A 43,870-nucleotide genomic window follows, 5' to 3' on the forward strand; every position below is an offset into this window, starting at 1 on the left:
TTTCTTGAACTTCTTTGATAAATGGACGTAAATTTGTGTTGTAATCCTGAAATGCCAGTTCAAAATTTCCATGGTGTTTTTGCATCGCGTCAGCTAATGCGGCAGCTCCGTTGATTGCCAATGATCCGCCCATTCCAGCAGCTGGTGAAGCACAATAACCTGCATCGCCTACCAAAGCCACTCTTCCTTTTGTCCAGGAAGGCATTCTGATCTGACATAGTTTATCGAAGTAAAAAGTTTTTGTATTCTTTATTTCTTCCAGTAATTCCGGGGTTCTCCAGCCCTGTCCGGCAAACTGTTCCAAAATGATTTCCCGTTGCTGCTCCTGGTCACGGTAATCGTAAGGGATTTCTTTTGCGGAGAAGAAACAAAGCACTATATCAGTCTTATTGTTGTAGGCATTCAGCATAACTGCCTTATTTGGCTCGTTATACAGTTGAGACGTGTTTTGTTTGATCAGCAGTTTGTTTACAATAGTGATGGAGAAATATTGTTCCAGAAAGTGTGAGTATTCGGCTTCGTGACCAAACCATATTTTTCTTACAGCTGAATGTAAACCATCGCAACCAAATACCAGTTCAAATGTTTGCTGCGGGCCATTTTTAAAAGTAACTTGTAAATGATCTTTGGTTTCGTTTAATCCCGTAATGCTATTGTTGAAAATAAACTCAACATCATTTTTAACGGTATCAAATAAAATATTCAATAATATATCGCGCTCGATTTCGCATTCATCACTGATGATTTCCTCCTGCTCTTTTTTCAGCGAAATAGCACCCTCAGTAATGTCGTCTGAGTTTTTAAATTCCATCAATTCCATGGCTAACCCGTTTGCTTTGATCTGCTCAAAAATCCCCATGCTTTTCACGATGTCCACGGTATTTTCGCGAATGTCTACAGGCGTGCCGCCCATCCGGAGTTCGTTTGCAATTTCAACGACAGTTACTTTGTAACCGAGTTTGTTCATCCAGTAAGCAGTTGAAAGTCCGGCAAAACTTGCGCCCGAAATGAGTACTCTTTTTCCTTTTAATGTTTCCATTCTTTATAAGATTCTATTTGATAATACAAAGGAACATCGTGTAATAAGGATAAAGAATAGCAATACAAAGTAAGTATTGGACTAATCGAGGTTTTTGTTGCGAAAAGCTAAAGCAGTCATTCCGGTTGATTTGACAAACATCCTTGAAAAATAAGGGTAGTCATCATAGCCTAATGCTGTGGCAATTTCTTTTACCGATTTATCCGAATGATAAATCAAACGCTTTGCTTCTAATATTATACGTTGCTGTATGTGATTTGAAACGGAATATCCTGTAGCGTTTTTGACACATTCATTCAGGTAGGGAGTAGATATGTTTAGTTTTTGGGCATACGCTGCAGGGCGTTTCATAGTCGTATAATTACCTTCCAGGAGGTCCCTGAAGGCCTTGGTAATCGTTTCAAACCGCGAAAATTTGTCTGTTGGTTTAGCTAATTCTAAATATTGTGAAATAACCAGTGCGACTAGTCCGTTACAACTATCTTTTAATAAAGAATGATAAAGTTTATCGTGTTTCCGCTCAGAAAATTTTATAGCAATTGATACTGCCCCGGAAATAATGGAAAAGGTTTCCTTATTTAATAATAATGGTTTTACTGGGGTGATCTCTTCCAGCAATTTCAGATATTCTGAGTTCAGGTTTTCATTATTAATTGCCCAGCTGCTCACGGTTACATTTTCTAATGCGATGATACGGTGTACCTGATCAGGGTGAACATAGATCACAGATGATTCCTTAATTTTATATTGCTGAAAATCAATTTCGATGTCAACAGTTCCATTTTCAAGCAAGAAGAAGGAATGATTTTCTTCACGATGTGATTGTGTTGCTTCTTCAAAAGTATCTGAAGTTTCGTTGTCCAGGTTACGTAAAACATTGAAAGACATTTTTTCAATGGAAATACCCCCGCCGAAATTGTCAGCCATTGTATTTACAGGAATAGATTTATTTTTTTTACGCATCGGTTTTCAATTCAAAGGCTAAGATAACTTTTTGGATTTAAGGAACCCCGATATTCATCATCCTCAATCCGGCTACAAATGTCCTCAATTGGGATACATATGGGCAAGGTCATTTATTGACATTTGTTGTGTTCAATAAAAAAAACTAAGATTATGACACAACAAAATAATAATTCAGGTACGAATAAAGTTTGGTTTATTACAGGCAGTTCAAGAGGTTTTGGAAGAGTCTGGACCGAAGCAGCGCTTAAGCGCGGCGATAAAGTAGCTGCAACAGCACGAAAATTAGCCAGTATTGCTGATCTTAATGAAAAATATGGTGCAAATGTGCTGACTTTGGAATTGGATGTGACCAGGGCCGATCAGGTTAAAGCTGCGGTGGAGCAAGCCTATGCTCACTTTGGAAGGTTAGATATTGTGTTAAACAATGCAGGATATTCCTTAGTGGGGACGATAGAAGAAGCTAACCCGGATGACATCAGGATGCTTTATGAAACTAACGTTTTAGGCCCGGTTTCAGTTATTCAGGCAGCTTTACCTTTGTTACGCAAGCAAGGTGGAGGCCATATCCTCGGAACATCAAGTAACCTTGGCCATGTAACATTGCCGGTTATCGGCTACTATTGCTCCTCAAAATGGGCATTTGAAGCAATTCACGAAAGTTTAGCTGCAGAGGTCAAAGCTTTCGGAATCAAAGTAACGATCATAGAACCAGGGGCCTATGCGACAGAATTCGGTAGTCCTGAATCTTTGAAATTTGCAGCAGGACTTGATATTTACGAGGATTTTAAAACACATTTTTTTAGTGGTTTAAGGGAAATGGAGCGGGGAGATCCCAATGCGACTCCTGAAGCAATCTTTAAAGTTGTTGATGCAGAGCATCCACCTTTGCGAATTAATTTAGGTAGTCATAATTTGCCATGGACACGCGCAGCATATGCTGAAAGGCTGGCAAGCTGGGAAGAGTGGGATGCTGTTTCCTCAGCAGCTCAGGGCAGCTCAAAGTAATTGCCCGGTAAAAAAAAATAATAACCGGTAATGAAGGGCATTGCCGGTTTTAATTACGTTATTTTTAAGCAATGAAAAAGGAAGAGAACATCCATCTGAAAATGGAATCTTTATCAGCTATGCACCATGCCTTTGGTTTACCTGCGCCAGCTCATCCATTAATCAGCTTTATAGATGGGGCAACCAATAGGGTTATCTTATCTAAGATTCCGCAATCTCATGTCCTGAATTTTTATAAAATTTCCTATAAGCCCGGCTTGGGCGGTAAATTAAAATATGGTCAGGATTATTATGATTTTGATGAAGGGGGCTTGTTATTCGCTGCCCCTAACCAGGTTATCGGTAACCATGGAAGCAATGATGGGGAAATATGTTCGCTGTATACTTTATTGATACACCCGGACTTTTTGTGGAACTATCCTTTAGCAAAAAAAATAAAGCAATATGGCTTCTTTTCCTATGCTGCAAATGAAGCACTGCACTTGTCGGAAAAAGAGAAGGCAACCATCATTTCCATTTTTAAAATTATCGAAGAAGAGTTAAGCAGCAGAATAGATGATTTTAGCCAGGACGTAATCATTTCCCAGATTGAGTTGCTGCTCAATTATGCTAATCGCTTTTACAAAAGGCAATTCATCACAAGAAAGGTGGTAAATAATGACCTGCTGCAAAAACTGGATGATCTATTAGATGAGTACTTTAGCAGCGACAAATCTTCAATTCAGGGGATACCGACTGTGCACTACCTTTCGGAAAAACTGAATATCTCACCGAGTTATTTAAGTGACATGCTACGGTCACTTACCGGGCAAAATACGCAGCATCTTATACACCACAAGATCATAGAAAAGGCTAAGGAAAAGTTATCTGCCACAAATTTATCAGTAAGCGAAGTCGCCTATGCGTTAGGGTTTGGACATCCGCAATCTTTCAATAAGCTATTCAAAGCAAAAACCAATATATCTCCTTTAGAATTCAGAAAGTCGTTTAACTAATTGAATTATTTTACAGGCTGATTTTTTGCAGGATAATTCCTTTTTGCATTTTCAATCTCCGTGGTTGCATCTTCCTGCAGTAAGAAACCTGCTTTAACGAGGTCCTCGCTGGCTTTCTTTACAGCCGCAATATATCCTTCATTATCTGCATACCGTTCTTCCAACGATAACCTTGGATCCCGTGCTGCAAGACGCTCTGATCTGGTCTGCTTAAAAGGAATATACATCCCATTGAGAGAAGCTAAGTCACCTTCTCCATAGCCCTTTCTCCGAAGGCTCCAGCCAGTATAAGTTCCCAAAGGAACCTTAATTGCGATATTTCGTATCCCACCTTCTTCATTCCCATCTGAGTCCACTTTTGGAACCAATACCCTATACTTTTTGTGTTTTATAACTTTTGGTGGTTCTTGTAATTCACCTGAGAGCCCTCTCGCCGAGAAATTCTGGCCAAAATCTAACAGAGGCGGGTTATTTACAAGGCCTTTAAAAGGAATTCCAGGTATAGCAGGCCAATGAAAATCTGCTTTGTCAGCCTCAACAAGCGTACCGTTTGCTAAAGTAGGATAGGTGCTTTCTGGTGGAAGAGTGCCCTTTATTACCCATTTTTCCAAAGCGACCAGCAACGCGCGAAGTGTAGGATTTACAGGATTATTATTCGTATTGAAGCCAGTTAAGGGATCAATCATATTCATTGGTGAATGTTCTGTTCCATTAATCAGGTAAATCCTCACGTTTTCCGGGATAGGCAAATCTTTTGTTCCATCAGACCCGGTACTGGTCAAAGATGCCCGGGATTGCCAGTATTCTGTAGAAGTCAGCGTCTGGATAATCAATGGGCATGTGCCAGTCTGAGCACATCGGGCAAGGATACCTCCTTTAGTTCCCGAAATAACATCCAAACGATCGTCCCAGGTAAAGGGAGGCAGATTAACAGGGAAAAGATGCTCTTCATGCTGCATCCCGCCACCACCTGGCCGGCCAAAGCGTACATTCAGAGAAATGCGGCGGGTGCCGATATGTGCGTCAACACCATCGAATACTTTTTTCCCTTCTTCATCCTGATTAAATCCTAAATCCAGAAATGTCCGGATGAAGTTGCTGCATTGTGATACGCCCTGAATAATTGTTGCTTTAATTGCTATAGAATCTATAGTTGAAGTAAAAGAGGGATTGATTTTTTCTTTGTCATCCTTTCTCATTAAGGAAGTAATATCCCGGATTGCTGCAAATCCAAGCCCCAATACCAATGGGTTTTTGCCTTGATATACCAGCTCATAGATGTAATTTGGATCAAAGCCATTTTTTATGGAGATACGGGTAGTACTGGCGTGACCAGGAAATGTGAGGGAGTCACAATCAGAAAACGCCCAATCACTATTGGCGATTTTGATTTTAGGATCTTCTTCATGTACTCTTTTGGTTAAGACCAGGTTTTTATTGTCCAGACTTACTGTTTCATAGCTGTGGTGTGTGAGTCCTGTAAAAACTCCACTACTTAAATTTAGTGTTTTTGTCGGTTTTGTTACGCTGAATTCTGTACGAAGCCAACCTGATATTTCTTTTCCATTTGCTGTGGCTACAGGGACCTTCATCGTGAGCCGCCCATCACCAGGAAGAACATCCCCCTGCCATGCACACCATAAAAATACGTAACCTCTTTTTAAGAGTGCTTCCTCTGCTCCAAATACATTTCCCCGATTCGGAAGACTTAAAAAAAGCACCTCATTACTTTTAATTTTCTCTGTCGGGCAAAGTATAATAAACTCACTGACATATTCAACCAAACCCTTTGAGTTTTTTGGAGCCAGCGTAATATCCTGTATCATACTATTCAGCGGATTGGCCGGATCAATCTCTCCGTAAGCATATCCTTTGATTTGCTGGTAAGATCCTGCATGACCAAATACTTTTCCATTTTTATAAGGTTCTGTACTGGTTACTTCGATCCTGATGATTTTTGCGAAGGAAGAAGAGCACCAAAGGATGAGCAGGAGCAATAGCATATAACCTTTTCCTGTGAAGAGTATGAAAGCTTTTTTCATTTTTTTATCAATAAATCTGAAATTTTAATATTAATATTTCAGCCGGTTTTAAATATATTTCAAGATACAAGGTAGTCAATGTATTCCTTTACCTCTCCACTGAAATATATCTTAAAAATACGGTAAGAAACTGGCTTGATTTTAGATAGCTGACAATTGAATGTTTTTCTAGGTAATATTTACTGATAAATCGAGATTATTCTATCATTTTATGGAAAAGATTAAAAAAGTGGTTCTAAAGACCTTAAAGTGGGGTGGGTTTTTTTTTGCATCCATATTATTTTTGATGTTTATTATTCCGTTATTATTTCCCGGAACTATTTCTGAGCAGGTTAAAATATTTGCTAATAAGCGCCTGGCCGGGAAACTTGATTATAAAAAGGTACATCTTACTTTTTTCCGGCATTTCCCCTCTCTTACAGTATCTGTAGATGATTTATTGCTTTTAGGATCTAAGCCTTTTCAGCAGGATACTTTACTGTCAGCAAAAGAAGTGGCAGCGGGAATCAATCTGAAAAACCTGATTTTTGGTGGTGAAGTTAAGATTGATGAAATTTACGTAAACGATGCTTATGCAAATGTTTATGTCAACAGTAAAGGGCAGGCCAATTATAATGTCTATGTATCCAGCCCCTCTAAAAGTCCAAAAGGTACTGCTGAAAAGGAGACATCTATCAAGCTCGAACTTATCAAATTTAAAAACTGGCATGTCAAATATAATGACCATGCGGCTAAAATATTAGTAGATGCAAAAGGGCTCAATTATATAGGTAAAGGTGGATTGAGTGAGGATATTTTTGATCTCAAAACAGATCTTAGCGTAAATCAAATAGATTTTAGTCTTAACAGAATCTATTATGCCAGGCAAAAGTCCCTGCATGCGGACCTGATTACAAGAATCAATACGGATGCGTTGACTTTTGTACTCAGAAAAAATGAACTAAGAATCAACGACCTTCCTTTAAAATTCAGCGGTTTCCTGAGTATTCTTAAGGATGGATATGACCTGGACATCAAAGCCGCGTCAGAAAAAACTACGATCCGTGATATGGTTTCAGTTTTACCACCACAATATCTCGAATGGGCAAAGGACACCAAACTAGAGGGGAAAAGCGATCTGTTTTTCAGCCTGAAAGGACAGTTTAGTGAACCGAGGAACCTAAAACCGAATTTTATGGCGCGTCTGCTGGTTAAAGATGGTGTGATTTCCAGCACAAAGGCACCAGTGCCTATGAACAATCTTAACGTGGATCTGACTGTCGATCTGCCTTCATTAGATCCTGAAAAATTGGGATTGGATCTAAAAAAACTAAACTTTGACCTTGGACCGAAAAGCAATTTCCGGGCGGTTGTTAAAACCAGAGGGTTGAGTAATATGGACGTGAATGCGACTATAAAAGGTGCAGTTAATCTTCAGACAATTGACGAGGCGTTAGGTTTAAAAGATCTTGAAATCAAAGGTTTGATGAATGCCGACATTAAGGCAAACGGTATTTTCAGCATGGATAAAAAGCTATTTCCGAAAGCCAGTGGCTATCTTGATCTGAAAAACGGCTGGTTAAAAACAACTGCTTATCCAAATCCGATAAAAAACATCAATCTGACAGCTAACCTCGTCAATACGGATGGAACCTTTAAAAGCCTTGGTGTGAAACTTTCTCCTTTTAAGTTTGATTTTGAAGGGAATCCTGTATTTGTTGATGCGGATTTGCAGAATTTCGAAGATATGCTTTATAAAGTACGTGCTAAAGGGGTGTTAAACGTGGGAAGAATTTACCTGGTCTTTGCAAGAAAAGATTTTGATGTTAGTGGATTAATTACGGCTGACCTTTCTTTAAATGGACGACAAAGTTATGCTACTACAGGTCAGTACAGCAAACTTGATAACAAAGGCACGCTGATGCTGAAAAATATAAAAGCGAATACCGCATACTTGCCGAAGTCATTTTATATTAAGGAAGGTAACTTCGAGTTTGAGAATGAGAAAATGTGGTTCAGGAAGTTTTATGCCACTTATGGAAAATCTGATTTTTCGCTGAATGGTTATCTTTTAAATACTATCAATTATTTTATCGAGCGTAAAGGAACCCTTCATGGAAATTTTGCATCGCATTCGGATTATATCCTGGTCGATGAATTTATGGCGCTGAAGAGTAGTGACAATGCGCATAAATCTTTAGAAGTTGAATATGCGAAAGCCGAAAATCCGAAAAGCAGCGGTGTAGTGATTGTTCCGAAAAATCTGGATGTCTCTTTAGAAGTCAATGCGAAAAAAGTGGGCTTTAAAGGGCTGGTCATTAATCAGCTTCAGGGGAAGGCCGCTGTGAAGAGTGGTCAGGTATTTTTGAAGAACACTTCATTCGATCTTATCGGAAGCAGGATGAACATTGATGCCCGCTATCAGGATGAATCGCCCTTAACCGCCAACTTTGATGTGGCATTTAAAGTAATGGATTTTAATGTACAAAGGGCGTATAATGAAATCGACATGGTGCGGGAAATGGCTACTTCTGCAAAAGATGTGAAAGGAATCGTGTCGATGGATTATAAGTTAAAAGGAGATTTTGATCAGAATATGAACCCTATTTATCCTTCTTTAGAGGGGGGAGGTGTAGTAAATTTACGGGATGTAGCAGTAAAAAACTTAAAAATGCTTTCTGTAATCGGGGATAACGTAGGGGCTGATGCTTTCAATAATCCTGATATGAAAGGAGTTAATATTGTAACACATATTAAGAATAACCTGATCCACATTGATGAATTTAAGTTTAAAGTTTCTGTGCTCAGACCTTCCATTAGCGGGACTACAAGTTTCAATGGGTTATTGGATATTCTTGTCAAAGTAGGACTTCCTCCTGCGGGTTGGATCGGCATTCCGGTTGCTGTTACAGGAACAAGTGACAAGCCAAAAATCAAGTTTTTCAGCAGGACTGGTCAGGGGATTTTAACTGCGGTTTATAACAGGAAGATTAACAAGGTGATCAGAGAAGAGAAACGTGATCAAAAGAAATCAGGGGGAGAGCAGCGTAAAGAGAAAAAAGTGCAGGAGAAGAAAGCCAAAAATGCAGAGAAACAAGTAGTTAAAGCTGTGAAGAAAGTTTAATGGAGGAAGTTAAGTGAAATATACAGATGCAATCGGGAGTCATATTTTTGGCTTACCGGTAATTCATATGGTCAGATTATTTTGATATTATGTACTTCTCTGACATTTTTCTCAATATCTTGCTTCACTAAAAATATTAGTATAGCTTTGTGAGCTGCTAAATTCCTGCAGTTTTTATTTATATGGAGCCTTCTATATTCACACCCAATAATCAGCCCCTGAAAGAGTCTCCTGTTGAAAAGGGAAAGACTTTAAGAAATTATTATGGAGAGACGGAGTGGCATCGCAACTGGAAAGAAGCATTCCCGCAGGCATTCAGAGAAGTAAGTTTTTCGGATTTAACATTAGGAGAACTGCATCGTGCAGATGTACATACTCCCTGCGGTACAACACTTGAATTTCAGAATTCCCCTATTTGCCTGGAAGAGTTAAAAAGCAGGGAAGCCTTTTATCCGAAGCTGATCTGGATTCTGAATGGGAAAAAATTCAAAGGCTTTCGTGTTTTGAAAAATCTACCAGATGTAGATGATCCCAGAATTGCCGATTATGATTTCTGCAATACCGACAACCTGTCGATGATCAGAAAGACTGATTTTCTCCAGGGGAGGCCCCGTGTGCTAAGTTTTCGACATCCGGAACTCAACAAGCTTCCACTTACCTCATATTATTACTCGTTTTGCTGGAAACATCCGCACAAGGTATGGTATCAGGCCAAAAATCCTATCGTTGTTGACCTGGGAGGACATTTTGTCTATCAGCTGAAACAGCGCAAACAACTATCTGAAGATTATCCCTACCTTCATATTATGACCAGAAAATCCTTTATTGAGCAATATGTCAGGTGATTTTATTAAAATACTGCAACCCATTGTTCACTACGGTTTCCATCTTTTAGTTCCCGGGGCTCTTGCATTTTTGTTTTTCAGGAAACGATGGAAGCGCGCATGGCTTATTATGGTCTGTACTATGGTGGTAGATGCTGATCATTTATTGGCAACGCCAATTTTCGATCCAAACAGATGCAGTATTGGATTCCACCCACTGCATTCCTACTATGCAATTGCATTTTATTTTATATTACTCCTGTTTCCTAAGACCAGGATAATTGCAGTCGGATTACTCTTTCATATGTTTACCGATTGGCAGGACTGCCATTTTTCTCAGATTATGATGCACCTGAAGTTACTCACTAGTTAAGGTTGTCCTTATAATTCAAACGATGGCTTATACTAAACTACAGGATTAAATTCTTGAACCTTCCTTTATTTATAGTGCAGTTTCCGCTGAAACAGGAGTTTTAGAATATAGATGAAACACTTCAATTAAAGCGATAATACGTTAAAATCAAAACAACCAGAAACACTAACACGGAAACGGTGTTAATGCCAGGGGCCAGATAAACATGAAGAAAAAGTATAAAGTATTAAGACTGCTATTGGGCGACCAACTCAACAGCAATCATTCCTGGTTTACAAATCAAGATCCATCTGTTTTATATGTGTTAATGGAAATACGCACTGAGACGGATTATGTATGGCACCATATCCAAAAGGCCTGTGCTTTTTTTGCAGCTATGGAAGGTTTCGCCAGTTCGTTGAACAATGATGGTCATCAAACTTTATATCTCAAAATTGACGATCCTTCAAATAAACAAAGCTTTGCTGCAAATTGTAATGCGCTGATCACTAAATATGGCATCGAAAAATTTGAATATCAGTTGCCTGATGAGTACCGGATTGACGAAGATCTAAAAGACTATTGCGATAAACTGACTATAACTTTTCAAGCCTGGGATACCGAACATTTTTATACAAGCAGGGATGAGCTGGGCAAATTCTTTTCCGGTAAAAAAGGTTTGCTGATGGAGAACTTTTACCGGGAAATGCGTAAAAAGCATGAAATATTAATGGCAGGCAAAGAGCCAGTCGGAGGAAAATGGAATTTCGACGAAGAAAACAGGAGTAAATTACCAAAGAATCACAAGCCTTATACGCCATTATTATTCCACAATAATGTAAGGCCCCAATATGAGCGGATTACAGAAGCCGGAGTAAAAACGATTGGAAGCATAAACCCTGAAAATTTCTACTGGCCCGTTAACCGCCAGCAGGCCCTGAAGCTTTTAAACTATTTCACCAATAATTGTCTTTGCTTTTTTGGTACTTTCCAAGATGCAATGCACACGGATGAATGGTCAATTTATCACTCCCGTCTGTCTTTTGCGATGAACGCAAAAATGCTTTCCCCAAAGGAAGTGATTACCGCCGCACTGCATGCCTGGGAAAAGGACAAGAAAGCTATAGCCATTAATCAGCTTGAAGGTTTTATCAGGCAGATCCTGGGTTGGCGCGAATATATGCGGGGCATCTATTGGTTAAAGATGCCGGAGTTTGAGAAACTGAATTACTTTAATCACCAGAGAAAATTGCCGGATTGGTATTGGACTGGAGAAACAAAGATGAACTGCCTGAAACATAGTATTCTTCAGTCACTAGAACATGCCTATGCACACCATATTCAGCGTCTTATGGTCACAGGGAATTTTGCACTACTAGCGGGCATTAAACCCGATGAAGTAGATTTCTGGTATCTTGGGATTTATATTGACGCAATCCAGTGGGTCGAAATTACCAATACCCGGGGAATGAGCCAGTTTGCTGATGGAGGAATTATAGGATCAAAACCTTATACTGCCAGTGCTAATTACATTCATAAGCAGAGTAATTATTGTGACAAATGCTATTATGACCGCACTACGAAAACTGAAGAAAACTCGTGCCCCTTTAATAGTCTTTATTGGGATTTCCACGATCGCCACCGTGACCAACTGAAATTAAACCATCGGCTTTCCATGGTATATCGGCTATGGGATAAAATGAATCCTCACAATCGGGAGGCTGTCTTGTTGCGCGCGAATTATTGCCTGGACCATTTGGAGGAATTATAAGCTGTTTCATCTGTTTACCGATTGGCAGGACTGCCATTTTTCAGAAATTATGATGCAATGCTGACTTTCCGTTTCCTGTCTTAACAGGTCACTAAGATAACCAGTAATTTATGCAGGTGTTTAATTTATGTATATTTAGCCTAAGCCACTAAACCCAATACTTGATGAAAACAATTTTATTCAGCAATAAAAATCATTTTATAATAGCGTCCTTCGTCTTCCTTTTGATCAGTTTTAGAACTGTTTCATTTGCACAAAAAGTATTTATGCCCACACAATGGACTAAAGCTGCTATGGAAGCTTCGGTTCCATTTCCAGAATATCCCAGGCCACAATTAGCGCGTAACGACTGGAAGTGCCTGAATGGCGAATGGGATTATAAAGGAGGAAAAGATGTTGCCAGCGCACTTAACCCGCCCGCACCTGTTTCATTCGATGGTAAAATAGAAAAAATCAAGGTTCCCTATTGTCCGGAATCTGTATTGTCAGGTATTCAGCGGAAGCAGGAAATTAATATGTGGTATCGCCGTACTTTTGATATTCCTGCAGACTGGGCAGATAAGCAGGTGATTATTCATCTGGATGCGGTTTCCCACAATACCACACTATTCGTTAACGGGCATAAAGCAGGTACTCACGCTGGAAATTATGATGCTTTCAGTTTCAACATCACTTCTTATTTAAAAAAGGGAAATAACAGTCTTGTCATTGCAGCACATGATCTTAACGATGGCCGGGTGCCCTCGGGCAAGAGTGGCCCCCGTGGAGATTATACCTACAGCTCCGGGATATGGCAAACTGTATGGCTGGAACCAGTTAATAAAACCTATATAAAGAATATCCGTTTGCTGCCTGACTTAGCCAATAGCCGTTTAAAAGTCCTGGTAAATACAGAAGGAGGAGGAAAAGTAACAGCAATAGCACTTGACGGCAAAAAGGTTGTATCGGAGGCAGAATCAGCTAATGGTACTTACTTTTACCTGCCCATTAAAACGCCTAAACTCTGGTCGCCGGATGAGCCTTTTTTATATAACCTTAACATCAGCCTGAAAGATGCCCAAGGTAGTATCACTGATAAAGTAAGCAGCTATTTTGGGATGCGTGATATTAAATTAGGTAAGGTTGATGGTGTTACAAGGCCATTGATCAATGGTAAATTTATTATGCAGCTTGGCTTGCTTGATCAGGGTTACTGGCCGGACGGGATTTTAACAGCACCCACAGAAGCGGCACTGAAATTTGATGTTGAATTTACTAAAAATGCGGGGTATAACCTGATCAGAAAGCATATGAAAACCGAGCCTCAGCGGTTTTACTATTGGGCTGATAAACTGGGATTATTAGTATGGCAGGATATGCCGGCTATATGGTATCCAAATGAGGACACCACAAAGACAAGAACAACATTCAGAAAAGAGCTTAAAACACTGATTGATGACCATTATAACTCCCCGTCAATAATTACATGGGTTCCTTTTAATGAAAATTGGGGAGCATTTGATGTTAAAAATATAACCAGTTGGGTGAAGAAATATGATCCATCGAGGCTCGTTAACGGCAACTCGGGTTTTAACAATAATCCAACTTATCAAAAGGCATATGGTGACCCGGGAAACGGAGATTATGTGGATACGCACATCTATGTAGGTCCTTATGGGGCTTCGGTTCCAGAAGATCACCGTGCTGCTTCTTTAGGCGAATTTGGCGGAGTTGGCTTGTTCGTACGTGGCCATATGTGGCCGGTTGCAAATAATGCTTACGAATATGAAGCAACGAAAGCAAGGCTGACAGACAGATATGTATTTTTGCTGGATCAAGTTGAGCAGCTAATGAAGTATAAAGGCTTAAGTGTAGCTGTATATACACAAACCACAGATGTGGAACATGAAGTTAATGGGCTGTTAACCTATGACCGTTTTTTTGAGAAAATGGAAATGGACAGGGTCAAAGCAATTAATGAGGCTGTCATTAAGGAAAGTTACAAATTGAAAGACTAAATCTAAATATCAATTCTGCTTTACGAAGCACTGAACAGCAGTTTAATGGTTATAGATCAGAGAAACAACTTTCATTTTATGTTGTTATTCCGTAACTAAACTGCTAACATTCAAAAATAAATAGTCATTATGCCTGAATTACCGGATCTGGAAGTTTTTGCTAAGAATCTGCAAAAGCGTTTTAAAAATAAAACCCTGGAAACTGTTGAAGTAACGGTGGCCAAGAAGTTAAATGTTTCGGCTGAAGAGCTGAAAGACGCATTAGAAGGTCATCAGCTGAGCCGTGTTTCCAGGGAAGGAAAGACTATTCAGCTGCATTTTGGAAACGATGCTGTATTGGGTTTGCATTTAATGCTGCATGGTGAAATTAAGGACTTACAGGAAGATAGCGGGGTGAAGTTCCCCATTGTTTCTTTTCATTTCAAGGGCGGGGATGGTTTTGCTTTGACAGATTTTCAAAAGGCTGCAACGCCGACGCTGAATCCTGAGGATTCTACTGTGCCTGATGCCTTATCTTTGAGCCCTTCGTATTTTAAAGATTTGCTGGCTAAAAAGAAGGTGCAGATTAAGACTTTACTGATGGATCAGCATTCGATTAGAGGAATCGGTAATACTTATGCGGATGAGATCCTTTGGGAAGCAAAAATTTCCCCCTTTTCTATAGCTAAAGCAATTCCTGAGGCTGAAGTAAAGGAATTACTGAAAACAATTAATAAGGTATTACATCAAGAGTCTGTCGATATTGCCGGAAAACTTCCGGATGCGCTGAGCGGCGAAGTGAAAGATTTTTTAAGAGTACATCGTCCGGATTTAAAACAGAGTCCAACGGGAGCTGCGATTCAGATTGAGAAAAAAGGGGCCAGAAAAACTTATTATACCGATGAGCAAATGCTATACACCCTTTAACCTTTCCATCAGCAGATGAAAATGCCGATCATAAAATCGGCGGCTTTAATTGAAGGTTTAAAGAATGGAGTTATAAGATGATTGTAAATTATATAGAATCGGGGTGGGAAATCATTACTCAGCGTTCACATGGCTTACTAGCGGCCCAGATTTGCGCATATTGGAGGAAATCTGATCAGGGACGATTTTGGGTGGATACGTTAGTGGCTACTGCAGAGCATGATGACATATATAACGAGTTTGAGAATCAGGACCTGCTCAATAAGCAGGGTGGTCCGGTGAATTTTAAGATGACCGGATTCAAAAAAGAGTATGGAACCCGCTTGATGCAGATGGCTGAAACCAAAAGTGCATGGGTGGCTTTGATGATTTCCCGTCACATTCAATTTGTACATGGAGAAGATCCTAAAGCTTTGGCATTTATTGCGGAGCTTAAAAAGCGTGAAAAGGTTTGGATGAAGGCTTTGTCAGTTTCTGCCGACGAGGTAGATTCTGCCTATGAATTGCTGGAATTTTGTGATGCTTTTTCTTTATTGATCTGTCAGCTTGCGATCCAGCCGCAGCAGCGAAAAATGGACATCAGTACTGGTCCTGATGGGATAATGTATACGGTATTTGCGAAGTCAGATCAGGTACTTGTGGTAGATCCCTGGCCTTTTGAGCTGGATGAGTTTAAGATAAGTTATGAGTCCAGAACAGTTTCGCAGCTGCATTTTAAGAATGTTGGCGAATTCCGTAAGAAAACCTTTGATATGCCGCCTGTTTTAAAGGAACTGATAGTTTCCAAAGCCTGATGTAATTTGCATTACCTTTCTATATTGCCTGAAAAGGTAATGCAAATCAGCACTTACATTTTTAAAACTTACAGCCGATTCCCACGCCTAATAACCAGGGCCTGATTTTTACGTCTGCTACTATGTTTTTTAACACAGGCTCCAGTTGCGGACTCCCTGCGGGGGTAAGGTTCGAGGCATCTACCGTAGCTGTTGTAGAGAGGAATATTTTCTTCAGGTCAACGTTAATGAATAAACTTTTGCTAATGTCAAAATCAAAACCAGCTTGTGCAGCAAATGCAAACTTGTTCTTATAAGCTATTCCTTTTACAACCGGTCCTTCATCTGCACTGTAAAAAATAGTGTAGTTAATACCGGCACCCAGGTAAGGATTGAATTTACCAACCGGGTAGTGGTATTGGAAAGTCAGTGTAGGAGGAAGTAGCCATACTTTGCCCAGATCTACGTTTGCAGCGCTCGATCCGCCTATTGCAGTTAAGTCGGAATTTACTGTACTTACTTTGTGCCTGGTCGTTCCAAGAATCAGTTCTGCTGCAAAATGTTTGTTAAAAAAGTACGTGAAATCCATTTCTGGAATAAAGGAGTTTGAAATTTTAGCATCGCCACCGATCACTCCAATTGAAGCGCTTTCCTGAGGAATAACGGCCACTCCTCTAAGTCTGACTCTCCACTGCGCTGTGGTTTGGGAAGATTGAGGATACACGTAAAACCCAGTCATCATCAGCGCCATAATTAGTATTAACTTTTTCATATCAGTAATATTTTATTTGAAGCAAATCTATTGCAGCGGGCCAGGGAGAAAAATGGCTTAAAGCAACTTTTAAAATGATCTTGCTCAGTTTAATTTCCTACTGATTTTGAAATCCGGAGATTTATGGAGTTAATGTTATAATTTAAATCAGATTTATTTGATGTATACCGTTTTGACGTTTACAAATTCAAGAATCCCAAAGCTTCCCAGCTCTCTACCATAACCAGAAGTCTTTACACCTCCAAAAGGCAGACGCGGATCAGATTGTACGCGGTCATTTACAAAACATGAACCAGCTTCCAGTTCAATTGCTGCAATTCGCTCACCCTTAGCAATATCTTTGGTAAATATGGCTGAACCTAACCCAAAAATACTGTCATTAGCAATACGAATTGCGTCATTTTCGTCTTTCGCCGAAATGATCGATGCAACCGGGCCGAAAAGCTCTTCATCATAGCCTGTCATACCTGGCAATACATTGGTGAGAATAGTGGCAGGATAATAAGCATTATTACCTTCAGGTAACTCGCCACCAAGAATACAAACTGCTCCTTTCTCAATTGATTTTACAACTTGCTCATGAAGCTCGTCGCGCAGATCTATACGTGCCATTGGTCCAATGTCGGTATCCATTTCAAGTGGATTGCCCATTACCTTTTTCTTCATCTTATCAAGAAAAAGTTGAGTAAATTCAGCGATCACTGATTCTTCAACAACGAATCTTTTAGCAGCGATACAACTTTGACCGCTATTAGTCAGACGGCTGGTTACGCAGATTTCTGCAGCCTTTTCCAAATCTGCATCTGCCAGAACCACATACGCATCGCTACCACCTAATTCCAGTACTACCTTTTTAAGCATTGAACCTGCTTTGGTGGCAACATTAATACCAGCGTTGGTACTGCCTGTAAGTGTTACAGCCTTAATGCGTGGATTTTCGATGATTTTTTCAACCATTTTGCTGCCTACCAAAAGCGTTTGAAAAACGTGAGGAGGGAAGCCTGCCTGAACAATCATTTCTTCAATAGCCAAAGCGCAACCCGGAACGTTTGAAGCATGTTTCAAAACACCACAGTTTCCTGCTATAAGCGTTGGTGCTAAAAATCGGAATACTTGAAATAATGGGAAATTCCAGGGCATTACGGCTAAAACTATACCTATTGGCTGGAAGCTGACATAACTCTTTGTTGCTTCAGTTTCGATAATTTGATCCGTTAAGAAACCCTCTCCATTAACCGCATAATATTCACAACATAAAGCACATTTTTCTGCTTCGGCCAGCCCTTGTTTAACAGGTTTTCCCATTTCATTGGCCATTAATATTGCCAGCTCATTTTTACGCTCCCGCAAAATTTCGGCAAGCCTGTTCATCAGTGTTCTGCGCTTGGTATGCGTGGTTTTTTTCCAATCCAGCCAGGCGTTGTTTGTTTGCTCAATCTTCTCAGCTACTTGTTTTTCATTAAGCGTTATATATTCTTGAATTTGCTGCCCATTAACCGGATTTATTGATGAAATATTCATGGTCGTTGATTTTTTATTTCGATTCTAAGTATTGTTTTTTGTTTTATTACCTGCCAAAACTGAGCCAAATAAAGAAGGAGGGTATTTAGCTGTTAAAGCATGATTCTGGTGTCTTATACTGAAATTACTTGATGTCATGTCTTATACTATGGTAACAACAGCGAATTATAAACTATTTATTTGAATACTTATGCAACATTTCTCTACAAAAGTTGTCATTATAAACAGGCTGGATCAGCGAATGAAAGATCAAAGCTCGATCAGGTAAATAGTTGAAAAGATATATAAGAATTTATAGGGTTTAAGTTGAATCCTATAATGGCGAAAGCCAAATTTAGTTTAGTTAATTACTGAAAGCATGTTAAGGGTGGATGCCACACATGCTTTCTAAATAGCTATCTCTTAATGCAGATACACAGCCGGCTACAACAAAGTAAAAGTACTTATAACATCAGAAAATGGTTTTTAATAATTAAAGCAAGGTAAGCTTAGTTTTATTTTGAGATCTCAACAACGCTTTCGCACAAATCCATGAATTTTTCCTGATCTGTAAGAATAATCCGCTTATAGGCATCAGCTGCGAAAAGTTTATATACAGATTCCAGATCATCAAACCAGATTTCTGTAATGCCATCATATTCCGATAATGCTGTTTTTTTTGATATTTCTTCGGGAAGGTGATATTGCAGATAGCGGCGTACATAAATCTTTACTTCGGGAAGAGACCTGAATAAAGGAGCATGTTTATTTACATGATACCACACAAATTCTTCATGGCTCATACCGCTGCATCTCCTTAAAAATATAGTGAGTCTGATCATAATTTATCCATACCCATTTGAGCGTGTATCAATGGAGATTTAGGTGCCAGAAAATATCCTGTTAAACTTGCGAAAATAATGGGTACAATATTTTGAAAACCTGTCATTGCACCAAGTAAAATAATAATACTTACAGGCGTTCGTGTAACACACGCATTTAAAGCTGCCATACAACATACAGTAATTAATGTGAGGTTTTGTCCGGGAAATAACTGATAGATAACTAATCCCAGAACAGTGCCAGCGAATAGGAGTGGAATAATAAAACCACCTCTCCAGCCAGAGGTTGCTGTGATTGCAATGGCTATGAGTTTCATGAGCAATAACAAGCATAAGAACTGAATACTAAAACTTCCGGTAAGTACTTCTGTTAATTGTTCATGCCCAAAATATCGGGTAAGAGGAATGAAATAAGCAATCATTCCTAATAAAAAGCCGCCAAGAGCCAGTTTATAATAAACAGCAAATGAAATTTTCCTGAAGAGCAGCTTAAATGACTTGATGAGTAAGGTAAACAGCCATCCGGTAGCAGCGCCCGCTAAAGAGTAAGCAACCGCATAAAAAATGTCCCCGAGCTTTGGATTCTTATAAGGAGGGAAATTCCAGGCAGGTCCAAGATTAAGGTGTGTGATCAATACAAAAATGAGATAACTTGCGCAACTGGCCACCAATGCAGGCATAAAAGCCTTGTAATACTTTGTAACGTGCTTATGGTCTAATATTTCTAAAGCAAATAAGCTTCCCCCAAGCGGAGCTCCAAAAAGAGCAGTAAATGCAGAGGCCATCCCAGCAATGGTAATAGAACGTATATCTTCTCCTTTGTAACCTAATTTACGTGAAATATATGTTCCTGTAGATCCAACCACTTGTACTAGTGGTGCTTCCGGCCCTAAACTCCCTCCGGAGGCGATGCAGATTAAAGACGATAAAATCATAGATGGATTACTTTTAGGATTCAGGCGGCCCCCCTTAAAATGTATATTATCTACCATTAAATCAATTTCGCCCGGATCACCCAGTTTATGAATGATTAATCCTGCTGCTAATCCGGCAATAGTCATTAAAGGAATTACAAATATTCCTTCTATAATTTTTAAAAATGATGTAATATTTTCCAGTACAATCCAGTAACCACCAGAAATAATACCACCGACTATACCAATGATAGTCCATAGCAGAAAGTCTTTATTATAAACAAAAGGATTAGTTTTTAAGGGATTCTTTATGGTGTGCCGTAATTCAAAAATCTTTTTTGAGGTGGAATGTTTCATTATTAAATCAAAATCTTTTTATTATATTTTATATTGCAAATGTAATATAAATATGATTTTTTTATATAAAAATGTTTATATTATATTGCGTGTGAAATATTAACCGTATTTTTGGATTCTAATGTATATGTTATGAAAAAGATGAATGTTTTGTTAATAATTATTGGGATTGTATTTATTGGCGCTGGTTTTTTAACCTTTACTAATCTGACAACTGTTAATAGCGTAGATTCGCATGCGTGGACTATAAATTTGAATGGTATCAAGTCTTTTCAATGGCCGGCTTTTACAGGTGGGGTTCTGATAGTCATTGGAATTATTTTCCATATCGCAGATGATGGCGGACATGATAAAATAAAGATTGGCTAAATTCGTGCAGCCAAATGATGGTAAAATAATAAGGATGACAAAAACAAAAAATACCTGCGATTTAAATACCTGTTTTTTGTGCAGGTTCTGTTTAAAGGATTGGAAGCTTGCTATCGATGCGAATAAGCAAAATATCAAAATCAAAAAAGGTCAGCAGGTTTTTAAAGAAGGGGAGGAAGTTAAAGGGATATTCTTTGTCTATAGCGGAAAAGTGAAAGTCCATAAGAAATGGGACGATGAAAAAGAACTTATTGTACGTTTTGCCCAAAAGGGTGACGTTATCGGTCACCTCGGATTGGGCGGATCAGGACATTATCCTGTTTCTGCCACTGCAATTGAAGATGCTGTAGTTTGTTTTATTGAGCTGGAGTTTTTAGAAGCGACGATGAATGTAAATACTAACTTCGTGATTCAACTGATGCGGTTCTTTGCTGGTGAGTTACAAGAATCAGAAAGAAGAATGAGTAATCTTGCGCATATGAGTATAAAGGGAAGAGTGTTGCAGGCGCTTCTTTCGCTGCAGGATCAATTTGGTGTCGATGATAAGGGTTTTATAAATATTGAATTGACCAGGCAGGATATTGCTTCTTATACAGGTTCTTCTTATGAGTCGTTGTTTCGTACAATCAATGATCTTTTGGCCGAGAATATGATTGTAATTTCAGGCAAAAGCATTACAATTAATAACATTCATGAATTCCGTATAATGACTGAAAATTACTAAGAATTGATGCTTCAATTTCGCGTAATACTTAAATTATTATTTTGAAGGGGATTAAAATAGTACATTTATATGAGTAATGCGGTACATTATAGGGGCCGTCGCTTTTATAATCGTAGCCGTTTAACGCCAGAAATACCTTGGTCTTTGCATCAAGAGGTTTTTTGGATAGGGTAGTAGTGGTTTTTCCATTTTTCCAGTATTTTACGGTATGGAAAAAGGGATGCAAGTGTATCCTGAATGCCGGCTACGTGTACATCCTTTCCTGAAACAGCAATGGAAGTCGCTTTTGAACTTTCATTATCAGTACCTGATTGATCAGGACTCTTTTTGAGAGCCAGTAATACTGGTATACCATTTTTCCAATAGGCTGCAAGTCCGAATTCCGTTCCGGCAATATAGACATCGTTCCCTGCAATAAAAATAGAATAGGCCTCTGAATAATTTGCTCCATTGGATAACTTGCTATCAATCTTCAGCACTGTTTGTTTACCGTTTTTGCAATATCTGGCTACAGCGATCTCGTCATTTTCATAGCCTGCTACATACACATCAGTTCCTTTGACTGTAATAGCTGTGGCACTGGCGTTTGCATGACCATCTGTTAAAACCACAGGAATCCCATCCTTCCAGTAATCACATGAAACTAATGCAGTTAGGAAAATAAGAAAGAGCGAAAGAGCCGATTTGATTAATGATTTGGAATTACACATGATGTATATTGTTAATTGATCTTCCCTTAAACTTTTTTTAAATAAAATGATTTACCTGTATGGATAATATTGATCTAAGTTTCTTTTCCACCAATGTACACCATTAGCGTTAAGGATTGTCCTAGTGCGTAGAAAATGTCCGTAATTGTCCGTGGCTGTCTGCAATTGTCCGTATATGTCAGTGGGTTATTCAAAAGGAAAATCATAAAGGTCATGAATCTTCAACTAGTTATGGTTTGGTTGTGCCTGAGTGGTGGTCGGGATGACACCAGGTTGAGAACAGGCTTTAAGCATGGCAAGTCCAAGTCATTTCAACTAGTTGTTTTTACTTGGACTTGCCATGCTCTCACGTTACTTTAGCATTGCTCTTACCCTAACGAGTACCCGAACAGTACTCAGGCAGTACCCGGACGATACATGTTCACCCGGTGCTAACCAAGTCACCTGCACTTCAAGTATAAAATCATTGATTTGGGACGATCATCAACCTAAATCCTGTTTCACAGGTAAATCATAGCTATCAGGTATAGCTAAGAAACTCTTCTCCTATAATTCGGAATGAGCTTCTTTCCCTTCCCATAATTTAAATCATAACCAGTTTTTCGTTATGGATAACCAATACCACTGCTGCCGCCTGTAATGACAGCTAATTTGTTGTTTAATTTTCCTGATATTTTTTTTATTATTTATAACACAAAATTGCCGGAGAGATACCTCAATAAAGATGAACAAGCTTATGAAATATAGGTGAACTACTATGAACTTATCATTCGGATCGCAGATAGAAATTCTTTGAAAAGGCTTTAGCGTGAGTTCATCTTTGAGTTATTTCAATAATTGTCTCAATACCTTTTTGCCATTTTCATTCTCAGGATTAAGCGCTATAGACTTCTGATACATTTTAACAGCATCCTGTTTCTTCCCGTGTTTTAACAAAATTTCTGCATAACTATCATAGGTATTCCAGCTTAAAGGAAAAAGCTGTGTGTTTTGTTTAAATGTGGTTTCTGCTTCAAAGTCCTTATTATTAAGCATGAAGGCATACCCTAATGAATTTATCTCCTCTTCATTTAAATAATAGTTTAAGGTATCTTTTTTTATTTTCGTTAAGGCCTTTTCAGCAGCTTCCGGACAATTGTATGCCAGTGTAACTCCATAAATTCTGGCACCACTTTGTTTGGGTTTTTCAATTATTTTACCATTTAAAATGCTCAGGGCATTATCTGCAATTGGGATAACATTATTGGCCGTGTTATCAAAAATGATAATCGTTTGATGTCTGGTAATGTTTCTTAACAGCATCGTACGACCACCAGGAAGACCTCCGTCGTGTTTAACTATTTCTCCCATTGAAGTGTCTTCTCTGGTAATCCATCCCAGCGCATATCTTTGTATATTATCTTTTCCATTGGCAAGCTTAACTGGCGAAAATGCCTCTTTTAAAGTCGCATTGCTTAACAGGCTTCCGTTATAAAGGGCTTCATCATATTTTAATAAATCATGAGCAGTACTTATAATGTCACCATGTCCCTGAAAATTAAAGCTGTAAATGATTTTAAATTCAGCGGCTGTATCTGCACGCCGCACCTGATCAGTATATGGATCTTTTAAATAATATCTGTTGGACAGGTTATTGTCTTTTCGCTTGAAAAACAACGACAAAGAAGTGTTTTTCATCCCGGCAGGAAGGAAGATATACTTTTTAAGATACGATTCAAATGATAGACCTGTAATCTTCTCTACGATTAAAGCCAGAATATTATAGTTCACATTATTATAGGAAAAATCTTCCCCGGGTTTGAAAATTAATGACGCTTTTTTTGAAATGAAAGCAGGGATTATATCTTTATTAGTGAAAACCGTATCCGGGTGTTCAGCTATCATTGCATAAAAAAGTGTATCGTAAATGGGTAAGCCTGACGTGTGTGAGAGTAATTGTTTAATCGTTACCTCAGTATATGGAAAATCAGGGAGGAATTTTGTAACACGATCGTTTAACTGTAGTTTCCCTTTTTCCTTTAGCTGTAAGATCGCTGTAGAAGTGACTGTTTTCGTGATGGAGGCCATCGGAAAAGAGGATTGAGCTGTATTAATTCTTTTGTCTGAATAATCTGCATAACCGAATGACTTCTCATAAACAATTTTGCCATTTTCGGCAATTAAAACATTGCCATTGAACTGCTGATTTTGTGATAATGCTGAAAAGTATTCATCCAGTCCTTTTTGTTTGTTTTGAGCAAAAATATGTGTTGTTACAATAAATAATAAAACCAGCAGTCCTAATTTTCTATTCATAAAGATATTTTATTTATCAATAAAGGTAGTTTTTATCTCCATACATTATATATAAAACGCAATTATATATTACAGGTTGCAAACGATATAAGCATACGCCATCTACTCCAATGATAATTATTTATCTTAGTTAATTACTATTCCCAAATATTTCAAATAAATATCCAGCATTTTTTTATCAAATACTGGCTCTTTTATATGCGTGTTTTCTAGAAACGTTTCTACATTTTTTTGATCCCAGATATAAGTATCCTGGTAAAGCTCTACAGTTGAAAGGCCTTCGTGCATATTGTCTTTAAACAGACTTGTTAGTGGGAAAAGTCTGTTTTTACTATCATCTTCCCATTGTTTGCGCCAGTCTTTGTAAGGCAGGCCTTTTAATTCAAATGTATAATACTGCTCCAGCAAGTCGAAAAAGTCTTGCAGGGTAAGGTTGGTTTCAGGAGAAGCAATCAGATTAAATTTTTGTCCGATGGCCTTTGGATTTTTGGATATAGCACCAATAGACCTTGTCATGTAATCTACGGTAATTAAACCTTCACGAAGTTCTTTAAGCTGCGGATAAGAACCATATTCAATACAATTTTTAATCAATCCGGCCCACCATTGATAAGGTGCACTTGCTCCGGTTTTACTGTGGCACATCGCATAACCCAGGCGGTAGGTTATTAATGGCAGTCCCTTTTCTGCTGCCAGGTCAGCAATGGCTTCCATCACATATTTACTTCTTACATAGCCAATATCTTTACTTACAGCCATAATATTCTGTGAAATATCATCACTTTCTTTCATGACCGTTTTACCAGTAAATACATGTCCCCAGCTATATACAGAAATGGTAGAAAGTAATACCAGGCATTTAGTTTTTTCAGCAGCAGCAAGCTTTATAATCTCTCTCAATCCTTCTACGTTTGCTGCTTTCATGTAAGAGTAAGGTTCTATGAAGTTCACCGAACTTCCAGAGTGGTAAATCATCTGGATCGTAGAAGCCAGCTGGTCGTATTGTTGTTTTTTAAGGCCAAGATCAGATTGGGTCAGGTCCCCAACTACAGGAATGATCCGTTTGCGCTGGTTATCCCCAACTTGTATATGGTAGGCTGAGAAATAATCATTTATTTTTTCTATCGCATGAGCTTCATCACGTGCCCTGACAAGACAGTAAACGGTTGCTGAGGTTGTTTCCAGAAGTTCATGGAGTAAATGAATACCGACATATCCTGTAGCACCTGTGAGCAGTATATCAGAAGGATCATTCATTATATTAACATCAAAATCCTTAAATTTTTCCGTTTCAGGATGCAGAAAGACATCTTGCTGAAGTTCTACATAAGGCTCTACGTCTTCTTTAGGGAACTCTGTTGTTTGTAATGTCCTGTTTTGAATAGAGTCTGCAAGTTGCTGAAGAACAGGGTATTGGTAAATGTCCCTCAAATAGACTTTCATACCTAATTCTTTACTAAGTGAAACTGCTACAACGGCCACTAGTAATGAATCGCCCCCAATATCAAAAAAGTTGTCACTTCGGTTAATTACCGGCCTGTCAAGAGTCTTTGCCCATATTTTCGCAATAAGATGTTCCATCTCATTCTCAGGTGGACTGGATGGGATTACATCTTTGATATATTGAAGTGCAAGTTCGTTCAGTGCATTTTCATCAGTTTTACCATTTGCTGTAAGCGGGATATTTTTGATCGGGATAAAATGCGCAGGCATCATATAGACAGGTAATTCATCTTTCAGATGTTGACGGATTTTGTTTACATCGGGTTCGTTAGTCTCTAAAACTAAAAACGCTATCAGGTACTTATTGTTCTCCGAATTTCCTTTGGTAATTACAACAACGTCCCGAATGCTATGGTCGGCTGCCAGCAATGTAGTTTCTATTTCTCCCAGCTCTATTCTGAACCCTCTTATTTTAACTTGCTTGTCTTTTCTGCCCAGAAACTGTATTTCACCATTAGATAGCCATCTGGCCAGATCTCCGGTAAGGTATAGTCTTTCTCCTTGCTGGTAAGGATGTTCTACAAACTTTTGACGGGTCAGTTCTTCATTGTTTAAATAACCTTTAGCAAGGCCTGTTCCGCTTAGACAAAGTTCTCCAATATTACCTTCTGGAAGCATTTGCTGATTAGTATCAAGAATGTAAGCGTGAATATTTCCAACAGGCATTCCTATAGATGAATTTTGTTCTGTTCCTGAGGTATGTACCGGATGAAAAGTTGCAAAAACAGAGCATTCAGTAGGCCCATAATAGTCAATCAACTGATAAGGCAGGCCATCTGTTTTTACAGTTTTCAATTTTTCGCCACCTGTAAAAAGAAATTTTAACTCTTTAAGTATTGCCGTGCGGCTGTTTTCAAGGAAATCCGGAACCAAAACTGTTGGAACAAAGCCATGTGTGATCCTTTTCTTCAGGAAGAATGAGGCTAAAGAACTGGTTTCTGCTCTTTGCTGCTGATCTGCAATATGCAGTGTGGCACCTGAGCATAAGGCCGACCAGACTTCCCATACAGAAATGTCGAAAGCAAGTCCGGCGACTAATGTCAGCTGACTATTTTGGTTTACATTAAAGAGGTGATTATGCCAGATGATTAGGTTTTTAATAGATTCGTGACGGATCATTACACCTTTTGGTTTTCCTGTAGAGCCAGAAGTGTAGATGACATAAGCCAGATCCTGTAAATCTGTTTCAGGTACAGAAAGGACATCATATTCCCCTTTAAGTTCCTCTAAATGATCTAATATGACTATTTCGGTCTGATTGTTATGCTGTAGTATTTTCGCATTTTTAGAATTGGCAATCAATAAGCTCGTTTTAGCATCCGTAAGAATATATTCAACTCTTTTTATAGGATAAGCAGGATCAATTGGGATATAAGCAGCTCCTGTTTTTAAAACTGCAATTACTGCTGTAAGCCATTCCAGAGAACGGTCAAGCCAAATAGGGATTAGCATTCCCGGCTTTGCTCCATAAGAAATAAGTTGAGAAGCTAAAAGACTACTTTTTTTGTCAAGGTCCTGATAGCTGATCTGCTGGTGCATAAAAGTCGCCGCATTTTGTTTGGGGTTACTTTTAACTTTTTCCGTAAATAAAGTAAGAATTGTACTTGAAAAAACTAAAGGCAATTGCGAAGCCTGTTCAGGCAAAATAGAAGATTTTGAAGCCATTTTAAGAGTTTTTTAAACTGATTAAATCTGGTGGTAATTATTTGTTTTTTAGGAAATCATCTTGTTCATTTTTATCTTATAGTAAAAATTATCTCAATTTATGTTAATATATTTTTCGGCTCAGACCGACTAAATACTTGCTGTTATATGATTTAGATACGATTATCTTCTTTAATTATCATCTATATATACCATAAGATGAATAGAATGAATAGATGTCTTTAGTATTTGGTAATGCAGATTTATTATAATTTAATAATTTATTGATAAGGTTATATTTTATTTAATTAAATAAGTCACATAATCTATGATTTGTTCAGGTTATGCTGTTATAAGGGTGGAATACGTAGGTTTATTTACCATTTAATTCAGGTAGGAGGTTGATTATAGCATATTTTTTAAATTGAATCGATTTTTATAATATTGTCACAGGTTATAATCTAAAGTACTTTCTGATTTTAATTGTAATTGGATTGAGCTTGGAAAGTCGTAATAAAGGTAATGGTAATGAAGTTAAAATATTGCGTTATAGCTGCTTATGTATAATAATTTTGTGGGAAATTCAGTGCTGCTAATAATTATAACTCTGTGTATGTCTTGCTCGGGCAGTGGCTCAAATAAGAAAAAACAGGTTAATTCAGTAGTAGGTAGTGGTTATTATCAATGTAATTATTCGAAGAATCATTACGACATTATCTTAAGTTCTGGAACCAGGGATTCGCTGTATGAGATATGGGGGGTTGAATACGGGGGAATGAAAAAACTAAAACAAGTAAATATTGATAGTATTGATTTCAATAGGATAATTCAGATAGGAAAATGTCATCTGAATAAACGGTTTCGATCTACTGATCTACAATTATCCAGCTTCGAAATAAAGAGAATTAATGAAGATAGACCTGGAGTCTCTGGAAATTTGTACATTGAGTTAACATTTATAAATTCTAAGAATGACTTTTGTGCAAAGGTCCCGCTCTTTCTTAATGGGATGATAATTTTAAGCAATAATGAAGATAAGCCACATTAACTTTGGAAAATCCTGCGTTCTTACTGCGATTTGTCTCAGTTCTTCTGGATTAAGATAATAACTTAACATTCTTAGTTTTGCCTTTGTAGCCTGGAAAGTGATCCTTTTCCACCAACCGGTGAAACAACATTAATTTTACAACCTTACTTTCCCCGGCGGGACAGCAAATTTCTTCCTGAATGCATTGCTGAAATGCTGAACGGAAGAATAACCCAATTGAAAAGCTACAGCCTTTATAGGTATGCCCTCTAGCAGAAGCTGCTTAGCGTAGTTGAGTTTGTGGTCACTTAAATAACCAAATATGCTTTTGTCAAACAAGCCCTTAAATCCTTTTTTTAACTTAAATTCATTAATACCGCATACCTTTGCCAGTTGTGAAATAGAGGGTGGTTGCTGGATGTTCTGAATCAGGTAATCTCTGGCATGATAGATACAATCTTTATCATATGCAGATTGTAGGGGCGAATTTTCATTTTTAAAAACACCACTTTCAAAAGCTTCGGCCTGAAGCACAAGCAATTCTGTACATTTTGACTCGATAAATAAGAGTCGTAGTCCTTCTGTATAAGTACAATTGAGGATTTCCTGCATACAATTTTGCATAGCCCAGGAGATCGGCAGGTTCTGTTCGGCCATTTGTGAATAACGGCCAGCATCCAGATGGTCAGCTAGAACCTGCAGCGCCCTGGTGGAATTTTCGGCAAGTTGTAGAAATTTGTCCCTAGCAAAATGGACCTCAAAGAAGCGGTAATTACTGTCCATATCATATTCACCTGTACCATCCAGTTCTGGCATGTAAATGATGTTTTGCTGATTGGAACTAAAGATATAGTACTGCTTGTTCACTGCATTATATATGGTCCCATTGCCAGATAAAGTAAAGCGCAATTTAACCATATCCGGCAGATCGTTAGTCGGCCTGAAATAGATTTGACGCTGTTTGAATGAAATGTCGCCGTATACGATATAAAGATCCGGAGTATTGATTTGCCAGAGTTCAGCATCACTAAAAGAAAAATGGTATCTGTCCCTGCTTTCTTTAACGAATTGCCCCTGATTAGAAAAAGGCTCAAAATTCCCACCTACCTTTTTCAAGGCCTCATAATCCTTACCAACATTAATTGCCATAAAGGCAATAATGATAAAAAAAATGGATGTTTTCTATAAAGATTTTCAAAAATTACATTTTCTTGTAAAAGAAAATCCGTTTTGTGTAAATCTCCGGAGTAGCTATTTCTCACTTTTGTGAATTAAAAAAGCTCAAGGGAAATTGAGACCATTGATAGAATTTATCTGGAAAGAGATTTAGAAAGCAAAACATGGAAGAGCAGATATATTTTAAAGAAACAAGTACGCATGCAAGTAGTCCTGATGACATACCAGGCAAAAAAATGGAGCGTGAAGTTTCACCTTCTTGCCGTACCATGATTTCCAAAACTGTGGATCAGCTGAGATTGGCCGACCATTCTTTGGTGTTAGAAATTGGCTTTAAAAGCAGGGAATACCTTCCGTTTCTTTTTCAAAAAGTGATAGGGATTGGTTATTATGGAAACAATATTTCTGAGACAGTGGTACTCGGGGCCCTGTCCGCCCCCGCCTTAAAAATAAATGAAGGTACTGCCCAATTTAGTCTGGCAAAAGAAAATGGTACATTAGATATTGGAAATGATTTTTTTGATGGTTGCTTTACGGTAAATACCATTTATTTCTGGAAAGACCCAGTAGCCCATTTAAAGGAAATATATCGTGTGTTACGACCTGGAGGAAAACTTAGCCTGGCTTTTATGGAAAAAAATATTGGGGTAGACCTGCCTTGGACGCGCTCTGATTTTACTTTTTACGATACTAATGAGGTGAAAACTTTTTTCAGCAAAGTAGGTTTCGTAGATGTTGAAGTGAAACAAATGACCGAAGAGATCACTGGTCAGAATGGGAAAGGGATCGTAAGGCCTTTTGTAAATGTATTTGGAAGGAAGTAAGTAAGAGAAATAGTAAAACTGCGATGAGGAATTCCAATAGCAACTCCAGTTCCGCCTGAGTTTTTTGTATTGTTGTTAATCTCACTTAGGTGACGAAAATTACTGATGAAGCCGGGCAACAAAAAATAAAATAGTGGTATAGCTGGTTTTTTCTGAATTTTTGACAGTCGTAATCTGAAAGATTTTCATGAAAATTGTAATTTTTTCAGCTTGTATAGGTGAAAAAGCATTTGGCATTTCAGTTGTTGCAATCTTATCGAACACAAGTTCATTAGTTTAATTAATTATAGTTTTAATCATTAAATTAAATTAAGGAGGAAAAACCCATGACATTGGTTAAATTTAATCCAGAAAACAAGAGAAATTCATTGATGCCAGGCTTTAATGATGTATTTGATTCCGTCTTTAATGATACTTTTTTTGCTGATCGTATGGTTAGCAGGGTGCCCGCAGCTAATATCAGTGAAACAAAAGATCATTATCATGTTGAATTAGCTACTCCCGGACTTAAAAAGGAAGATTTTAAATTAAACCTCGAGAGAAATATATTGAATATTTCCGTGGAGAAACGTAAAGAAGAAAAACAGGAAGAAAGAAATTTTTCTAAGCGGGAATATAGCTATAGTTCTTTTGTTCGCTCATTTACCTTGCCTGAAAGCGCTAATGAAAATGGTATTCAGGCCACCTATAATGATGGTATTCTAAAAATTGATATTCCAAAAAGAGAAGAAGCAAAGACAGTAAGCCGTCAAATAGAAATTAAATAAGTTTTTCAAAAATTTACTGCAGAGCTACCGTCAGGTAGCTCTTTTTTTATTTATTATGGAAAACTCTCTAATTGGACTTTAATTCAAAAATGTCGTATTTTACAAGGTATATTATCAACCTGTTTTATAACTTCCTGATGAAGCTGTTTATTAAATAATCATAATGAAAAACATCCTGAGATGATAAATAGCTTACTTGATAGCATACAAAATTTGATTACGCTAAGCCCGGCCGAGAGAGACACCGTATCATCTTTATTTAAGGTAAAGACTTATAAAAAGGGAGAATTTTTTTTGGAGGAGGGACGAGTTTGCAAACAAGTTGGATTTGTTACAAAGGGATTAATGCGCTACTATATTAATCACGATGGTGAGGAAAAAACATACGACTTTTCTCAGGAAAATGAATACGTATGTAATTATGAAAGTTTTCTTCCTCAAAAACCATCTTCTAAAATTATACAGGCGCTGGAAGATAGCGATCTTTTAGTTATTTCGCATAATGACTTGCAGTTACTATATGCGAACATCCGTGAAGGAGAACGTTTTGGCAGAATTGCAATTGAGGCCGTCTTTTTAAAATTACTACAGGAGCTTAGCTCATTTTATACACAAACACCTGAACTTCGTTATGAAAGGTTTTTAAAAAACCACGCAGACTTGCAACAAAGGATTTCCCAATACCATGTAGCTTCTTACGTTGGTGTAAAACCCCAGTCTTTAAGCCGGATCCGTAAAAGAATCTCAACCCAATTTTGATTTGTTAACCTGGGTGCATTAATGCAAGTTGCTATCCTGATAATTTTGTGTCATCATTTAAATAAAATATCATGACAACAAAAATTTCTTATGCAATTGCATTTTTAACAGGACTGGGAATGATTTTTCTAGGGGTTCGCTTTTTTCTATCTCCAGAAGTGGCCACTGCCGGATTCGGCATTCACTTTAATGCAGGAGGAGATTATTCCTTTCATCATATAAAAGGTATCAGAGATATATTTTCGGGCCTGGTTATTTGCGCATTTGTGCTGATGAAAGAGAGGCGGGTTTTAGGTGTGACCTTATTAGCAGGAACGATAATACCTGTTAATGATATGATTGTCGTTCTGAGTAAAAGCAATAACAGTATTCTCCCAGCAATGCCGCACATTATTGCCATCATCATTTGCGCTATATCCGGAATAATTTTATTGATAACCAGACTCAAAAATAGAGCTCCGAAAGCAAAGGGATATATTAAAGTTATCAGTTCAGCAGATACAAATAAGGATAGTATTATTGAATTCAATATTGTGCCCAGTGAAAAAACGCCGTGGCACTACCATACACTTTTTTCGGAGACTTTTGAAGTACTAAGCGGTACTTTAGAATTTGGTCATAACAATGAAATTCAGCAATTGAATAAATGCGACATTGCAACAATAAAGCCTAATGAGAAACACTATTTCCATAACGTGTCAAATGACGAATGTTTAATCAAAGTGACTGTGAGCCCGGGCAATAAAAACTTTGAAAATGCACTTTTGATCTCAAAAGGACTAGCAATAGATGGCTTGGCAAGCGATGCAGGAACGCCAAAGAAATTATCAGATTTAGCAATTTTTGTTTATTTAAACAATTCGAGAATGGTGGGATTACAAAAAATTGCTGAGCCGATTTTTAATTTTATTACCAGAGTCGCTATTAAAAATGGGCGTCTGAATGAATTAATGCAGAAATATTGTAATCCAGAGATTTAAATAAACACTAACGAATTGTGACCCCACAACCCCTGTTTACAGAAGTAAAGAGGGGTTTTCGCACGTGGTTACCTGGATTTTTCATATATCTTTCAGCTGTCTTAAATTGAAAAAAGGTCAGTAGTTTTAAAACTTTGCAGGTATTTCATAGGCTTTTTGCCAATCCAGAAGCATTACAACGAATATCAGCTCATTCAATTAACCAATAATAGCCATCAATATAATGCTTATTTATTTGTAACAAAACAGCAAAGTGAATATTTGGAAAAGAAAATCATAGAGATTGATCACGTTGGGTTTCATAGACCTTCGATTAACAATGACCGATAGTAATTTAAATAAACATTGATACCTTATCTATGGTTTTCCAATTTCAAGTACCATCCGGGCGCAGATATATCCTTTCAAAAATGGACAGGTCACATTGTATGCGCTATAGTGCTGGCCTTAAAAAAAATGCTTGTTAATTTTTCGGTTGTATGGGCAATTTTAACAAAGGTTATTTGCATAAATAATAAATCAATGATATGAGAATACAAATCGAAAACTTCAAAAAACTACATCATTTAGAAAAACCTTTGCTTATTGGAAATATATGGGATGTTCAAAGTGCACTGATTTTTCAAAAACTAGGTTACAAGGCAATTGGGACTTCAAGCGCGGCTATTGCAAATTCTTTGGGTTATGAAGATGGACAGAATATACCTTTTAACGAATATCTCTTTGTAATTAAAAGAATATTGGAAAGCACTACATTGCCATTAACCGTTGATTTAGAAGCAGGATATGGAAGTGACGTAAAGGTGATTTTTGAAAATATTTCTAAATTGTCCCAATTAGGGGTTGTTGGAATTAATTTGGAGGATTCTATAATGGTGGACGGTATAAGGAGGATAGAAGATTTAACTAAATTCTCTTTTAAACTTGAGCAATTAGTTCAGATGCTTAATAAAAGCAAAATTGAGATTTTTATTAATGTGAGGTGTGATGTTTTTTTACTGGGATTAGATAATGCCTTAGTCGAAACTATTGAAAGAGTCAAAGTATACGAAAACAAATCTGTCAATGGTATTTTTCTGCCTGGTATTACGAATGAAAAAGATATTGCATCTATTGTGGAAAGTACCTCATTACCTGTCAACGTAATGTGTATGCCAGATTTACCTGATTTTGATAAGCTGAGAGAACTTGGAGTAAAAAGAATTAGTATGGGCAATTTTGCAAATGCTTTTTTATATCAAAAATTGCAGGAGGCTGCTACTTCATTTATTAGTAATAATAATTTTTCGATCTTGTTTTAATATGGAGCTGACCCACGAAATCATGTACCAGGCTTCCTTAGATAAGGACATTTCTTTCGAAGGCATTTTTTATACGGCGGTAAAGACTACAGGCATTTTTTGCCGTCCATCATGTACGGCTAGAAAACCTAAAAGGGAGAATGTTGAATTCCTGAAGACTGTGAAAGATTGCATAACAAAAGGATATAGGCCTTGTAAGATTTGTTGTCCATTAGAAAAATTAAATGAAACTCCATCTTACATAACGGAATTGATTAACGAATTAATCAAAGATCCCAGCATAAAGTTTAAAGATTGTGATTTAGTAAAAAGGGGGGTGGAACCGAATAAAGTAAGAAGATGGTTTCTAAAAAGTCACAAAATCACTTTCCATGCTTATCAAAGAATGTTCCGGATAAATTCAGCGTTCAAAAAAATAAGGAATGGTGATTCTGTTACTAAAACTGCATTTGATTCCGGTTTCGATTCATTGAGTGGATTTGGAGATTCCTTTAAAAGTATTTTCGGGACTTCCCCTAAAAATAGTAAAAGCAAAACGGTTATTGATTTTACAAGAATTGAAACCCCCTTGGGAACCATGTGTGTTTGTGCTGTCGAAGATGGTATCTGTCTGCTGGAATTTACAGATAGAAGAATGTTAGAAACGGAGTTTAAGATGCTTTCAGAAAAGTTAAATGCTATAATAATTCAGGGCAGCAACAAGCATTTTCGTGTATTGGAGGATCAACTTAATGAGTATTTTTCAGGTTCCAGAAAAGAATTTTCAGTTCCTCTTGTTACTCCCGGTACATTGTTTCAGAACAAAGTTTGGAAAACTTTGCAAGAAGTTCCCTTTGGTTCAACGATATCTTATGGAGAATTGGCAGATATTATGAATAATTCTCAAGCAGTAAGGGCAGTTGCCAACGCAAATGGAATGAATAAAATTGCTATTTTGATTCCTTGTCATCGCGTAATTGGAGCTGATGGGAAACTCACTGGTTATGGTGGTGGACTTTGGAGAAAGCAATATTTAATCGAGTTAGAACAGCAAACATAATTAAAAGTACCAGGGGCTGGGTACATTTTCAAAACGCCACTGATCTCTTGTTTAAAGGAATATCTGTCCACCACAAAGACCCTGCGATGAAATACCGGGTGAGTATAATATTTATAATAACTGTCGTTCATATCCGCCTGAACCGATAATTCCTATATTCATAACTCAATATTTTATTAGTGTTCTGGTTTTTATTTATACGATAACATCTTCCTTAGGGTTCGGCTGGCCTTTACCTGTAACGATGAGGCTACGCAAGCTATTGTTGATATAGCTGCTCCAGGCATCAAAGCAAATATTATAACATTCATATTCGGGAACCAAACCCCAGTGTGTAAAGTGAACCTGCGTCATATTTTCCTTTTCAGAGATTTCAAACTCGATTGTTGTGTTAGTCCACTCCGTCTTATCCTCCGTAAAATTAAAATAGTTGTCCAGAACCAGCCAAACGACTTTTTTGTCTGGTATAATTTCTATTAATTTCATGGTACACTTGTGTAAGTCCTTTACCTGATAAATAAACTCATCGTTGAGCTGGTCTGTATCGCCTTCAATATTTTCTGACCACCATCCACGAACATTGTTGATGGCGTTGAATACTGCATTCGAAGTTTGATCTACCGAAAATGTAGTATTAAAATCTTGTGTCGTCATTTTGTTGATTTTTTAGTTGGATAATTTGTTATTTAATAAGGTTTCTAACTTTTTCACTTTCGATGTCCAGAACTCGTCAAAGTGCGAGATCCAGGCCTGGAGTTCTTCAAAGCCTTCCTTTTTCAGCGTGCAATACCGTTCCCGGCCAATGTCATGAATAGAAATAAACCCCGCATTACAAAGTATTTTAATATGCTTTGAAACTGCGGGACGACTCATCTCAAAATTATCTGCCAGGCCATTGATTGTCAAACTATCGGCTGAGAGCAGCATCAACATTTTTCTCCTGCTCGGATCGCCGATCACCTGGAATGCGTCAAGCGTTGGTATTGCCATTGTGTGCAGAGTTTATACGTTCATCAATTTTGTGCATATTTTTAAGCCAGCCATCATTTAAAGCATTGAGCATACTTAGGTTTTCTTTTTTCGAGAAGCCGCTGTGTTCTAAGAATAGGTCGGTGCCCTTATCCTTAGGTTCCAGTTTCCATATGACTACTGAATCAAGCGTAATCTCGCCCTTACCAGGGCCACTCTTCCATGAATAAGAAATCTTTTTAAAGGGAACGACCTCTAATACCTTGCAGTAGAAGATTCCGTCAAAATCGAGGACCGGTATTGGGTTTGTTCTGAATTGAAAATCAAACCCTACTATAGGCTGAAAATCATTTTTCATGAGCCATTGTTCCATCAGTTCAGATTTCGTCAGATATTCCCAAACAGTCTCAATTGAATGAGGGAAGAAAAATTGGTGTTTAATAATTTTCGCCATAATGAGTAACTTATAAGTTACTCAAATATATAAGTAACTTGTGGGTTACGCAAATGTTTTTTCAAAAAAAATGAAACTACTATTGGGGCTGGCTATAAAGGCTAAGCAATTTTACAATGCTACCTAATGAAGTGATGGAGTCAGGCTTAAATTTAACGCTATTCCCGCGGCGGGAAATTTTTCCAAAAAGGGACCCATGAACGTTTATGTCGATAGTGACACATTTTTCGATGTGTGGTTGGATGATGACAATCAAATCGAAACAAAAGGATCACAAGTGGAACATACATCCGTTAATTCTGCACAACCGTATGAACTGAAATACCTGGCAGACAAGCTAGGAGTGAGCACACAGACAATCGTTGGAGCAAAAAGAGCTACTGGTTCAAATGACAGAGCTGATATAGAAAAGTATATTAAAGGAAAAAAAGCAAAATAGTAATGAATCTCTTTATAATAATCGCATTTATAAAGCGTTTAATATTCGAGAGCGTTAATTTAGATAGGCGGTGAAGAGTCGGAGGACTGTTCACCGCTTTCTTTTTATTCACCTTTATTTTCCTTGGGTATCTCTCTGACAACATCTTTTGGTTTCTTGTCGTATCTAAAACCTAAAAATGTTGCTGGCTTGCGTATGCGTCCCGACTTTGTCCAGGTTGCAAACTCGAAATTGGCAACCAGCTGCGGTTTAACCCAGTGAGTAAGGGCACCTTTTGTATCTAGTACCTGATTTACAAATGGGGATTTGTCTGTTTCTAACGCCTTTAATTTCCAAAATTCCAGGCATGTCTTTTAGTTGTAACCGCCTTTCACTAAATTTCAGTACAGGATTTTTTGAGACAAGTGATTTTAATAATTCTTTTCTCTTTACCAGTGGCATACCCATTAAATCGTGCCCATCTAACCATAACAAGCCGAAGACACAATACTGGATAGGGGACTCATGCCCATTGTACAACTGTATTATATCAAAATCCGGCTTACCTTCGCTGGTAAATACAATAACTCTATTGCCATATAAATGCATTTGATAATCTTTCATGTTGGCTAATTTGAACTTAGGGATGAGAAAATGGAACTTGTCTGCTTCTTCTACTGCTTCCAGGTCTTCTGCTTTTAAATAGCAGGATTGGATTTCTGCGACATCACTTTTGAATCCCATGCGGAAGTAGTCATTCATTTTCTTGTCCTTGATCAATTTCCAGTAATATTGATAGGCAGTTTGGGTTTTACTCAGGAGTGTTTTTTGGTCTAGCTTGCTCAGATCCTGGCTATCGTCGGTGCCTAAAAGTTTATAGGGTACCTCTGCCTGGAAGGTGATGGTATATTCGTAAAAGTTTTTACCGGCCCCTGGGAAGGTGTGGCCGTCAGCGGAAGTGGCTTTAGTATGGTTGAATACCATTTTTTGGTTTTTGTAGGCGTTGATCCGATCAGCTTCTTTGCGTGCGAACAGTTTGATATTTAAGTAGGTTTCTGCTGTTAATTTCTTTAGGCTTCCTTCATCTGCTCCTGTGTTTTGCGGATATAGCCGATAAGTAAATGTCTGTGCTCCAGAATGGTTAATGTAGGGGTTCAAGCATACAGGACTTGACACGCCTCCATCTTCAAAATGTCTGTAAACGGGTACATCATTGATTAAGATTTCGTAATAGCATTCTTTTGGGCTAATCGAGAAATAGTATTCATAGCCCTGTGAACCGGGCTGAACAGACTTAACTTCTTTTTGTATATAGTTCTGTGCGGTAATTTTTTCTGGATTGGAGTCGGTAATGGGCACTTTTACTGGGATTGGAGCCTTACGGGCTGGGGGTGTTTGTTGTCCGCAGCTGATTTGGGCAGGACTTAAAAAAGAGAACAGCATCAGTAGGTTTTTCATGTGTAGTTGTTTATGCTTTTTGAAATTAAACTTTTTGCCTGGTATTTACTGATCAATTATGGGTTACAGATTGTTTCCATTGGTGTCAATGACTTGTATTACACCTAGTCGCGCTTTTCTGAATGCGCTAATACGGTACTGAACTCTTCCAATGCTGAAGCACCTGACTGAGCTGGTATTTTATTAATCTGGAGCGCCAATTTGGTCAAATTGTGTTGCATAAGCTATCATGGCTGATAAGTTTGCCAGATCGTAATATTTTTTCTTCAGGTAGCCCGCTTCAACTTCATTCCATTGCTGCTCGCCAATGTTAGCTAAGTAATAGGAGAGGATCGATGCTGTTCCCCAATGCTGGTCATTAATGCCATGATACTTTTTATAAATGGGATCTATTGAGTTTGCCGCGAATGCGATTATTTTAGCTATTTGAGGGGCTGTAAACTCGCTTTCTTTTCGGTTATCAATTAAATTGATACAGTAAAGCAAAATGTTTCTTGCCAGGATTACGTCGCTTTTGTTGGTTTTAGCTGCGATGAAATTTAAGATTGCTGTTCTGATTTCAAGATCGCCGTCTGGCTTTTTTATAAATAAGATGCTCCCCAGTTTTTCAAAGCTATCGATATTCTTGTATTTTTTATCTAATATATAGTTCAGCAAATATTCGTCCTTTGCGTAACCGTACTTTTCTACCAAATCAAATAAGTATCCTTTGTTTTTTGAGTTTAGTAATAAGTTCCTGGAGCCCATGTCTTTATTAAACAGGTAGTTGTTTAAGTGGTAAGTTAGGGCTTTATCTATATTTGGTTCTGCATCCCCAAAGTGATCGAATATGTAAATGAAGTTTTTTTGCCTGACTGCTACAGGAGCTGGTCCCTCATCAGTTGATAAAAGTACATCATCGAATTTTGCGGGTTTAACATCAATATGGTAAATGTCATGTGTTGTTTGCTCAAAATCAGTGGAAGAGGGAAATTTGTAATGATGTTCGCTCAAGATGGCATAAGCGTTTTCTGAATACAGTCGCGTGATACTGTCGGAATAGTTCATTCCATCATTCGGCTGTTGCGTTAAGTTAGCCGTTTTTACATGACTTGCATGTTCACCAGATGGTTTTTGCTGGCATCCATAGGCTAACACAAGTAATAAAGGGTATACAAATTGACTTTTTTTCATGTTTAAAATACTACTTAGCTGGTTTTTTATTGAAATGCTTGTCTTTATTTTCTAATTACCCCATTGGCCCTGAAAATGGAGTCTTTATAACTCTTTTTTAAAAGATAAATTCGTTCTCCTTTAAACCTTCGCTTCTGTTGTTCCCCATTTTGTATCTGAATGGAGGTAATCGTATCGGTGCTGAATCCTGCTTTTTGAAATACCAGCTCACCAGAAATATCATGGAGTTTATCTAGCTCAAAATATCCCGTGCTATCGGTTAGCGTTTTCTCGTTTTCATGTAAGGCGGTAACGGTCACACGGGGTAGGGGCTTGTTGTCCAAACCATAGACATATCCGGTATACTTTTCTACCTTACAACACGGTAATAGCAGTATTAAAAAAATCATTCTTTTCATGTGCCAGCGCGTTTACAGTAATTATTTTTCTTTGACTGGATGTATGTGTGGTTTATAAGCTCCGGAAAAAATCTCAACTTTAGACGAGTTTAAGACATATTCCTGATGGTTGCCGCGAAGCATGATTTTAGCTACATCATTATCCTGGTCTAGTTTTAGTATTAAGGTAGCTTCTTTGTTTTTTCCGGCAAAAATGGTTTGAAATGCTTTGAAGATATCTTTATTGTTAAAAGTTATCTCAAAATTATAGCTCTTTTTTTTATTCTGTACCAGGAAGCTAATTGTTTTTGGAACAGCCCTTGCTTGAAGATCATTTGTGCCGTTTTTATATTCCCGGTACAAAAACTCCTTTTCGGCGTTAAACATAGCCAATTCATAACCACTGACCATCATATCCGGATTGGCTTCAAGTGCACATTTCCATAAATATTTGCTGCGGTATTTTTCTGCTTTACCAAAAGGGATGGGAAAGGTGAGGTCGGGCTGATAGCTTTTAACATATCGGTCCCTTGTACTTCCTGCACCAAAGTTATTCATGGCTGCAAAATCATCCCAGTCAACTTCGGTTTCTTTAGCCTGGAAGTATCCAAGCTCTACCTGTTGCGACATGGATTTGATCCACATAATCACCCCTCCTCCAGGAGTTACGCCGACAATCAGGTCATTGAACCTTTCATATTTGGCCGCCTCGTAATTGGCCATTCCAGAACCATAGGTAAGCCATATTTTATCAAAATACTGCTTCAGCTGTTCTGCTGGTAGTTTAAAAATACCTTTGTAAAATTTATTCTCTGAAATTGAAAACCACTGGACGTTTAAACGATTTGGAATTGCATGGTATTCATTATTCAATACGGCACCTGTAGTGATGGTCCAATTGTTATTTTCCATTGTTAAAAATTGGAGATCTTCTTTCCCCGCTGTAAAATGACTGCCTGCATTTTCGGACAGATAACCTGGAAAACTATTCAGACTGACTGAATAATAGTAATCTCCGTTCTCATTTTTATTGCTTGGCCAGATTTCATTAGGTCTGTTATATTCTTCCTTGTCCAGTTTGATCTGTTCTGTATCGCTTGTTTTCTTTGTGTTTTGACAAGCTTCTATTTGCAAGACTAAAAGAATAAGTAGTAGGATATACTTTCTTGAATTTTCCATTTAGCTGCGTTAATCTTTGTTGGTGTTGTGAGCTTCAATAAACATGCCTAATATGTAAATTTATTTCTCCACTGTTTTAATTTCGAGGATTATTTCTCAGGTGGATCAAGCCCATTACTATTAAAATAATTCAATAATAACTGACTTAACTGGGATAAAAAATAAACGTGCTTTTGATGGCTTTTAGACATGCTTCTTAGATGAAATATCCCATCTGGGATGTTGGGTTTTGGTTTCTGTTGTCCTTTGTATTCGATTCCGGTTGCAATTGGGCACCGGTTGTAAATTTTAGTTCAGATGTGCTGCCGGTGACCTGGAGCCAGGTTTGGTTTTGAATGTGATTGCTATCTGTTTTCCATCAATGGAAATTCTACAGATAATAGGGGCATAGCCGTTGATGTCAGCTTTTGATTTACGGTGCCAAAAAAGAATGGACAGGTTTTGGTTACTTTTCATTTCTCAATCTGTTAAAGTTAAAAACTTGCTTATGGCTGGATGCCCGGTAACAGCTTGCTCTTTAATAATCTGGAGTCAAATGAATCTTTTTGACTGGTGCCCAAACTTAGCAATTAGAACCGGGCACCATTCAGATTGGTTTCTGTTGGTATGAAATGACTTATTATTTTTTGAAAACGCCTTTGAAAAAACATTTTAAACAGAAAAGGCGCAATTTCTTGCGCCTTTCGTGATCCCGCTGGGATAATAACCTAATATTCCAAGTAGTACTAAATGAGCAAGTTATGAATAATATTCGATCGTCATTTCAATGTGGGCACCAAATTAGGTACCAGTTATTTTGATACGGTTTGACCAATTTTAAAGAACAATTTGTTTATGTAATATACTGATTGCTAGTTTAAACCGCAAATATTATCTTATATATTTTTGCTTAAATTAATCTCTATGAAGTTCAATTTATAGTTGATTTAACTGTAATACGTTACTGTAACTAATTAATTTTAGGTACTACCTAGTAGATTGTCAAGATCAACAATTTTTCATTTCCAATTTTGTACCATCAAGTTTAAATATACAGAATATGGCAATATTGGAATTTATCACTAAAGAAGATCTTGAAAAGTTTAAATTAGAGCTGTTTGTAGAACTTAGAAGACCTGGGCAAAAGTTACATAAGCAAAGCGAGCAAAAGGAATGGTTGAAAAGTTATGAGGTTCGAAAGCTTTTAAGTATATCGCCTGGAACGTTGCAGAGTTTGAGAAATAATGGCGCTCTAAAGTTTAATAAAGTAGGAGGGCTTATTTACTACAAATATGAAGATGTGGTCACATTAGTTGAAGGCAAAAATGGGAGAGGTAGATAAGGAGCAGACAACTTTCAATATCTGTAATTTTTCAGGTGTGTTTCGGTCGAAACCAGAAGGAGTGAGTAACTTATTGTTAATAACTTGCATAATTATTCCATTAAAGGCTTTTGAAAACTTTTTAAATTGCGTTTCAGTTCTTTACATGAAAATTAATAATAATGGTTTATGAAAAACACTTACGAGCAAGGAGAGGCATTTGAAACTTTATCGTACAATTTAGTACAAGAGGCGTTAAATAATTTCAAATTTGGCTTACTTCCATCATGCTGTAAAGTATTTAAAAAACAGCCATATTATTCTGCTACAAGAGAAAAGAATATCGTTTTTGATATTAGCTTGGAAGTTTGGCCTGAAGGTGCCGAACGAAGAACACTTCTTTATTTAATTGAATGTAAAGATTACAGAACTCATAAAGTTCCAATTGATGATGTGGAAGAGTTTTGGGCAAAAGCTTCTCAAGTTTCTGATATGGGAGTTAAACCTGTGATGATTACTACGAGTACTTTTCAAAGGGGAGCTTATATTTTTGCAAAGAATAAAGGTATTATGCTTATCGAGGTTGATGAGAAATTGAATACAAACCCAATAAATTTATTATTATAAAGCATTTATCAACTTAATGGGGTATTTGAATAGAATCTCCGAAGTGATTTTTTTGATTTTTATCAATTAATAGAGGTGAATTAGAAAGTTTTAGTATATGTCTGAATATCTTCTTAATTAAAAGCAAATTAGCCATAGGGGCTACTATGGTAGTGTAAATCGAACTCTAAATAGAGCCGCCGAAGGCTTTGATTCTATCCCCAAATTTAATATGTAATTGTTGCATTGTCAATCCCCAATTTCTGATTGGCATGGTCCATTTTTTAGATATCTCCTTTACAACCATAAACATAAGCTTCATTAAGGCTAAATCGGAGGTAAAAGCACCTTTGTGAACGGCAATCATGAATGCAGGGTTTTTGGCAATTAGGAATACATAACATTCGGCAAGAATGCTACATAGAAAATGGCAAGAATGAATGCATAGTCCGTTTCAAAAGTAATGCAATAATTTTAAGATTCAAAGAACGTTTGCCTGTTCTCCAAACGATGGCTTTCTCCAGTTAGATTAATGATTTCGCATCGAAAAAGAAGTCTATCAAGAAGCGCAGTGGCGATCACCTCATCATCTAACATTTTTGCCCATTCAGTAGGTTTTTTATTGGTTGTAATGACAATTGATGTTGATTCGTAGATCTG

At 37.7% G+C, this 43,870-nt stretch carries 40 protein-coding genes and 1 pseudogene (1 of these 41 running past the window's edge); 20 read left to right on the top strand and 21 right to left on the bottom strand.

The window, feature by feature from the left end; genetic code table 11:
• Together LY11_RS18885 and LY11_RS18890 are read right to left on the bottom strand one after the other, a co-directional pair.
• Positions 1-1,039: the 5' portion of an FAD-dependent monooxygenase gene (locus LY11_RS18885; RefSeq protein WP_111635201.1), read on the bottom strand. The gene continues 83 nt to the left of window position 1, outside the view; the window shows 1,039 of its 1,122 coding nt (coding positions 1-1,039); its start codon is at positions 1,037-1,039; its stop codon lies off the left edge, out of view.
• Positions 1,040-1,120: 81 nt separating this feature from the next.
• On the bottom strand, positions 1,121-2,002 hold the full coding sequence (locus tag LY11_RS18890; protein WP_111635202.1) for an AraC family transcriptional regulator: 882 nt from the start codon (positions 2,000-2,002) through the stop codon (positions 1,121-1,123).
• 153 nt (positions 2,003-2,155) lie between these two features.
• Between LY11_RS18890 and LY11_RS18895 the strand changes: the two genes are divergently transcribed.
• The gene (locus LY11_RS18895; RefSeq protein WP_111635203.1) at positions 2,156-3,010 is read left to right on the top strand and encodes an SDR family NAD(P)-dependent oxidoreductase; all 855 of its coding nucleotides are present in this window, start codon (positions 2,156-2,158) and stop codon (positions 3,008-3,010) included.
• Between the two features lie 71 nt (positions 3,011-3,081).
• Complete coding sequence (locus LY11_RS18900) at positions 3,082-4,005, top strand: helix-turn-helix domain-containing protein (RefSeq protein ID WP_111635204.1); 924 nt, start codon at positions 3,082-3,084, stop codon at positions 4,003-4,005.
• A gap of 5 nt (positions 4,006-4,010) precedes the next feature.
• Here LY11_RS18900 and LY11_RS18905 read toward each other — a convergent pair whose 3' ends face one another.
• A complete protein-coding gene (locus LY11_RS18905) occupies positions 4,011-6,047 on the bottom strand; it encodes an alpha/beta hydrolase domain-containing protein (protein ID WP_111635205.1) in 2,037 nt (678 codons plus the stop codon).
• Positions 6,048-6,258: 211 nt separating this feature from the next.
• Here LY11_RS18905 and LY11_RS18910 point away from each other — a divergent pair, with 211 nt between their 5' ends.
• From LY11_RS18910 to LY11_RS18940, 7 genes are all read left to right on the top strand, one after another.
• Positions 6,259-9,150, top strand: coding sequence for an AsmA family protein (locus LY11_RS18910; protein ID WP_111635206.1), 2,892 nt, complete (start codon positions 6,259-6,261; stop codon positions 9,148-9,150).
• A gap of 182 nt (positions 9,151-9,332) precedes the next feature.
• A complete protein-coding gene (locus tag LY11_RS18915; protein ID WP_245952833.1) occupies positions 9,333-9,995 on the top strand; it encodes a competence protein CoiA family protein in 663 nt (220 codons plus the stop codon).
• Positions 9,985-10,347, top strand: a complete 363-nt coding sequence (locus LY11_RS27100; RefSeq protein ID WP_111635207.1) for a DUF6122 family protein — start codon at positions 9,985-9,987, stop codon at positions 10,345-10,347. Before LY11_RS18915 ends, LY11_RS27100 begins: the two co-directional genes overlap by 11 nt.
• Before the next feature lie 205 nt (positions 10,348-10,552).
• On the top strand, positions 10,553-12,097 hold the full coding sequence (locus LY11_RS18925) for a cryptochrome/photolyase family protein (RefSeq protein WP_111635208.1): 1,545 nt from the start codon (positions 10,553-10,555) through the stop codon (positions 12,095-12,097).
• A 164-nt stretch (positions 12,098-12,261) separates the two neighbouring features.
• A complete protein-coding gene (locus LY11_RS18930) occupies positions 12,262-14,094 on the top strand; it encodes a glycoside hydrolase family 2 protein (RefSeq protein ID WP_111635209.1) in 1,833 nt (610 codons plus the stop codon).
• Positions 14,095-14,223: 129 nt separating this feature from the next.
• A complete protein-coding gene (locus tag LY11_RS18935; protein WP_111635210.1) occupies positions 14,224-15,000 on the top strand; it encodes a DNA-formamidopyrimidine glycosylase family protein in 777 nt (258 codons plus the stop codon).
• A 77-nt stretch (positions 15,001-15,077) separates the two neighbouring features.
• Positions 15,078-15,794 carry a DUF3891 family protein gene (locus tag LY11_RS18940; RefSeq protein WP_111635211.1) on the top strand — a complete coding sequence of 239 codons (717 nt, stop codon included), beginning with the start codon at positions 15,078-15,080 and terminating at the stop codon, positions 15,792-15,794.
• Between the two features lie 61 nt (positions 15,795-15,855).
• Here the strand turns inward: LY11_RS18940 and LY11_RS18945 are convergent, their stop codons facing one another.
• From LY11_RS18945 to LY11_RS18960, 4 genes are all read right to left on the bottom strand, one after another.
• On the bottom strand, positions 15,856-16,545 hold the full coding sequence (locus tag LY11_RS18945; protein ID WP_111635212.1) for an OmpW/AlkL family protein: 690 nt from the start codon (positions 16,543-16,545) through the stop codon (positions 15,856-15,858).
• Between the two features lie 153 nt (positions 16,546-16,698).
• Complete coding sequence (locus LY11_RS18950) at positions 16,699-18,066, bottom strand: NAD-dependent succinate-semialdehyde dehydrogenase (protein WP_111635213.1); 1,368 nt, start codon at positions 18,064-18,066, stop codon at positions 16,699-16,701.
• 494 nt (positions 18,067-18,560) lie between these two features.
• Positions 18,561-18,887: an EthD domain-containing protein gene (locus LY11_RS18955; protein WP_111635214.1), complete on the bottom strand. Its 327-nt coding sequence runs from the start codon at positions 18,885-18,887 to the stop codon at positions 18,561-18,563.
• On the bottom strand, positions 18,884-20,158 hold the full coding sequence (locus LY11_RS18960) for a chloride channel protein (protein WP_111635215.1): 1,275 nt from the start codon (positions 20,156-20,158) through the stop codon (positions 18,884-18,886). Before LY11_RS18960 ends, LY11_RS18955 begins: the two co-directional genes overlap by 4 nt.
• A gap of 132 nt (positions 20,159-20,290) precedes the next feature.
• Between LY11_RS18960 and LY11_RS18965 the strand changes: the two genes are divergently transcribed.
• Together LY11_RS18965 and LY11_RS18970 are read left to right on the top strand one after the other, a co-directional pair.
• A complete protein-coding gene (locus LY11_RS18965) occupies positions 20,291-20,527 on the top strand; it encodes a hypothetical protein (RefSeq protein ID WP_111635216.1) in 237 nt (78 codons plus the stop codon).
• Positions 20,528-20,561: 34 nt separating this feature from the next.
• Positions 20,562-21,251 carry a Crp/Fnr family transcriptional regulator gene (locus LY11_RS18970; protein ID WP_111635217.1) on the top strand — a complete coding sequence of 230 codons (690 nt, stop codon included), beginning with the start codon at positions 20,562-20,564 and terminating at the stop codon, positions 21,249-21,251.
• A 149-nt stretch (positions 21,252-21,400) separates the two neighbouring features.
• Here LY11_RS18970 and LY11_RS18975 read toward each other — a convergent pair whose 3' ends face one another.
• The 4 genes from LY11_RS18975 to LY11_RS18995 all read right to left on the bottom strand — a co-directional run bounded on the left by LY11_RS18975 (position 21,401) and on the right by LY11_RS18995 (position 29,579).
• The gene (locus tag LY11_RS18975) at positions 21,401-21,961 is read right to left on the bottom strand and encodes a hypothetical protein (RefSeq protein WP_111635218.1); all 561 of its coding nucleotides are present in this window, start codon (positions 21,959-21,961) and stop codon (positions 21,401-21,403) included.
• A gap of 825 nt (positions 21,962-22,786) precedes the next feature.
• Entirely contained in the window at positions 22,787-24,256 is a 1,470-nt protein-coding gene (locus LY11_RS18980) for a serine hydrolase domain-containing protein (RefSeq protein WP_111635219.1), read from the bottom strand.
• Positions 24,257-24,382: 126 nt separating this feature from the next.
• Positions 24,383-27,424, bottom strand: coding sequence for an amino acid adenylation domain-containing protein (locus tag LY11_RS18985; protein WP_111635220.1), 3,042 nt, complete (start codon positions 27,422-27,424; stop codon positions 24,383-24,385).
• A 1,162-nt stretch (positions 27,425-28,586) separates the two neighbouring features.
• Positions 28,587-29,579 (bottom strand): helix-turn-helix transcriptional regulator, encoded by a 993-nt coding sequence (locus tag LY11_RS18995; RefSeq protein WP_111635222.1) that lies wholly within the window; start codon positions 29,577-29,579, stop codon positions 28,587-28,589.
• Between the two features lie 191 nt (positions 29,580-29,770).
• Here LY11_RS18995 and LY11_RS19000 point away from each other — a divergent pair, with 191 nt between their 5' ends.
• The 6 genes from LY11_RS19000 (at position 29,771) to LY11_RS27245 (ending at position 35,276) form a co-directional block, all read left to right on the top strand.
• On the top strand, positions 29,771-30,430 hold the full coding sequence (locus LY11_RS19000) for a class I SAM-dependent methyltransferase (protein ID WP_111635223.1): 660 nt from the start codon (positions 29,771-29,773) through the stop codon (positions 30,428-30,430).
• A 326-nt stretch (positions 30,431-30,756) separates the two neighbouring features.
• Positions 30,757-31,197 carry an Hsp20/alpha crystallin family protein gene (locus tag LY11_RS19005; protein WP_111635224.1) on the top strand — a complete coding sequence of 147 codons (441 nt, stop codon included), beginning with the start codon at positions 30,757-30,759 and terminating at the stop codon, positions 31,195-31,197.
• Positions 31,198-31,377: 180 nt separating this feature from the next.
• The gene (locus LY11_RS19010) at positions 31,378-31,956 is read left to right on the top strand and encodes a Crp/Fnr family transcriptional regulator (RefSeq protein WP_111635225.1); all 579 of its coding nucleotides are present in this window, start codon (positions 31,378-31,380) and stop codon (positions 31,954-31,956) included.
• A 71-nt stretch (positions 31,957-32,027) separates the two neighbouring features.
• Complete coding sequence (locus LY11_RS26760; RefSeq protein WP_170132723.1) at positions 32,028-32,936, top strand: DUF4267 domain-containing protein; 909 nt, start codon at positions 32,028-32,030, stop codon at positions 32,934-32,936.
• A 527-nt stretch (positions 32,937-33,463) separates the two neighbouring features.
• Positions 33,464-34,237: an isocitrate lyase/PEP mutase family protein gene (locus LY11_RS19020; RefSeq protein WP_111635226.1), complete on the top strand. Its 774-nt coding sequence runs from the start codon at positions 33,464-33,466 to the stop codon at positions 34,235-34,237.
• Between the two features lies 1 nt (position 34,238).
• Positions 34,239-35,276, top strand: a complete 1,038-nt coding sequence (locus tag LY11_RS27245) for a bifunctional transcriptional activator/DNA repair enzyme AdaA (RefSeq protein ID WP_111635227.1) — start codon at positions 34,239-34,241, stop codon at positions 35,274-35,276.
• 195 nt (positions 35,277-35,471) lie between these two features.
• Here LY11_RS27245 and LY11_RS19030 read toward each other — a convergent pair whose 3' ends face one another.
• The 3 genes from LY11_RS19030 to LY11_RS19040 are packed head-to-tail and all read right to left on the bottom strand — an operon-like array spanning position 35,472 to position 36,699.
• Positions 35,472-35,930: an SRPBCC family protein gene (locus LY11_RS19030; RefSeq protein ID WP_111635228.1), complete on the bottom strand. Its 459-nt coding sequence runs from the start codon at positions 35,928-35,930 to the stop codon at positions 35,472-35,474.
• A gap of 12 nt (positions 35,931-35,942) precedes the next feature.
• Positions 35,943-36,266 (bottom strand): ArsR/SmtB family transcription factor, encoded by a 324-nt coding sequence (locus tag LY11_RS19035; protein WP_111635229.1) that lies wholly within the window; start codon positions 36,264-36,266, stop codon positions 35,943-35,945.
• Positions 36,247-36,699 carry an SRPBCC family protein gene (locus LY11_RS19040; RefSeq protein WP_111635230.1) on the bottom strand — a complete coding sequence of 151 codons (453 nt, stop codon included), beginning with the start codon at positions 36,697-36,699 and terminating at the stop codon, positions 36,247-36,249. Before LY11_RS19040 ends, LY11_RS19035 begins: the two co-directional genes overlap by 20 nt.
• A gap of 196 nt (positions 36,700-36,895) precedes the next feature.
• On the opposite strand from LY11_RS19040, the gene LY11_RS19045 reads away from it, so the two are divergent.
• A complete protein-coding gene (locus tag LY11_RS19045) occupies positions 36,896-37,138 on the top strand; it encodes a DUF3606 domain-containing protein (protein ID WP_111635231.1) in 243 nt (80 codons plus the stop codon).
• Between the two features lie 104 nt (positions 37,139-37,242).
• Here LY11_RS19045 and LY11_RS27315 read toward each other — a convergent pair whose 3' ends face one another.
• From LY11_RS27315 to LY11_RS19070, 5 genes are all read right to left on the bottom strand, one after another.
• A complete protein-coding gene (locus LY11_RS27315; protein WP_111635244.1) occupies positions 37,243-37,482 on the bottom strand; it encodes an ATP dependent DNA ligase in 240 nt (79 codons plus the stop codon).
• Positions 37,388-38,575, bottom strand: a complete 1,188-nt coding sequence (locus LY11_RS19055; protein ID WP_111635232.1) for a DNA ligase-like domain-containing protein — start codon at positions 38,573-38,575, stop codon at positions 37,388-37,390. The genes LY11_RS27315 and LY11_RS19055 overlap by 95 nt, the downstream gene beginning before the upstream one ends.
• A gap of 183 nt (positions 38,576-38,758) precedes the next feature.
• Positions 38,759-39,748 (bottom strand): hypothetical protein, encoded by a 990-nt coding sequence (locus tag LY11_RS19060; RefSeq protein ID WP_111635233.1) that lies wholly within the window; start codon positions 39,746-39,748, stop codon positions 38,759-38,761.
• Positions 39,749-39,792: 44 nt separating this feature from the next.
• The gene (locus LY11_RS19065) at positions 39,793-40,146 is read right to left on the bottom strand and encodes a carboxypeptidase-like regulatory domain-containing protein (RefSeq protein ID WP_111635234.1); all 354 of its coding nucleotides are present in this window, start codon (positions 40,144-40,146) and stop codon (positions 39,793-39,795) included.
• 21 nt (positions 40,147-40,167) lie between these two features.
• On the bottom strand, positions 40,168-41,304 hold the full coding sequence (locus tag LY11_RS19070; protein WP_111635235.1) for a DUF2931 family protein: 1,137 nt from the start codon (positions 41,302-41,304) through the stop codon (positions 40,168-40,170).
• Positions 41,305-42,343: 1,039 nt separating this feature from the next.
• Between LY11_RS19070 and LY11_RS19075 the strand changes: the two genes are divergently transcribed.
• A complete protein-coding gene (locus LY11_RS19075) occupies positions 42,344-42,625 on the top strand; it encodes a helix-turn-helix domain-containing protein (RefSeq protein ID WP_111635236.1) in 282 nt (93 codons plus the stop codon).
• A gap of 168 nt (positions 42,626-42,793) precedes the next feature.
• Complete coding sequence (locus LY11_RS19080; RefSeq protein WP_111635237.1) at positions 42,794-43,231, top strand: restriction endonuclease; 438 nt, start codon at positions 42,794-42,796, stop codon at positions 43,229-43,231.
• A 166-nt stretch (positions 43,232-43,397) separates the two neighbouring features.
• On the opposite strand, the pseudogene LY11_RS27380 reads toward LY11_RS19080, so the two are convergent.
• Both LY11_RS27380 and LY11_RS19090 read right to left on the bottom strand, forming a co-directional pair.
• A pseudogene (locus LY11_RS27380) lies at positions 43,398-43,562 on the bottom strand (IS256 family transposase); the annotation flags it as partial.
• A 122-nt stretch (positions 43,563-43,684) separates the two neighbouring features.
• A partial coding sequence (locus LY11_RS19090) for an ATP-binding protein (protein WP_170132724.1) occupies positions 43,685-43,870 on the bottom strand: 186 nt, incomplete at its 5' end.

It is taken from the genome of Pedobacter cryoconitis, assembly GCF_003259615.1.
Lineage (GTDB): Bacteria > Bacteroidota > Bacteroidia > Sphingobacteriales > Sphingobacteriaceae > Pedobacter > Pedobacter cryoconitis.

Coding starts and splice junctions, on each gene's coding strand:
- LY11_RS18980 (WP_111635219.1), bottom strand. CDS start 24,256: ATGAATAGAAAATTAGGACTGCTGGTTTTATTATTTATTGTAACAACA.
- LY11_RS19060 (WP_111635233.1), bottom strand. CDS start 39,748: ATGAAAAAAAGTCAATTTGTATACCCTTTATTACTTGTGTTAGCCTAT.
- LY11_RS18965 (WP_111635216.1), top strand. CDS start 20,291: ATGAAAAAGATGAATGTTTTGTTAATAATTATTGGGATTGTATTTATT.
- LY11_RS18895 (WP_111635203.1), top strand. CDS start 2,156: ATGACACAACAAAATAATAATTCAGGTACGAATAAAGTTTGGTTTATT.
- LY11_RS18925 (WP_111635208.1), top strand. CDS start 10,553: ATGAAGAAAAAGTATAAAGTATTAAGACTGCTATTGGGCGACCAACTC.
- LY11_RS19000 (WP_111635223.1), top strand. CDS start 29,771: ATGGAAGAGCAGATATATTTTAAAGAAACAAGTACGCATGCAAGTAGT.
- LY11_RS19040 (WP_111635230.1), bottom strand. CDS start 36,699: ATGGCGAAAATTATTAAACACCAATTTTTCTTCCCTCATTCAATTGAG.
- LY11_RS18970 (WP_111635217.1), top strand. CDS start 20,562: ATGACAAAAACAAAAAATACCTGCGATTTAAATACCTGTTTTTTGTGC.
- LY11_RS18985 (WP_111635220.1), bottom strand. CDS start 27,424: ATGGCTTCAAAATCTTCTATTTTGCCTGAACAGGCTTCGCAATTGCCT.
- LY11_RS19070 (WP_111635235.1), bottom strand. CDS start 41,304: ATGGAAAATTCAAGAAAGTATATCCTACTACTTATTCTTTTAGTCTTG.
- LY11_RS19080 (WP_111635237.1), top strand. CDS start 42,794: ATGAAAAACACTTACGAGCAAGGAGAGGCATTTGAAACTTTATCGTAC.
- LY11_RS18940 (WP_111635211.1), top strand. CDS start 15,078: ATGATTGTAAATTATATAGAATCGGGGTGGGAAATCATTACTCAGCGT.
- LY11_RS19055 (WP_111635232.1), bottom strand. CDS start 38,575: ATGAAAAACCTACTGATGCTGTTCTCTTTTTTAAGTCCTGCCCAAATC.
- LY11_RS19020 (WP_111635226.1), top strand. CDS start 33,464: ATGAGAATACAAATCGAAAACTTCAAAAAACTACATCATTTAGAAAAA.
- LY11_RS19030 (WP_111635228.1), bottom strand. CDS start 35,930: ATGACGACACAAGATTTTAATACTACATTTTCGGTAGATCAAACTTCG.
- LY11_RS18930 (WP_111635209.1), top strand. CDS start 12,262: ATGAAAACAATTTTATTCAGCAATAAAAATCATTTTATAATAGCGTCC.
- LY11_RS18915 (WP_245952833.1), top strand. CDS start 9,333: ATGGAGCCTTCTATATTCACACCCAATAATCAGCCCCTGAAAGAGTCT.
- LY11_RS19005 (WP_111635224.1), top strand. CDS start 30,757: ATGACATTGGTTAAATTTAATCCAGAAAACAAGAGAAATTCATTGATG.
- LY11_RS19065 (WP_111635234.1), bottom strand. CDS start 40,146: ATGAAAAGAATGATTTTTTTAATACTGCTATTACCGTGTTGTAAGGTA.
- LY11_RS19035 (WP_111635229.1), bottom strand. CDS start 36,266: ATGGCAATACCAACGCTTGACGCATTCCAGGTGATCGGCGATCCGAGC.
- LY11_RS18995 (WP_111635222.1), bottom strand. CDS start 29,579: ATGGCAATTAATGTTGGTAAGGATTATGAGGCCTTGAAAAAGGTAGGT.
- LY11_RS19045 (WP_111635231.1), top strand. CDS start 36,896: ATGAACGTTTATGTCGATAGTGACACATTTTTCGATGTGTGGTTGGAT.
- LY11_RS18910 (WP_111635206.1), top strand. CDS start 6,259: ATGGAAAAGATTAAAAAAGTGGTTCTAAAGACCTTAAAGTGGGGTGGG.
- LY11_RS18945 (WP_111635212.1), bottom strand. CDS start 16,545: ATGAAAAAGTTAATACTAATTATGGCGCTGATGATGACTGGGTTTTAC.
- LY11_RS18955 (WP_111635214.1), bottom strand. CDS start 18,887: ATGATCAGACTCACTATATTTTTAAGGAGATGCAGCGGTATGAGCCAT.
- LY11_RS18900 (WP_111635204.1), top strand. CDS start 3,082: ATGAAAAAGGAAGAGAACATCCATCTGAAAATGGAATCTTTATCAGCT.
- LY11_RS19010 (WP_111635225.1), top strand. CDS start 31,378: ATGATAAATAGCTTACTTGATAGCATACAAAATTTGATTACGCTAAGC.
- LY11_RS27100 (WP_111635207.1), top strand. CDS start 9,985: ATGTCAGGTGATTTTATTAAAATACTGCAACCCATTGTTCACTACGGT.
- LY11_RS18975 (WP_111635218.1), bottom strand. CDS start 21,961: ATGTGTAATTCCAAATCATTAATCAAATCGGCTCTTTCGCTCTTTCTT.
- LY11_RS19075 (WP_111635236.1), top strand. CDS start 42,344: ATGGCAATATTGGAATTTATCACTAAAGAAGATCTTGAAAAGTTTAAA.
- LY11_RS18890 (WP_111635202.1), bottom strand. CDS start 2,002: ATGCGTAAAAAAAATAAATCTATTCCTGTAAATACAATGGCTGACAAT.
- LY11_RS18950 (WP_111635213.1), bottom strand. CDS start 18,066: ATGAATATTTCATCAATAAATCCGGTTAATGGGCAGCAAATTCAAGAA.
- LY11_RS18905 (WP_111635205.1), bottom strand. CDS start 6,047: ATGAAAAAAGCTTTCATACTCTTCACAGGAAAAGGTTATATGCTATTG.
- LY11_RS18935 (WP_111635210.1), top strand. CDS start 14,224: ATGCCTGAATTACCGGATCTGGAAGTTTTTGCTAAGAATCTGCAAAAG.
- LY11_RS27245 (WP_111635227.1), top strand. CDS start 34,239: ATGGAGCTGACCCACGAAATCATGTACCAGGCTTCCTTAGATAAGGAC.
- LY11_RS18960 (WP_111635215.1), bottom strand. CDS start 20,158: ATGAAACATTCCACCTCAAAAAAGATTTTTGAATTACGGCACACCATA.
- LY11_RS26760 (WP_170132723.1), top strand. CDS start 32,028: ATGACAACAAAAATTTCTTATGCAATTGCATTTTTAACAGGACTGGGA.